General features: G+C 63.1%; 60 protein-coding genes and 6 pseudogenes (1 of these 66 only partly in view). 36 read left to right on the forward strand and 30 right to left on the reverse strand.

Annotation, left to right across the window (positions count from 1 at the left end; translation table 11 throughout):
- Positions 1-251: 251 nt before the first annotated feature.
- Positions 252-746: a GyrI-like domain-containing protein gene (locus CXY70_RS03445; protein WP_104190996.1), complete on the reverse strand. Its 495-nt coding sequence runs from the start codon at positions 744-746 to the stop codon at positions 252-254.
- A gap of 142 nt (positions 747-888) precedes the next feature.
- On the opposite strand from CXY70_RS03445, the pseudogene CXY70_RS18215 reads away from it, so the two are divergent.
- Positions 889-972 (forward strand): annotated as a pseudogene (locus CXY70_RS18215) (hypothetical protein); the annotation flags it as partial.
- Positions 973-1,133: 161 nt separating this feature from the next.
- Here CXY70_RS18215 and CXY70_RS17480 read toward each other — a convergent pair.
- The gene (locus CXY70_RS17480; RefSeq protein ID WP_146066042.1) at positions 1,134-1,352 is read right to left on the reverse strand and encodes a hypothetical protein; all 219 of its coding nucleotides are present in this window, start codon (positions 1,350-1,352) and stop codon (positions 1,134-1,136) included.
- A 376-nt stretch (positions 1,353-1,728) separates the two neighbouring features.
- Between CXY70_RS17480 and CXY70_RS03455 the strand changes: the two genes are divergently transcribed.
- On the forward strand, positions 1,729-2,166 hold the full coding sequence (locus CXY70_RS03455; protein ID WP_104190997.1) for a DUF1579 domain-containing protein: 438 nt from the start codon (positions 1,729-1,731) through the stop codon (positions 2,164-2,166).
- Positions 2,167-2,229: 63 nt separating this feature from the next.
- Here CXY70_RS03455 and CXY70_RS03460 read toward each other — a convergent pair whose 3' ends face one another.
- Positions 2,230-2,748 carry a GNAT family N-acetyltransferase gene (locus CXY70_RS03460; RefSeq protein WP_104190998.1) on the reverse strand — a complete coding sequence of 173 codons (519 nt, stop codon included), beginning with the start codon at positions 2,746-2,748 and terminating at the stop codon, positions 2,230-2,232.
- Between the two features lie 124 nt (positions 2,749-2,872).
- Between CXY70_RS03460 and CXY70_RS03465 the strand changes: the two genes are divergently transcribed.
- Positions 2,873-3,391, forward strand: coding sequence for an adenylyl-sulfate kinase (locus CXY70_RS03465; protein ID WP_199183364.1), 519 nt, complete (start codon positions 2,873-2,875; stop codon positions 3,389-3,391).
- Between the two features lie 364 nt (positions 3,392-3,755).
- Here the strand turns inward: CXY70_RS03465 and CXY70_RS03470 are convergent, their stop codons facing one another.
- Together CXY70_RS03470 and CXY70_RS03475 are read right to left on the reverse strand one after the other, a co-directional pair.
- On the reverse strand, positions 3,756-4,811 hold the full coding sequence (locus tag CXY70_RS03470) for a CU044_5270 family protein (RefSeq protein WP_104190999.1): 1,056 nt from the start codon (positions 4,809-4,811) through the stop codon (positions 3,756-3,758).
- Positions 4,812-4,836: 25 nt separating this feature from the next.
- Positions 4,837-5,433, reverse strand: a complete 597-nt coding sequence (locus tag CXY70_RS03475) for an RNA polymerase sigma factor (RefSeq protein ID WP_233205713.1) — start codon at positions 5,431-5,433, stop codon at positions 4,837-4,839.
- Between the two features lie 439 nt (positions 5,434-5,872).
- Here CXY70_RS03475 and CXY70_RS03480 point away from each other — a divergent pair, with 439 nt between their 5' ends.
- From CXY70_RS03480 to CXY70_RS03490, 3 genes are all read left to right on the forward strand, one after another.
- Entirely contained in the window at positions 5,873-6,514 is a 642-nt protein-coding gene (locus tag CXY70_RS03480; protein ID WP_104191000.1) for a hypothetical protein, read from the forward strand.
- Positions 6,511-7,173, forward strand: a complete 663-nt coding sequence (locus CXY70_RS03485) for an RNA polymerase sigma factor (RefSeq protein WP_104191001.1) — start codon at positions 6,511-6,513, stop codon at positions 7,171-7,173. The genes CXY70_RS03480 and CXY70_RS03485 overlap by 4 nt, the downstream gene beginning before the upstream one ends.
- Before the next feature lie 128 nt (positions 7,174-7,301).
- Positions 7,302-7,730 carry a GNAT family N-acetyltransferase gene (locus CXY70_RS03490; RefSeq protein WP_104191002.1) on the forward strand — a complete coding sequence of 143 codons (429 nt, stop codon included), beginning with the start codon at positions 7,302-7,304 and terminating at the stop codon, positions 7,728-7,730.
- A 413-nt stretch (positions 7,731-8,143) separates the two neighbouring features.
- On the opposite strand, the gene katG is transcribed toward CXY70_RS03490, so the two are convergent.
- Together katG and CXY70_RS03500 are read right to left on the reverse strand one after the other, a co-directional pair.
- Positions 8,144-10,456 (reverse strand): catalase/peroxidase HPI, encoded by a 2,313-nt coding sequence (katG, locus tag CXY70_RS03495; protein WP_104191003.1) that lies wholly within the window; start codon positions 10,454-10,456, stop codon positions 8,144-8,146.
- A 421-nt stretch (positions 10,457-10,877) separates the two neighbouring features.
- Positions 10,878-11,384 carry a GNAT family N-acetyltransferase gene (locus CXY70_RS03500; RefSeq protein ID WP_233205714.1) on the reverse strand — a complete coding sequence of 169 codons (507 nt, stop codon included), beginning with the start codon at positions 11,382-11,384 and terminating at the stop codon, positions 10,878-10,880.
- Between the two features lie 237 nt (positions 11,385-11,621).
- Here CXY70_RS03500 and CXY70_RS03505 point away from each other — a divergent pair, with 237 nt between their 5' ends.
- Positions 11,622-11,993, forward strand: coding sequence for a VOC family protein (locus tag CXY70_RS03505; RefSeq protein WP_104191005.1), 372 nt, complete (start codon positions 11,622-11,624; stop codon positions 11,991-11,993).
- 22 nt (positions 11,994-12,015) lie between these two features.
- Here CXY70_RS03505 and CXY70_RS17715 read toward each other — a convergent pair whose 3' ends face one another.
- Entirely contained in the window at positions 12,016-12,414 is a 399-nt protein-coding gene (locus tag CXY70_RS17715) for a hypothetical protein (protein ID WP_104191006.1), read from the reverse strand.
- A gap of 66 nt (positions 12,415-12,480) precedes the next feature.
- Positions 12,481-12,924, reverse strand: coding sequence for a rhodanese-like domain-containing protein (locus tag CXY70_RS03515; RefSeq protein WP_233205715.1), 444 nt, complete (start codon positions 12,922-12,924; stop codon positions 12,481-12,483).
- Between the two features lie 94 nt (positions 12,925-13,018).
- Between CXY70_RS03515 and CXY70_RS03520 the strand changes: the two genes are divergently transcribed.
- The 6 genes and pseudogenes from CXY70_RS03520 (at position 13,019) to CXY70_RS03545 (ending at position 16,211) form a co-directional block, all read left to right on the forward strand.
- Entirely contained in the window at positions 13,019-13,495 is a 477-nt protein-coding gene (locus CXY70_RS03520) for an Lrp/AsnC family transcriptional regulator (RefSeq protein ID WP_104129425.1), read from the forward strand.
- Between the two features lie 191 nt (positions 13,496-13,686).
- Positions 13,687-14,283, forward strand: a complete 597-nt coding sequence (locus CXY70_RS03525) for an RNA polymerase sigma factor (RefSeq protein WP_104191008.1) — start codon at positions 13,687-13,689, stop codon at positions 14,281-14,283.
- 2 nt (positions 14,284-14,285) lie between these two features.
- Positions 14,286-14,819: a hypothetical protein gene (locus CXY70_RS03530; RefSeq protein ID WP_104191009.1), complete on the forward strand. Its 534-nt coding sequence runs from the start codon at positions 14,286-14,288 to the stop codon at positions 14,817-14,819.
- A gap of 159 nt (positions 14,820-14,978) precedes the next feature.
- Entirely contained in the window at positions 14,979-15,164 is a 186-nt protein-coding gene (locus CXY70_RS03535) for a hypothetical protein (RefSeq protein WP_104191010.1), read from the forward strand.
- Positions 15,165-15,364: 200 nt separating this feature from the next.
- Positions 15,365-15,655, forward strand: a pseudogene (locus CXY70_RS18220) (IS3 family transposase); the annotation flags it as partial.
- A 121-nt stretch (positions 15,656-15,776) separates the two neighbouring features.
- Positions 15,777-16,211 carry a hypothetical protein gene (locus CXY70_RS03545; RefSeq protein WP_104191012.1) on the forward strand — a complete coding sequence of 145 codons (435 nt, stop codon included), beginning with the start codon at positions 15,777-15,779 and terminating at the stop codon, positions 16,209-16,211.
- Between the two features lie 617 nt (positions 16,212-16,828).
- Here the strand turns inward: CXY70_RS03545 and CXY70_RS03550 are convergent.
- From CXY70_RS03550 to CXY70_RS03565, 3 genes are all read right to left on the reverse strand, one after another.
- On the reverse strand, positions 16,829-17,119 hold the full coding sequence (locus CXY70_RS03550; protein WP_146066043.1) for a hypothetical protein: 291 nt from the start codon (positions 17,117-17,119) through the stop codon (positions 16,829-16,831).
- A gap of 1,087 nt (positions 17,120-18,206) precedes the next feature.
- Entirely contained in the window at positions 18,207-18,749 is a 543-nt protein-coding gene (locus CXY70_RS03560; RefSeq protein WP_104191015.1) for a hypothetical protein, read from the reverse strand.
- Between the two features lie 52 nt (positions 18,750-18,801).
- Entirely contained in the window at positions 18,802-19,014 is a 213-nt protein-coding gene (locus tag CXY70_RS03565; protein WP_104191016.1) for a hypothetical protein, read from the reverse strand.
- Positions 19,015-19,487: 473 nt separating this feature from the next.
- Here CXY70_RS03565 and CXY70_RS03570 point away from each other — a divergent pair, with 473 nt between their 5' ends.
- Complete coding sequence (locus CXY70_RS03570; protein WP_104191017.1) at positions 19,488-20,168, forward strand: hypothetical protein; 681 nt, start codon at positions 19,488-19,490, stop codon at positions 20,166-20,168.
- A gap of 64 nt (positions 20,169-20,232) precedes the next feature.
- Here the strand turns inward: CXY70_RS03570 and CXY70_RS03575 are convergent, their stop codons facing one another.
- The gene (locus CXY70_RS03575) at positions 20,233-21,102 is read right to left on the reverse strand and encodes a hypothetical protein (RefSeq protein ID WP_104191018.1); all 870 of its coding nucleotides are present in this window, start codon (positions 21,100-21,102) and stop codon (positions 20,233-20,235) included.
- A 229-nt stretch (positions 21,103-21,331) separates the two neighbouring features.
- Here CXY70_RS03575 and nadE point away from each other — a divergent pair, with 229 nt between their 5' ends.
- A complete protein-coding gene (gene nadE, locus CXY70_RS03580; protein WP_104191019.1) occupies positions 21,332-22,153 on the forward strand; it encodes an ammonia-dependent NAD(+) synthetase in 822 nt (273 codons plus the stop codon).
- Between the two features lie 80 nt (positions 22,154-22,233).
- Here nadE and CXY70_RS03585 read toward each other — a convergent pair whose 3' ends face one another.
- Entirely contained in the window at positions 22,234-22,992 is a 759-nt protein-coding gene (locus CXY70_RS03585; protein ID WP_104191020.1) for a hypothetical protein, read from the reverse strand.
- A 99-nt stretch (positions 22,993-23,091) separates the two neighbouring features.
- Positions 23,092-23,382 carry a hypothetical protein gene (locus CXY70_RS03590; protein ID WP_104191021.1) on the reverse strand — a complete coding sequence of 97 codons (291 nt, stop codon included), beginning with the start codon at positions 23,380-23,382 and terminating at the stop codon, positions 23,092-23,094.
- 153 nt (positions 23,383-23,535) lie between these two features.
- Here CXY70_RS03590 and msrA point away from each other — a divergent pair, with 153 nt between their 5' ends.
- The 5 genes from msrA to CXY70_RS03615 all read left to right on the forward strand — a co-directional run bounded on the left by msrA (position 23,536) and on the right by CXY70_RS03615 (position 27,569).
- On the forward strand, positions 23,536-24,060 hold the full coding sequence (msrA, locus tag CXY70_RS03595; protein WP_104191022.1) for a peptide-methionine (S)-S-oxide reductase MsrA: 525 nt from the start codon (positions 23,536-23,538) through the stop codon (positions 24,058-24,060).
- 208 nt (positions 24,061-24,268) lie between these two features.
- On the forward strand, positions 24,269-24,808 hold the full coding sequence (locus CXY70_RS03600) for a single-stranded DNA-binding protein (RefSeq protein ID WP_104191023.1): 540 nt from the start codon (positions 24,269-24,271) through the stop codon (positions 24,806-24,808).
- A gap of 64 nt (positions 24,809-24,872) precedes the next feature.
- Positions 24,873-25,388, forward strand: a complete 516-nt coding sequence (locus CXY70_RS03605) for a hypothetical protein (RefSeq protein ID WP_146066044.1) — start codon at positions 24,873-24,875, stop codon at positions 25,386-25,388.
- 8 nt (positions 25,389-25,396) lie between these two features.
- Positions 25,397-27,079, forward strand: a complete 1,683-nt coding sequence (gene ettA, locus CXY70_RS03610; protein WP_104191025.1) for an energy-dependent translational throttle protein EttA — start codon at positions 25,397-25,399, stop codon at positions 27,077-27,079.
- A gap of 19 nt (positions 27,080-27,098) precedes the next feature.
- Positions 27,099-27,569: a thioesterase family protein gene (locus CXY70_RS03615; RefSeq protein ID WP_104191026.1), complete on the forward strand. Its 471-nt coding sequence runs from the start codon at positions 27,099-27,101 to the stop codon at positions 27,567-27,569.
- A 21-nt stretch (positions 27,570-27,590) separates the two neighbouring features.
- On the opposite strand, the gene CXY70_RS03620 is transcribed toward CXY70_RS03615, so the two are convergent.
- Positions 27,591-28,064 (reverse strand): Rieske (2Fe-2S) protein, encoded by a 474-nt coding sequence (locus CXY70_RS03620; protein ID WP_104191027.1) that lies wholly within the window; start codon positions 28,062-28,064, stop codon positions 27,591-27,593.
- A 142-nt stretch (positions 28,065-28,206) separates the two neighbouring features.
- Here CXY70_RS03620 and CXY70_RS03625 point away from each other — a divergent pair, with 142 nt between their 5' ends.
- Together CXY70_RS03625 and CXY70_RS03630 are read left to right on the forward strand one after the other, a co-directional pair.
- The gene (locus tag CXY70_RS03625) at positions 28,207-28,716 is read left to right on the forward strand and encodes a sigma-70 family RNA polymerase sigma factor (RefSeq protein WP_104191028.1); all 510 of its coding nucleotides are present in this window, start codon (positions 28,207-28,209) and stop codon (positions 28,714-28,716) included.
- On the forward strand, positions 28,713-29,423 hold the full coding sequence (locus CXY70_RS03630; RefSeq protein WP_104191029.1) for a zf-HC2 domain-containing protein: 711 nt from the start codon (positions 28,713-28,715) through the stop codon (positions 29,421-29,423). The genes CXY70_RS03625 and CXY70_RS03630 overlap by 4 nt, the downstream gene beginning before the upstream one ends.
- A gap of 9 nt (positions 29,424-29,432) precedes the next feature.
- On the opposite strand, the gene CXY70_RS03635 is transcribed toward CXY70_RS03630, so the two are convergent.
- Complete coding sequence (locus tag CXY70_RS03635; protein WP_233205716.1) at positions 29,433-30,308, reverse strand: acyl-CoA thioesterase II; 876 nt, start codon at positions 30,306-30,308, stop codon at positions 29,433-29,435.
- Positions 30,309-30,376: 68 nt separating this feature from the next.
- Here CXY70_RS03635 and CXY70_RS03640 point away from each other — a divergent pair, with 68 nt between their 5' ends.
- Positions 30,377-31,054, forward strand: a complete 678-nt coding sequence (locus tag CXY70_RS03640) for a hypothetical protein (RefSeq protein ID WP_104191102.1) — start codon at positions 30,377-30,379, stop codon at positions 31,052-31,054.
- 4 nt (positions 31,055-31,058) lie between these two features.
- On the opposite strand, the gene CXY70_RS18225 is transcribed toward CXY70_RS03640, so the two are convergent.
- Positions 31,059-31,409 carry a helix-turn-helix domain-containing protein gene (locus CXY70_RS18225; protein WP_233205717.1) on the reverse strand — a complete coding sequence of 117 codons (351 nt, stop codon included), beginning with the start codon at positions 31,407-31,409 and terminating at the stop codon, positions 31,059-31,061.
- 14 nt (positions 31,410-31,423) lie between these two features.
- Between CXY70_RS18225 and CXY70_RS03650 the strand changes: the two are divergent.
- From CXY70_RS03650 to CXY70_RS03665, 4 genes and pseudogenes are all read left to right on the forward strand, one after another.
- Positions 31,424-32,331, forward strand: a pseudogene (locus tag CXY70_RS03650) (aldehyde dehydrogenase family protein); the annotation flags it as partial.
- Between the two features lie 25 nt (positions 32,332-32,356).
- Positions 32,357-33,718: an NAD(P)/FAD-dependent oxidoreductase gene (locus CXY70_RS03655; RefSeq protein WP_104191030.1), complete on the forward strand. Its 1,362-nt coding sequence runs from the start codon at positions 32,357-32,359 to the stop codon at positions 33,716-33,718.
- Between the two features lie 37 nt (positions 33,719-33,755).
- A pseudogene (locus CXY70_RS18605) lies at positions 33,756-34,802 on the forward strand (universal stress protein); the annotation flags it as partial.
- A 103-nt stretch (positions 34,803-34,905) separates the two neighbouring features.
- Positions 34,906-35,553 carry an FMN-dependent NADH-azoreductase gene (locus CXY70_RS03665; protein WP_104191032.1) on the forward strand — a complete coding sequence of 216 codons (648 nt, stop codon included), beginning with the start codon at positions 34,906-34,908 and terminating at the stop codon, positions 35,551-35,553.
- A 62-nt stretch (positions 35,554-35,615) separates the two neighbouring features.
- Here CXY70_RS03665 and CXY70_RS03670 read toward each other — a convergent pair whose 3' ends face one another.
- Positions 35,616-36,569, reverse strand: a complete 954-nt coding sequence (locus tag CXY70_RS03670; RefSeq protein ID WP_146066045.1) for a hypothetical protein — start codon at positions 36,567-36,569, stop codon at positions 35,616-35,618.
- Positions 36,570-36,921: 352 nt separating this feature from the next.
- On the opposite strand from CXY70_RS03670, the gene CXY70_RS03675 reads away from it, so the two are divergent.
- The 5 genes from CXY70_RS03675 to CXY70_RS17720 all read left to right on the forward strand — a co-directional run bounded on the left by CXY70_RS03675 (position 36,922) and on the right by CXY70_RS17720 (position 40,825).
- Entirely contained in the window at positions 36,922-37,917 is a 996-nt protein-coding gene (locus CXY70_RS03675; protein WP_104191034.1) for an NAD-dependent epimerase/dehydratase family protein, read from the forward strand.
- 151 nt (positions 37,918-38,068) lie between these two features.
- A complete protein-coding gene (locus tag CXY70_RS03680) occupies positions 38,069-38,467 on the forward strand; it encodes a PadR family transcriptional regulator (RefSeq protein ID WP_369851701.1) in 399 nt (132 codons plus the stop codon).
- A 194-nt stretch (positions 38,468-38,661) separates the two neighbouring features.
- Positions 38,662-39,039, forward strand: a complete 378-nt coding sequence (locus tag CXY70_RS03685; RefSeq protein WP_104191035.1) for a hypothetical protein — start codon at positions 38,662-38,664, stop codon at positions 39,037-39,039.
- Entirely contained in the window at positions 38,987-40,390 is a 1,404-nt protein-coding gene (locus CXY70_RS03690; RefSeq protein WP_104191036.1) for an ABC transporter permease, read from the forward strand. Before CXY70_RS03685 ends, CXY70_RS03690 begins: the two co-directional genes overlap by 53 nt.
- Positions 40,391-40,825 (forward strand): hypothetical protein, encoded by a 435-nt coding sequence (locus CXY70_RS17720; RefSeq protein WP_158250897.1) that lies wholly within the window; start codon positions 40,391-40,393, stop codon positions 40,823-40,825.
- 87 nt (positions 40,826-40,912) lie between these two features.
- On the opposite strand, the gene CXY70_RS03700 is transcribed toward CXY70_RS17720, so the two are convergent.
- The 4 genes and pseudogenes from CXY70_RS03700 to CXY70_RS03715 form a co-directional block, all read right to left on the reverse strand.
- Positions 40,913-41,590, reverse strand: coding sequence for a hypothetical protein (locus tag CXY70_RS03700; RefSeq protein ID WP_146066046.1), 678 nt, complete (start codon positions 41,588-41,590; stop codon positions 40,913-40,915).
- 169 nt (positions 41,591-41,759) lie between these two features.
- On the reverse strand, positions 41,760-42,230 hold the full coding sequence (locus CXY70_RS03705; protein ID WP_104191038.1) for an anthrone oxygenase family protein: 471 nt from the start codon (positions 42,228-42,230) through the stop codon (positions 41,760-41,762).
- 170 nt (positions 42,231-42,400) lie between these two features.
- Positions 42,401-43,444, reverse strand: coding sequence for an LLM class flavin-dependent oxidoreductase (locus CXY70_RS03710; RefSeq protein WP_104191039.1), 1,044 nt, complete (start codon positions 43,442-43,444; stop codon positions 42,401-42,403).
- Between the two features lie 121 nt (positions 43,445-43,565).
- Positions 43,566-44,357 (reverse strand): annotated as a pseudogene (locus CXY70_RS03715) (MFS transporter); the annotation flags it as partial.
- 28 nt (positions 44,358-44,385) lie between these two features.
- Here CXY70_RS03715 and CXY70_RS03720 point away from each other — a divergent pair.
- Positions 44,386-44,625, forward strand: a pseudogene (locus CXY70_RS03720) (TetR/AcrR family transcriptional regulator); the annotation flags it as partial.
- 345 nt (positions 44,626-44,970) lie between these two features.
- On the opposite strand, the gene CXY70_RS18240 reads toward CXY70_RS03720, so the two are convergent.
- On the reverse strand, positions 44,971-45,096 hold the full coding sequence (locus tag CXY70_RS18240) for a DUF664 domain-containing protein (protein WP_233205720.1): 126 nt from the start codon (positions 45,094-45,096) through the stop codon (positions 44,971-44,973).
- 123 nt (positions 45,097-45,219) lie between these two features.
- Here CXY70_RS18240 and CXY70_RS18245 point away from each other — a divergent pair, with 123 nt between their 5' ends.
- Together CXY70_RS18245 and CXY70_RS18610 are read left to right on the forward strand one after the other, a co-directional pair.
- Entirely contained in the window at positions 45,220-46,641 is a 1,422-nt protein-coding gene (locus CXY70_RS18245; RefSeq protein ID WP_158250898.1) for a DUF222 domain-containing protein, read from the forward strand.
- Positions 46,539-46,757: a hypothetical protein gene (locus CXY70_RS18610; RefSeq protein WP_369851704.1), complete on the forward strand. Its 219-nt coding sequence runs from the start codon at positions 46,539-46,541 to the stop codon at positions 46,755-46,757. The genes CXY70_RS18245 and CXY70_RS18610 overlap by 103 nt, the downstream gene beginning before the upstream one ends.
- A gap of 111 nt (positions 46,758-46,868) precedes the next feature.
- Here the strand turns inward: CXY70_RS18610 and CXY70_RS03745 are convergent, their stop codons facing one another.
- The 3 genes from CXY70_RS03745 to pepN form a co-directional block, all read right to left on the reverse strand.
- Positions 46,869-47,276, reverse strand: a complete 408-nt coding sequence (locus tag CXY70_RS03745; RefSeq protein WP_104191104.1) for a globin — start codon at positions 47,274-47,276, stop codon at positions 46,869-46,871.
- A gap of 89 nt (positions 47,277-47,365) precedes the next feature.
- Entirely contained in the window at positions 47,366-48,484 is a 1,119-nt protein-coding gene (locus CXY70_RS03750) for a mechanosensitive ion channel family protein (RefSeq protein ID WP_104191046.1), read from the reverse strand.
- A 220-nt stretch (positions 48,485-48,704) separates the two neighbouring features.
- Positions 48,705-51,251 carry an aminopeptidase N gene (pepN, locus tag CXY70_RS03755; RefSeq protein ID WP_104191047.1) on the reverse strand — a complete coding sequence of 849 codons (2,547 nt, stop codon included), beginning with the start codon at positions 51,249-51,251 and terminating at the stop codon, positions 48,705-48,707.
- Positions 51,252-51,370: 119 nt separating this feature from the next.
- Here pepN and CXY70_RS03760 point away from each other — a divergent pair, with 119 nt between their 5' ends.
- Complete coding sequence (locus CXY70_RS03760; RefSeq protein ID WP_104191048.1) at positions 51,371-52,381, forward strand: DUF2332 domain-containing protein; 1,011 nt, start codon at positions 51,371-51,373, stop codon at positions 52,379-52,381.
- A 1-nt stretch (position 52,382) separates the two neighbouring features.
- Here the strand turns inward: CXY70_RS03760 and CXY70_RS18465 are convergent, their stop codons facing one another.
- The 3 genes from CXY70_RS18465 to CXY70_RS03770 form a co-directional block, all read right to left on the reverse strand.
- Positions 52,383-52,505, reverse strand: coding sequence for a hypothetical protein (locus CXY70_RS18465; RefSeq protein WP_255412006.1), 123 nt, complete (start codon positions 52,503-52,505; stop codon positions 52,383-52,385).
- Positions 52,506-52,662: 157 nt separating this feature from the next.
- A complete protein-coding gene (locus CXY70_RS03765; RefSeq protein WP_104191049.1) occupies positions 52,663-52,941 on the reverse strand; it encodes a hypothetical protein in 279 nt (92 codons plus the stop codon).
- A gap of 353 nt (positions 52,942-53,294) precedes the next feature.
- Positions 53,295-54,792, reverse strand: partial view of an ATP-binding protein gene (locus tag CXY70_RS03770; RefSeq protein WP_104191050.1) — the 3' portion only. It continues 62 nt past the right edge of the window; 1,498 of the gene's 1,560 nt are visible here — the last part of the coding sequence; its start codon lies off the right edge, out of view; the stop codon is at positions 53,295-53,297.

Genomic DNA, 54,792 nt, shown 5'->3' on the forward strand with positions numbered 1-54,792 from the left:
GCGAGGTCGCACAAGCGGATCACAAAACGCGACCACTTAGCGCTAAACGTCACAAATACCGACGTCGACGATCACGGTCGTATCACAAGCCGCACGGTCGACGGGAGAAGTCTCGGGCGGACTACTTGAACTGCCGAGCTCGCTGATTTTGTACCACACGGGAGAGATAACTTGTCACCGATTCCCTGTCTCAACAAGTAGACGAGGCTGCCACATCCGGACGACTGCGACAGCTGTGCGGATCACTGGCACTATAAGGCGGTTCGGCCGGATATAGCCTGATTCTGTCGTGAAGGGGGAGGCCGTCGGATGAGAATGTCGACGTACAGTTCGTGCGGTTGTTGAACACCGTCGGACGTGTACCCGACATCGAGCTTGCGGTTCCCGAGAGTCAATCCCTGCTCTTCAGCCCAGTCATAAATGGTCTGGAAACCGCCTGCGATGGTTGCCACCGTACCGTCATGCCGGTGGTGGACGAATCTTCCACCGGGAAGGAGAGCCACAGCCATACCATCAGGCACTGGAATTTCGGCGGCGACAGCTACTGATCCAATAGTCTCGCGGTAACAGCCGTCGCCTAAATGGTTGCTGGCCTCGACGAAGACGCCTGTGCCTGAGTCGGGCAGCTCGTCTTGACGGGAAAACAGCTCGCGCCAGGCCGCAGGCATCTCGGAGCGCAGCTGGCCGAAGTAAGCGACAACTTCGATTCCGATGACGGCAGTCTCGCCAAGTTCAACAATCTCCATTGATGCCTCCTTGGCTTGGCCTCGAACGATTTACTCGTGTATCCAAAAATGATACGGCCTCGCCACTCTAGTCAGAGGGATTGTTCTGCCCGCAGTGCTCGGCCACGAGTGTGCTGGGATCGTCGAGGTTATCGGGGAGGGCGTGACGAGTGTCGAAGTGGGCGACCATGTGCTTCTTAGCTTTTCCAGTTGTGGGGTGTGTTCTTCCTGTGTCTCTGGGCATCCCTCGTACTGCATCCATCTCTACGACCTTAATTTCAGTGGTGCCCGTCCGGATGGTTCGACCGCGTTCACTGTTGACGATGGCACACCCGTCTCTTCGCATTTCTTTGGTCAGTCGTCGTTTGCTTCGGTCAGTAACGTCGCCGCGCGCAGCTGGGGGCGGTGTCACAGTAGCGCCGCGACCTTATGCGTGGTGGCTTGGCCGGTGTCCGGAAGGCGAGCATGCTCTGCGTTGAACTGGGGCAGTGATGCTCGGACACCGGAGACGCCGTTGTTGACGTACAGGTCGTGGCGCCGGACGCTAGCGGTGAGGATATCGATCCGGTGTCGGTCGGGGGAGCGCTGTCGTGTGGACGCGCGCGCGTAGCCGGTCAGTTTCGTCATTTCTGCTCCGGGGGTGTCTCATAACTAACGGTGAACACCACAGTTCAAGCATGTGGTTATGCGACGTGGTTATGAGAGTCGGCGAGTCGCCAGATTCCAGCGATTTTTGTCATTTTCCGTACTCGTCTGCACAGCTCGTCCAGACCAACGTCGACCGTCACTGTGTGCCCGCAAGGGGAAGGCGGATTCAACTGGTCGTCGCAACGATGGGCTTTTCTGGCTCCGACAATAGTCGTTGCATGGCTTGAGCGGGTGTGCTGCCATCGAAGGCTCAACGGGTACGCTGATGCCTGAACCGCCGACATCCGGTCGGGCGATCCATCACCGGCCACCTCAGATGATTGCCCGGTTTGGCTCCCGAACGTAGGGTTGAATCATGGCTGAGCATGAAGAGCTGGCAGTTTTTCTGGGTGACTGGCATGCCGAGGGCACCTCTTATGGTGGTGACGAGCAGTCGCTGGATAATCCGCACGCGGGAGCGAGTCCGTGGAACAGCATCCACTCCGCCCGGTGGCATTCGGGCAACTACTTCATCGTGCAAGATGAGCGCGCGAACGGTCCGTTCGACACACTTAGTCTGATGGGCTGGGACGCTGATGCCGGCCGCTATTTCGCCCGAACGGTCGAGAATCACGGCTTCGCACGCGATTACACTCTGACTGTCGACGGTCATACTTGGACACTGACGGGCGAGCACGAGCGAGCAACGTATCGATTTGGCGTAGACGGTCGCAGACAGGAGATCGCCTGGGAGTGGAAACCCGCTGACGTATGGCTACCGCTTTGCGACCGCACCGCTAATCGCATCAACTGATCGAGCACCAACGGCTTCCAACGGTGGGTAAGTCTGCCTAGCGCTGTGTCATACGGGAACCCTCTACGGTCGCTGGGATTCCCAGCGAGTTTCACCATCCTTCTTCGATGAGGTCGCGTGTAGGGCTTGATTTTGCGCTACCTTCATGGAGGCCTGATAATCGGGATGAATGTGCGCCGTGAGGCGGCGGACTCCGTGTGATCGCAACCAGGCGACCATCGCTTGGGCGGCCTCAGAAGCGATCCCTCGCCCTTGCCAGTTCGGCGAAGCTACCCATGCGATATCAGCGACAAGTCTCGACCCATCGTCTTCAACGGTTGCCTGCACGTACCCGACCGGTCCTCCTATGTCTTGCTCAATCACAACCCAGTTTAACCACCACTGCGAACCATCAACAGAGTGCCCAACGGCTTGCGCGGCAAAGCGTTTTTCCAACAGCTTCAGTGACGGTATTTCTCCACCGGTGTATTCATAGAGCGAAGGTTCGGCCAGAACCTCGATCATCGAAGCCGCGTGCCCCACCGACAGCGGTTCCAACAAGAGCCGCACAGTAATAATGGGTTCGATTGTGGGCCAGTCCATGCTTTGACAATGGCAGAGTCCTGAGATCTTCGTAAGCCGAACCTTGAACGAGACGATTGAGCGGTGAGTTGATCAACGCCTGCTGAGACCCACCGGAGAGCACGCTATGTGACAGTCTCGATAGATGATCGACACCGTATTCCTCAACGGAACGGTCGGCGCCGGCAAGTCGACTATCGCGGCCGCTCTCAGCGTCCTGATGACTGAGAGTGGGCGACACCATGCCGTAATTGACCTGGACCACATCAGACGCGCCTGGCCAGCGCCCGAGGGCGACAGATTCAATCACGAACTCGAACTGCTGAATTTGCGCGACTTGGTCGTCAATTATCGGAATGCTGGTATCGAGCACTTCATCCTCGCCGGTGTTGTCGAACAAGCCACCGAAGTGCCCCGGTACGAAGCCGCGTTGAAGAGTCGCGGCCTTCTCCTCTGCCGGTTGGATGCCGATGGTGCCACTCTGATCAGAAGACTCAGTTTGCGCCATGCTGACAACCCAACCGAGCTGGATTGGCACCTGCGGCGCGCGGACGAACTCGCAGCGATCCTCCAGAGGGCGGCAATTGATCACGTCGTCGTGGACGCTTCAGGAGACGCACCAATGGTGACGGCAAGAGAAGTGATGCAGAAGGCGGGTTGGTGAGGGCGCGTTCGGTCTGTTTCGAGTGGAACCTCAAGCGACACGGACTTGGGAGACTATGCCTACCCGGGTTCAACCGACGTGTCAAAGGGGAACCCTCTACGGGTATCCGGAGCCGTAGTGGAGATGTTCGGCGCCAAGCCACCGGATTGTGGACTACGCGTCCCGGTGGCCTGGCGAGGCAATCAAGTGATCGGGCTGACAAACGCAATGAGCCGGATGCGCTGTTCGGATATTCTCCAATGCGCACCCGGCTCAATACCTCACTTGCTAATAGGGATCTCGACCGGCGGCTCCAATGGCAACGGGACAGGTTGAGATAAAGTCCCGGCGCAATCGATGCGGCTGATGAGCGGCGGGTGCCCCATCACTTCTTGCCCCCTGGTGGGCAGTACATCTCACCTGTGCGCTCGCCAGGCACGCATCCCGCAAGATCGCTGGCTCCGTTCGGGGTTCCACCGGCAGGGGCCGCATCGACGATGGAAGTATGTACGCTCGACCAGCGCCACACGTCGCCTGCGGCAATGCTCGATTCCGGTATCGCGACCACGGCAACCTCACGTTCGCCGATCAGGCGTCCGGAAGTAGGGTCGATGATGATCTCTTGGCGGAGCCCATTTTCGCTTTCGACCCGTCCGATGGCGGTCCCTGTCTGGCCGTCGAGGGTGGCTTGATCATCGGTGATCGTCACGCCGGGAATCATCGCGGCGGCGCGGAGTAGAGCGGCGCGCAAGTCGGCGGGAGCCGTACCCTGTCGAAGGGTGTCGGCAATGACCACGAGTGCCTCGCCGTCTGGTGACGATCCAGCGCCGATGGTCGTGAGGTAGATGTGGTTCAAAAGCCGGTAAGGATCCCGGGGCATCGAGGCAAAGTCGCCCCACTGACTCTCTGCGGTGTTCCCATAGAAAGCGCCGAAGGGGGCCCGCAACAGCTCGGGGTCTCGGGCCTGCTCGCTGGAAGGGAAGGAGCGCTCGACCATGTCCTCACCGCCTGGGGAGAGAACGTCGATGACACTAATTGGATCCCGAACCCAAACCCAGTCATCGGCGCGATCCTCCGGCACATACAGCTCGCTCGACTCCTTGATCCGGAAAGCAATCACGGGACCGTTCTGCTCCTGCCCATCAGTGACATGCACTGTCTGGCTCGAAACATGAAGGTACTGTCCCGCAGCCAGTGGGACGTCATCGAAGGTGAATGCCGCGATAGCGGCGCGTTCGAGTATGGCAGCTGCGGCTGCATCGGCGCCCCCGCGCCAGCCACCGAACCCCAGCACGTTCGTGGCGACGAGGACCCCCACGATGGCGAACGCTCCGGCAGCACCGAGACCGGCGAGAGTGAAGCGACGACGGGCAGTAGTCACACGCTCCTTGGGTGCGACCTCGTTGATCTTGTTGAACAGTGCCGCCCGTCCACGGGTCACTGATTCGTCTGTTGGATTCCGGTCTTCACGCAGTCTCCGCAGCAACGTTATTTCGTCCATGCTCCACCTCCTGATCCGGGGTCGAGCCCCGGTGACTAGCCGCGCGCAGCGTGCGCCGTGCGCGGTTCAGACGTGAGCGGACGGTTCCGACCGGGATCCGCAGCGCCTGGGCAACACCCTCGTAGTCCAAGTCAGCCCAGGCGTACAGAAGTAGGGCATCACGATCACGCGTCGGCATCTTTCGCAATGCGGCCGCGATCGCCTTCACTGCAACTTCCGCGTCGATTCGCGACCCGATGGCCTCAATAGCATCATCAGGCACAGCCGCTGCGCCGTCGGCGACAAGACCCTGCCACGCCTTCGCCTCCACCCGGGAGTGCTTGCGCATTAACGTCGTCGCAATTCCGAACAGCCACGGCCGCGCATCTCCAATGGTGATGTCGAATGACTCCCGCCGTTCAAAGGCCACAAGGAACGTTTCCGACATGATGTCGTCGGCATAGCCATTGCCCACACGACCGGCGGCATAGCGGAACACAGCCCGCGCATACCGGTCGTACAGCTCGGCGAACGCCGCGGGTGTTGCCCCGGACCTTCTGATGATGTCGCTATCTTCGCTCACAAAAGGTATTGCTCATTTCCCTAACATTGGTTCACGCTAATTGTGTCGGCTTCAGAGAGACCTGGCATGCACTGAGCTACTCGTCCGAGCGACTTTCGAACGTGCACGGACCGCCAGAGGAGCACTTTCCCGGCAGCAACAGCATGACGGCACGCCTGACCTCTTTCACGTGAGGGTACATCCTCGGTCCGCACCAGACCCCACGCGGCCCGCCCGCAAGGGGAACCTGTTGCGGGACACGTTAGCGCGGAGTGGACGATGGAAGTTTGATGAACTCCTCGGACGTCGTTCTGGACGGTAACCTGGCGCGCAATCCTTCCGGCATGATCGAAGGACCAGGTGGCGGGCCCTGGGACGGGAAGAGTTTCTGAGGCTTGCGCAGACGTTGGGCGTCATTCCGGACATGTCTTTGATGTAACCAACTTTTGAGGAGAACATCATGGGCCCAACATCTGACGATCTGGACGGCTTGCTCGACCGATCCGCTCCGCGCACCACGGTGATGACCGACAGTGTCGCTGATGAGCTGACCCAGCTTCGGGTTGCAACCAGTGTCGAGACTGCGCGCGTGACCGCACGGCGGCCGTGGAGACGGCCGGTGTTCGCGGGGCTGGCGTCCGTACTGCTTCTGGGTGGCGCAGCAACGGCAACGGCCGCGGTGACCAACAGCTGGGTTCCCTGGGCACAAACCCCGGTCGCCTCGATGGCCTACACCCTGCCCAGCGGCGTGGAGTGCGAGGAGCGGATCGGGAACATCCGCGGGCAGGACCCCGCCGCCGTCGAGGCCGTCAAGAACTTCTACCGCACAACAGACATTGAATCCTTGCTGACCAAGGAGAAGATCGCGAGCACGATCGAGTGGATCCGACAGGACTCGAACATCGCCGTCAACGCCGACGGCTCGACCGAACCAGCCGGCTACGGAACCGTGCACTACAACGCGGATGAGGAGTACCAGCGGGCGGTGACGATGATTGTCACCGCTGCGGTCAGCGCCGAGCTCGCGAACCAGGGCATCGACGGCGCCGACAGCAACCTCAGCTCGGACGGGCAGTCCTTCTGCCCCGGAGCCAGCTGGTGAGGGCACGCAATAACAACTCCTCTGAGCGTCTCACTGAAGCACTGGCTGCTGCGTCGCCGGACCTGCTGCGCTACTTCCAACGTCGACTCCCGATCGACGATGCTGCCGACGGACTTGCGGAGCTGATGCTCGCGGCCTGGCGACGAGTCGACTCAACACCACCCGGTGCCGAGCAGTGCCGAATGTGGTTGTTCGGAATCGCCCGCCATGTCGTGACGAACGCCGCACGGAGTGAACGACGACGGTGGACCCTCACCGAACGATTCCGGGAGGTCCTCCGAACCTCCCCCACCGAAGGGCGACCCGCGGACGACGGGGCCGACGTGCGAGATGCGATCGGCCGACTGACTCCGGCGCAGGCCGAACTCGTCCGCCTCATCCACTGGGACGGATTCGCCATCACCGAAGCTGCCCAGATCCTGAGCATCAGCCCATCAACCGCCCGAACCCGCTACCAACGAGCCCGAGCCGATCTGAAGACCGCGCTGAGCGACTTGACACCAGAGGTCACGGGCCACCTACCCATGACTGTCGTGGGAACATCGGCGGGCGACCCCAGCTGTACAACAGCGCCATCGATTCCACACAGGACAATCCGTCCAGCGGATGTCATCCTGCCGCCATCGCAACGGATCGACATCTCGGCCTACCCCGTCTAAATGTCGACCCCTCGAGGAAACTTCTGCGGGACGCTTTCAGCGCGCTCGCTCTAATCGCGATTGATTTGTCGGTGGATCCAGAGTGACAGGACTCGGCACGGTCTGTGTCAACACGATTAGATGGCTTGATGAATGCAAATTATCGGTTCTCATCCGACACTGCCGAGATCGACCGTGTCCAGGTGCACCGCTGGATCAGCGAGCAGTCCTACTGGGCACCCGAGCGATCACGCTCACGGCAAGACGCAGCGATTGACGGATCACGCAACTACGGCATCTACGACAGCGTGTCCAACAGACAGGTCGCCTACGCGCGCGTCATCACCGACGGCGTCACGTTTGCCTGGCTCTGCGATGTCTTCGTCGACCCCACAGTGCGAGGCCACGGAATTGGCAAAGCCCTCATCGCGGGCATTCTCGAGGAATGCGATCCCTTGGGACTGAGGCGCATCGCCCTCTCAACCAACGATGCACACGGCCTGTATTCCAATCTCGGGTTCTCCACTTTGATCGCCCCGGAGACGTGGATGGAGCGCATCGTCAACCCCGGCGTTTAGCCGAGACACGACTATCGGCTGGTCCCGTAGCGGGAACCTCTACCGGTCACGCGCATGCCTCAGCGGGACATGACCCCGGAAAGCCCAGGCCTTACGAGCCGCCACAGAGAACATCAGCGGCACCCTCTCGCGACCCGAGGCCAAAGCGAATCCGGCCGGCGTCTCTACGAGTGGGGGCAACGGCTTCCAGGGCATAGCGGCCCGTCCACCCTCGCAGGCCGTCGAGGTGCGCGTGTGGTCGATCATGTGCTGCCCGCGGAGGTTCCTTGGCCGTCCCCCGCCTGATCAATCCGTGCAACGTTCGGCTCGCGGCTTCAAGCGACGTTCGGTCAAGGCCTCGACGGCTTGGAGGCTGAGCGCGTGACCGCGCCGTGCCTCCACGCCGTCAGCTCGCCGGGACGCGACCTCCGAGGTCAGGCGGCCATCGCCCCGTAACGCTTGTGGCCCTTGATGTCGTAGCGGTCGAGCATCATGACCTTCGACCAGACGCGGATGAATTCGCGGACGAACCGCTCTTGCCCGTCGCTGCCCGCGTAGGCGTCGGCGATCGACCGCAGTTGCGCGTTCGAGCCGAATACCAGGTCATTCCGGGAGGCCCTCCAGCGAGCCTCGCCGGTCGCCTGAACCCGACCAGTGAAGGTCATCGCGGTCTCGTCGTCCTTCGTCCAGATGAGGTCGGTGTCGGTCAGATTCACGAGGAAGTCGGTCGTCAGGGCTCCGACGTGATCCGTGAGCACACCCACGTCGGACTCGTCCCAGTTGGTGCCGAGCACGCGGAGCCCGGCGTGCAGGACGGTCCACTCCGGTGCGGTGAGAGTGAACAGGTTCGCCTTGTCGAGGAATGCCGCCTCGGGCGCGACGCCCGGAGCAAACTCTTCGAAGCGCTCGGACACGAAGTTGCGGAACCCGTCCGCAATGGGTCGCAGCCACTCGAACATCTCGATGTCGGTCAACTCCTGCGTCGTGTCGACACGGCCTGGCGTAAACGGCACGCTGGCGTCAGATCCTGCCGCCCGTGCCGCCTGCTCCACGGCGGCGCTGCCGGCGAGGACGATGAGGTCGGCGAGAGACACCTTCCGTCCGCCCGACGTCGCCGTGAAAGCCGCCTGCACGTTCCGCAGCGCGTCGATGACTGGGACGGTGCGTCGGTTGACCGCCCAGTCTTTCTGCGGCGACAAGGCCAGGCGGGCACCGTTCGCCCCTCCGCGCTTGTCGCTGTCGCGGTAGGTCGAGGCGGCGGAGAACGCCGTGTAGACGAGGTCGGACACGGACAGCCCGGTCGCCAGGACGGCTTCCTTGAGCGCTGCCACGTCGGCCTCGTCGAGTGAGGATCCTGCTGCGTCCGGGAGCGGGTCCTGCCAGAGCAGGTCGTCGGCGATGGTGACCTCCGGGCCAAGGTACCGGTGCTTCGGCCCCATGTCGCGGTGCGTGAGCTTGTACCAGGCCTTCGAGAACGCGAGGGTGAACAGATCGAAGTCGGCTAGGAAACGCTCGCATATGGCCCGATACTCCGGGTCGACCTTGAGTGCGATGTCCGAGGTCATCATCATGAGAGGGTTCATCTGACCGGGTACGTGGGCGTCCGGAGTCTTCGGCGCCTCCGAGTCAGTCGGTGTCCACTGCAGCGCGCCGGCCGGGCTTTTCGTCTGCTCATAGTCGTACGCGAACAGGTTCTCGAGGTAGGTGTTGTCCCACTGTGTCGGGTTCGGAGACCAGCTGCCCTCGATGCCGTTGGTCGAAGTATGCTCGGCACTGCCGGTACCCACCGGGTTGTGCCAACCGAGCCCCATCGACTCGATCGGGGCTTTCTCGGGTGATGGTCCGATGTCGGATGCGGGTACCTGGCCGTGGCTCTTACCGAACGCGTGGCCACCGGCGATCAATGCCACCGTTTCCTCGTCGTTCATCGCCATCCGTGTGAACGTGATGCGAATGTCGCGTGCTGAGCCCAGCGGGTCGCCGTTCGAATAGGGCCCCTCAGGGTTGACGTAGATGAGCGCCTGGTGCGACGCGGCCAGGGGGCTCTGCAAGTCGTAGCCCGCGTCGCCGTTCTGACCATGCCAGCGTTCGTCGCGGCTCACCATCTCGTCAGGGCTCGCGACCGCGTGCGGGTTCCAGACCTCCGGGCCCCACCAGGTGCCGTCGTCCGGTTCCCACGCATCGAGTCGTCCACCACCGAAGCCGTACGTCGGCAGGCCCATCAACTCGAGGGAGCAGTTGCCGGTCAAGACCATCAGGTCGGCCCACGACAGAGCGTTGCCGTACTGGTGCTTGATCGGCTGTAGGAGTCGTCGTGATTTGTCGGTGTTGCCGTTGTCCCACCAGCTTCCGATTGGTGCGAACCGCTGCATCGCGGTGCCCGCTCCGCCACGGCCGTCGGCAATGCGGTACGTGCCGGCGGCATGCCACGCCATTCGGATCATCTGTGGACCGTAGTTGCCGTAGTCCGCCGGCCACCAGTCGACCGATGTGGTGAGCAGTCGCTTGATGTCCGACTTGAGCGTCGTGAAGTCGATCGTTGCGAAGGCCGCCGCGTAGTCGAAGTCCGCGCCGAGCGGGTCGGCGTCTACGCCGTTCCGGTGGAGAAGCTCAACCCGGAGACGCTGCGGGTACCAACTGTCCAGGGTCGGCGACTGACCGAAGGTGCCACCGAGGTGGTCGCCACCTGCTGGCAGCGCACCGCTCATATGGAAACTGCATGTGTTGGTCTGGTCGTCAGTACCCATTGATGCTCCCTGTGTGCTTTAGCTGGATGAGAAACGGTGTCGTCGGGGTCACAATTTAACGATTAGCCGCCGCATCGCAGCGGCGTCAATTTGTGGTGCAGCGATGCTTCGACGCTGCTGTGAGGCGGTGCGTCGCGGGCTGCCGACGTGACGGGAAGCCCGATAGAGAGAGCGTATTCCCGCAAGGTGCGCGTGGCCTGCCAAGAAAGTGACTGACTTCTAGACGGCGGTGGTGCGGTGGCCGAGCGCACGACGGCCAAACCAAATAAAGCCTTGCGCCGATTGCTGCGGTGCGGGCGGTGCGAAGCCCGGTGAAACGACGCCGGAGGATGGGGGCTGTCGAGAGCTTGATTTCCGCGAATCGTGTTCCGCTCGCGGTGACCTGGGAGCACCCCCGCCAGAGGCTCCTAGTGGGGAACGGTTATCGGGGCAGCTCATCAGTCAGGTCGAAGTTCATTTGAATACGCCGGCCGTACCCAAGTCCTCGCTGTTGCTCTGCCGCTGACAGATCACGAAGAAAATCAGAATCGGGATCACGCTCGATGAAACCACAGCTCAAGTGGAAGGGCGCATTCCATGGAACGTCCGTGAACGTTCGCAAGGTAACCCGTTTGCATCCGCGCAGTCGTGATTCGCTCTTGACTGCCTCGACGAGCGCGCGCCCATGCCCGCGGTGTGCCGCCGACGGCATGACCGACAGCTGCTCGAGATGACTGCTGCCAGGGACTTCGAGGACATGGGCAAACCCGATCGGGTCCGATCCCGGATTTTCGCTGGCTACGAGGATGAAGCCACTCTGCAGTGAGGGCGTCGTATAGGAAGGAGCAGGCCGCCAGTCGACTATCGAGAACACGGTCGCGAACAGCGCATCTGCTTCATTCTCGATTGCTTCAAGAAACTCCAGGTCGTCGGCCGTCGCCTGTCGCACAAAAGTCCTCCACATGACTCAGAATGTAGCTTGACGAAGGGTGCCGTAAGCCGGACCTCCAGCGCGACAGGTCTGCGGCCAATCCACCCACCGGCGTTGCGCGAAGACGCTATGTCACTTGGGAACCTTTAGCGGGACGCGGAGGCGTCCGGATAGGGGATCCTTCTACTGCACAGATACACGAACACGACTAGCGATGCCTGACGTCGTTGGTCCCGGCTCGGTAGTGTGATCGCTATGTCAAGTGGAATCCGTTACAGCTCGACGACGTTGGCTTGCCCCGATCCAGCGGCCTTAGCTGCGTTCTACGCAGACCTCACAGATGGAGAGGTAACTTTCGTCCACGAGGAGGAGTGGGCAACGATGCGCAGTGTGGGAGCTCGGCTGGAGTTCATGGGAGTGAGTGACTACCGGGCGCCACGCTGGCCCGAGGACCCATCGCTCGTCCATATCGACTTCTTTGTAGACGATCTCGAAGAGGCAGGGGCGCGGGCTGTGCGCTCCGGAGCCCGCCGTTTTGACCACCAGCCGAATGCCGCCCATTGTCTCGTTTTCGCAGATCCCGCTGGCCACCCATTCTGCCTCTCACTGATCGACGAAGTCGGCTGATTCGCCCGGGCAGCAGGGCAGCTCACACCACGACTCGAAAACTGACTGGCACCGTCCCAATAGCCGAACCCCCCACGGGACCTGCTACGTCACGGTGATTGATTCGCTGGTTGTCGTCAGTCGCGGTGAAGCCATGAGCTGCTGCTTCACCTTTGATCACGGCCATGGAGAGTTTGCCGAGCCCGTGCCCACGCGCATGGTCTCGTATGAACAGGCAATCCATGTTCAGAAACTCGCTTGCCTGCCAGGTCGAGAGCTCCGCGGTGACGGTCGAATACCCCACGAGACCTCCGGCGTGCGAGGCGCCAACGAAGCGTCGCAGACGTGATGGCGGGGTGCCAAAGAGGAGGGGCGCAAGTCGAATTGCGAGGTCGGAGGGAAGCGACCCTCCGTTTTCGTATGCTGCGTGTTCGTAGATCATCGGCACGATTTCGTCCAGATCCTCCGGCTCTGCGGGACGATGTCAGACGAATGGCGCTGCGGGGTTTTAGCACTCACAGCTGATCTCGTTCAGCGGTGCCGTAAGGGCGTCTCTCGCCCGAACTATCGGACCGTGATCGTTTTCGGCGGGGTATCCCTCTCGTGCCCAGTACTCGTATCCGCCGATCATCTCTTTGACTTGGTAGCCGAGGGTGGCGAAGGCGAGAGTTGCCCGGGTCGAGCCGTTACATCCGGGGCCCCAGCAATACACAACGACCGGGGTGCTGATGGGGATGCTGGCTAACGCTTGGGTGGCGATGCTGCCAGTGGGTATGTGGAGCGCACCAGTGATGCGGCCTTGCCGCCAGCTTGCATCCCCACGGGAATCGATCAGCACGAACGAGGTTCCGTTGACGAAATCAGCATGCACATCGGAGGGGTCGGTTTCGAAGGAGAGTTTGCCGGCGAAGTGAACGATGGCCGGGTCCATCAAAACGGGAGTTGTTGTCATGAAAGATGAAGATACGGGGAAATAACCACTATCTAAAGAGATCAATCACGGCATTGTGGCCTCGCATCGGTAATTGTGCAGGCAGTATTGCCAGATGACCGCAATATCTTCTTTCGGGCTCGACAAGGTCGATACCGATATCCTTTCCGCTCTCCAGGCGGACGGACGACAGACCATCGCCCAGCTCAGCCGTGTTCTCAACATGTCCAACAGTGCGGTTGCCGAGCGGGTGAGACGCTTGGAAGAAAGCGGCGTGATCAGCGGCTACAGCGCCGTGGTGGATGCGTCCAGGCTCGGGTTTACGATCATGGCCTACCTTCGTTTGCGCTACCCGAGCAGCATCTACGAACCGCTCCACACCTTGCTGGCCGAAATCCCAGAGGTCATCGAGGCCCATCATGTGACCGGCGAGGACTGTTTCATCATGAAGGTTGTCGCCACATCCATGCAGCACCTCGAACAAGTCAGCGGCCGCATCGGAACCCTCGGCAGCGTGACCACCAGCGTGGTCTACTCCAGCCCCCTACAACCGCGACCGCTGCTGCCACCTACGAGCAAACCGACCAAGTAAGGGAAGGAGCCGCCCGCAAGACGGACGGCGACCGGGACACGCGAACAGTCGATCCGCAAGGGGAACCCCTATTGGGACGCTTTGACTTGGTTTCTCGCGAGTGCCGCGTGGAGTGCTTTCTTTCCGCGACGACGTTTGACATTCGTGTCAGAGAAAGGGAACTCGGATGAGCCGAGTGGACAATATTAGGTGTGGACCATTCGGAGGACGTGAGCGAGGGCGCACTGTGGTTGCGCGCGGTCGCCGACGATCCTGAAGCGTTCGGGCGAGTCTTTGAACTTCACGCGGATCGCGTCTTCGGCCACAGCCTTCGACTGACAGGGTCGCGCGCCGACGCCGATGATGTGACCGCCATTGCCTTTCTCACAGCCTGGAAGCGCCGCCGGTCCGTTCGCGTAGTGGACGCATCGATCATCGGTTGGCTCCTCGTAACGGCCACCCACACGGCCCGCAATCTGGCCCGTTCCCGGCGGCGCCAACACCTGGTTCTTGCCAGACTCCCTGCACCTCGAGACGCCGACGATTTCGCGGAAGCTACCGGCCAACGTCTCGACGCTCAATCGCCCCGAACTGGCGTCCGGAAGGCATTCTCCCGGTTGAGTCCACGGGACCAGGACGTCCTAGCCTTGTGCGTCCTTGAGGACATGTCGATGGCCCAGGCTGCGTTGGCCTTGGGAATCCCGGTCGGCACGGTGAAATCCCGACTCGCCCGAGCCAAAGGCCGACTTGCCCTCGGGGTTAGCGGTGCAGCACCGACTCCGCGCGTGCAGCCAGAAGGGACTGCCTGATCATGAACGACGACAACTTGTTCCCGGAACGCAAAACCCAAATGAGGAACTTCCTTGTCGCTGAAGCGCAAGGTTCGCTTCCTCAGGAGAAGCATCCCGTGACTCGAAGAGGGCGCGCAATCCGCTGGACTGCGCTGATCCTCCTGATCGCGGCCGTCGGAACAGGCGGAACGGCGACGGCACTGAACTACGGGACCCTGTTCTACACGCCCTCGGCCACTCCTGGCGGAAAGGCCACACTCGGGCCGGTTCCGGATTGGCCTGTCAACGCAAACGGTCAAACGTTCGGTGTCCAAGGAAGCAGCGCGATCGCCCCCGACCTCATCCTCGTCCAAACCCTCGATATGCAGTCGGGCTACGTGTATTCCAAAGACCTTGAAGCCGCTGAAGGCTCGAACCTGAAGTCACCCGAGGAAGCGATCGAGTGGACGAATGCGCATGAAGGAACCTACGTCGACATTTTGGCCTACGCATCGGACGGCACCACAGTGATTGGCGTATTCCGGATCGGATCCGGCAGACCCTTCACCCCCTAACCGCAAGGGGAACCCCTTGCGGGACGACGTGGGTCAAGCCGGTCCGAGGACAGATGTTGAGCCAAAGCCGTGGGTCCAGCAGTCGCGTTCGACTAGGCAGCAGCCGCATAAAATGCGGTGAGAGGCCGATTCCCTGGCCACCCGATCCAGGAGACTATTATGCGAGAAACGCTAGTATTTCAGGGCATCCTGACACTCATTGGGATTGCGTTTGTGGTCGCTGGGATTGGCTATTTGTCGACGAGCACGCCACTGGGAATTTTCGGCACTGTCGGTGGACTGCTCATAATCGCCGGAGCGGTCAAAATAGCCGTGCGCAACAAGCGAGCGCAAGAACGACGGTAATTCGAACTCCCAAAGGCTGGCAGCGAAGACCACGGTGACCAAGAGTGCGCCCGTATGCGGAACGTCCTACGGAATCGCGTGCTAGATGCCCCCTCGGGTGGATTTGTTGGGGTCGCGGGGCACAATTCCTGTCGCGGTCCAGAAGCTGTCCCGCAGCCGCTGCGCCGCACGGTAGACACGGAAATTGCCGACGCGGTCAGGACCGCGGCAGCGTTTTCACGTCGACCGAGTTCCGGGAGCTGGTGACCAGCCTCTGGTTACGCTCCTCGATGGGCCGCCCGGCGTGTTGGCACAACAGTTTGGCCGAAAGCTTTTCTCGATGCTCAAGAACGAACGCGTTTACCGCACCGCATACGCGACGAAATCGCAAGCCCGCAGCGATGTCATCCGGTATGTAGAAGGCTTCCACAACAGCCGACGCCAGCACTCCGCGCCGGGTTTCCGCCGACTTTAGTGACGTCCACTATGGTTATCAACAGCCAACATTGGCAACGCAGAAGAATCCACTAATTCCGCTGTCCGAAATGCCCGCAGCAACTCACGCGGGTAGACAAGGGGGACCGTCGCCGTGCCGACGTCTTCGGGTGGCCGTATCAGTAACGGATGGGTGTGATGAGCAACGAACTTGGTAAACTCGTAGACCGAGGAGATATCGACGGCGCCCTCCTTGCAGCGAGAGGGCTAACCCCTGAAAGAGTCCGGGAACTCCTCTTCAGCGGCGACGGTTTCATGACGAATTCAGCACCCTACGGAGAATTCATCTCTCGCTGGTACACCTCACTGACGAGCGCGTACTTACGTGCTGAAGCCGCTGACTGGTTCGCCCAGGCGTACCTCACGGAAATCGCCGACGTTCCGGGCGCTGAGCAGACGGGTGCTGCGATGTCCACCGAGTCTAAGAAGGGCGTCATAAGGTATTTGGCGGAATCTATCGGCGGAAGGGACGTCGAAGACTGGGCTACGAGCCCGGAACGTACTATCACTCAGCAGCAACTGGGCGGCTGGAAGGCAGTAGTCCAGCAACTTCGGGAGATAACGCTTCCCTAAGGTGTTCGTCCCGTGGCCCCCGGGTACTGAGGGCTCAACGCTGCCTGGCCTTCCCAGCTGCACGACCTGACCCTGCCACCGCATCGTCTCGCAAGCCGGAGGCCGGATGCTTCACCAATGCCCTGGCCAGTACAACTAGGCTGCCGCCCGACTCCTGCCGCCGGCTATCCGAATCAAGTCCGGCGCTCGGCCCCTTCGGCTTACGGTCGGGAAGCGCAGCTGGTTGTGCACCGAACATCCGGGGGGATGACTCGCAGAATTCCGACTGAAACAAGCACGTCCACGCTCGCTCACCTCGATCAAACTGACAGACGCCCCATTTGCGGCGGGGCTACTGCCCAGTGAAGGTCTGGGACGGGATACCAACCCTGTACTCCACCCCGCGGCGCGAAACGCTCAGCTACGTCAGCATCGTCTTCTAACTCGCCGCGACGACTCTCCTGTGGAATGCGTCCGCTTTCTGGCCCTGGAGCATCCTCACCGCGGGCTGCCTCGTCGCCCTCACCATTGCTGGCGCCCAGCTCTCCAAACGCGACACCCGCGCCAAGGCCCGGCCATAACCCGCAAAAAACCCCACCGAGCAGCACCACGGACCAGAACACGCGTCCGTGGAACTGTTACGCCGCCTCACCCAGGTACTGCCACCGGTTCTCCGGGTTGAGCAACCCCGCACCCACCAGCTCGAGCGCGGAACGATGATCAGCAAGGTGGGTGCTGGCTCGCGGATACCGCGGCCAGACCCGCTCACCCGGCGTGCTCGCCTCAAATAACGGACGGCTCGACACATGCGGGCGCCGCGGCCGAGACCCGGGCGCGGACATCATCGTGGTCAGTTCCGCTTGCCACCACGCCCACACCTCCCGCTCGATCCGATACCGCTCCGCCCTGGCCAGCAGTGTTCCAAGCACGTTGATCTGCAGGGCCGCCTGGTTCCGGAGATCCCGCTTCGACCTCGCCCAACCATTCCGGTGCACAACCAGGAGCTTGTGACGGCGGAGACGGCTCAGGATCGTGGCGGCGTGCCGGGCGGTGACACCCAGGAGGCGAGCGGCGGTGTCAATGGTGAGGGACGGGTGCTGGCGCAGGAGGGCGTAGAGCTTGCCGGCGAGGTGTCCGAGGCCGCGGCGGGTGAAGAGGTCGTGGCGTTGGTCGGTGAGTTGTTCCTCGAGCAGGGCGATGAGATGGGTACGGGTAGAACAGAGCTCAGCTGCAGAACATCCCAGCGACAGGGCATTAGCGTCAACCCCCCGCCGCCTGGGTCGGATACACGCCCAGCGACACCAGGTTCGTGGTGCCGTTGGACATGCTCAGCTCCATCCAGGGATAGTGCACTTCTGGGGTGATACCCATTCGGACGGCGGCGCCGTCCCCGGGCGCGCTTCGCATCCATCGCCTTGGGGCTCCGCCCGCGGAGCTTGCCGGTGCGCGGCGGTATCGGATCGTATGGTTCTGATACCACTGATTCAATCTCGAGAAACGAATCGGTGCCCCACTAATTGGTAGCCAAGCGATCCGGGCTCCGACATGTCCCACGCGGCTTCCTGAAGTAACACAGAGAAGAGCGAGAAGGCTCTCCTTCGAAGAGAACCCGGACTAGGGTCGTCAGCCGCCGATTCAAGTAGCACTTCGTAGTACGACTGAAACTCGCGCTGAGTGATCAGAACATTCGCAGCAGGGCCGGGTTCTGCTGCCTCCACCATGACAGTCTCTGCAGCCCGGTCAGTGCTGAGGATGGGCGGGTCGAACCCCTCGAGATACGCGAAGAGTTCGTCGAGTAAGGCCGATGCTTCGTCGACTCGCTTAGACATAGTCCTCCACCTTAGGTGCGGCTGATGTAGGAAGTCACGATCACCCAATCGCTCGTTCGCACAGACACACGATTCTGGTAGGTCTTTTGCAGGGCGCCGTTGTTCCAGATCTGAATGGGGGCCGTGTAGAGATAGGTGTTGTTGGAGGATTGCTTGGTTGCGCTCGACGGGGATCCGAGGGTCTGCCCTACGCACCATTTTGCGAAGGTGTCCCAGCTCTTTCCAGAGGGAGCACTAATCTTGCCGTAGCCAGCTTTGTGCCCGGTGGTGATGTGTCGCCAGCCCCACGATGAATTACCACATCGAAGCTCTGCGATTCCTCTCGGAGCTCCTCCTTTGCAGTCCGTTTGAAAGCCTGCAAACTCCGGTTAGCATCGTGGCCGCTGCATCCGGGAGCCTCAAATTTCGGACGGACCATGCTGGCCCGCTGAACGGCAAATCCACCCCGCTTTCCGAATCCAGCAGACACCACGTCACCAGACACCACGTCACCAGACACCGCGTCGACGCCTGCTTCTTCAAAGATCTCGATGTATTCATCCAGCGTGGCTACTGGCTCCAAGTCGGAAGAGAAGACCTCATCACCCACGACGTAAACGGTCCCTACAAGCTCTTCTGCTATCTCTGCGTATTCAAGCGGCGCTGTATCTTCGTACGGTCCAGGACCCTCCTCCGCAAACGCCGGAGCATCGCCGGCCAAGACGAGGACCAAAGCAGCGGTTACCGCCATTCCGAATCTGGGCGCGCGCCGATCAATTGCAGTTTTCACATTTCCCCCGTGTTTATGCGGTTTCGACGAGGTCATCGACGAAAGCCGAGACCAGCGCCGCCGAGTTGTTCGAGCCGGCACTGGTGGCGAGCAGGTAGAGCGTGCCGTTGCGGTCGCCACCCTCCCTAAGCTCGGCGCAGGTGTCGACGTCGTTTTCGGATACGCCAAGGACGTCCGAGTGGGAGTGGTGATGTCCGCATCGCCCAAGGCAGGCGAAGCGCACCACATCAGGTGTGCGGCCCGAGACCAGGAGTTCGGCTCGCGCTCGGTATGGTGTGTCGAATGGGTGAGTTTGGGGCCGAACAGAGGCACTTGATGCGCGCACGTTTATTCAACGTTTATTGCGTCGAGACCAGCCGAGATGGGCCGAGGTAATGCGATAGTATTGGCACGGATATTGTGGGGAACGCCTGATCAGATCGAGATCAGACGAGATCAGTCTAGGTTTCGCAATGAGGGTCGCTCAGCCAAGACTGGGTCCGCTGCAATCCGATTGTCGGAGGTTCGATTCTTGCCGGGGGCACCAGAGACGAAATCCTCTCAGACGCTGTCCGGCGCCCTCAAAAACATCCTCGAGCTCTTTTCCGCTCGATCAAGCCGGCGGACTGCACCCTGTCAGTTATGAAGGAGCGCTGCGTCAATTTCACTTTGCTCGAGGCCACCTGGGACATGGGGCCGTGGGACAGACAGGAAGATCTAATGGATTTCAAACAGAAAATCGGCGCCACCGCTATCGGTGCCTGCGCGGTACTCGCTATCGCAGCGTTCGCCCTGTGGCCACGTGGGGAGGCCGAGGGAGTCGCCAAGGAACTGGCGAAATCCTCCGCGACAGCGACTAGTGCAGCCAACACTGCAGACGCTGCTGCGACCAGCGATGGTGAAACTGTTGCGTCAACCGAGTCGACACCGATGTCTGGCGGCGAAAGCGCGGGCGAAAGCGCAGGCGAAACCGACGAAAATTCTGTTGATTCCATCTACACCGGACCGACCGGGGATATGAGAGCGCATTACACGGCTGCAGGGGCTGCTGTGCTCGCCTACACGACCGTCACCCCTGACGAGACCGTTGAAGCGCGATCCGCCCGACTTGCACAGCACTTCGCACCGGGTTCCGAGCTCTTGACCAATGAGCCAGATCTCGTCAACCCGCGCGGCTTCAACAATATGACAACGACGATTGTCACCCGTGGGATTCCCATGGCCGGATTTGACTCCGAGGCCGGCGGTGTCTACACGATAAAGGTGCTGCTTGACTACACGGCAACCTATGTGCAATCCGGTCGGCCTATGGAGGTCCTGGCGACTGGTGTGTGGTTCGTGACGATGAGCACAACATTCGATGGCCTGGTGCTCAGCATTGAAGAGCCAGACGGCCGTTAGCACCTGTTTCGCTGCATGTTCGTGAGCAAACGCGTGACAATCGGGTCCGAACGAACGCTCCGGCCTACTCGACGATGCCGAGGCCCTGGTCCGTATACAGCTGGAACACCGAACTCGAGCCGATGATCTGCTCGTTGCTTTCCAGACCGAAACCCAGAAGGGTCTTCCCGGTCATGATGAGTGACGAGTTATCCGCTTCATCGAAGAGTTCCGGATTGGAAGCCCGCAGAGCATCCTCGATCTGGTTCGCGTCGGCCGCGAGCACCAGCGCGACGATCTGGGCATCCGTCGCAACAAACGTGCTCGTTGTGCTGAAGCTGAACACCAGGTTCGGCTCGCCTCCGTCGGGCTCTTCGCCGTGGACGCGATCAAGTCGCACGACTGCGCTCGACGCGCGTGCGCCTCCGTCGCGGGCCAGTGGCGACGGCAGAATGTCGGTGACGATGATGCCAGAGGTTTCCGACATGCCTAATGTGGCGGCATCTTTGTCGATCGCCTTCTGGTAAACCGGTTGCCACTTCGTGCTCATGTAGTCGGAATTCGCCGCAAACCACTCGGCCGGGGCAATGCTGTAGTTGTCCAGCCGGCTGCTGTCCAATACCTCTTCGGTGAGAATGCGCAGGGCAACCGGCAGGGCCTCCGCGGCGTCGTTCTCGGTGAACCCGAATTCGTTCAAAGTCTCGACATCAGTCTTGGCGGAATCGTAGATGGCCGCCTCGGACTCGGGGCCGATAGTCGTGTGGCAATACGTGCCGAACTCGTCGGTCACGTCCTGAAGGCCGACCACGTCGCCGTAGTCCACGGCGAACTCGGAACTGCACCCTGTCGGTGCGACCGTCGGTGCGGCGGTCCGCTCAGCAGTCGCGGCATCCGCTTCGTCGTTCGTGACCGCGGAGGCGCACCCGCCGAGTCCGCCCAGTAGAACAACGGCCACACCTATAGCCAAGGCAGAACGGCTGATGCCGCGAACCGTCCTGTTTGTCAATCGTGCTGTCAGCGAGCGCGCACGCGCGCTGTCCCAATTGTTGACAATCATTGTCATGTCCCCCCGAGCGGCGTTTGTCTTACCGTACGGCAAATCTTCACGACTTTTCGCCGGCACCTTGTGAGATGATTTCGCAGGAAGCGCGGCGCGGATTTTCGAGGATTGCTACATTCAACGTATGCGAGAACTTCAGGCGCGGATCATCGCGGAACTTAACGTCTCACCCACTATCGACCCGTCCGCCGAAGTGCGCCGCCGGGTGAAATTCCTAAAGGAGTATCTGAAGCGCACCGGAGCCCAGGGCTTCGTGCTCGGCATCAGCGGCGGCCAGGACTCCACCCTCGCCGGCCGCCTCTGCGCCCTGGCGGTAGGCGAACTGACCGAGGAAGGGCATCCGGCCACCTTCGTGGCCGTGCGCCTGCCGTACGCGGTGCAGCGCGACGAAGCGGATGCTCAACTCGCCCTGGAATTTATCCGTGCACAATCGCAGGCCACCTTCAACATCGAACCCGCTGTCGACGGGTTCGAGAGCGAGTTTTTAGCGAGCCTCGACGTGGCTATGACGGACTTCACCAAGGGGAACGTCAAGGCGCGCTCACGCATGATCGCCCAGTATGCGGTAGCCGGCCAGCTCGGTCTGCTCGTGGTCGGCACCGACCATGCCGCCGAGGCCGTGACCGGATTCTTCACCAAGTACGGCGACGGCGGCACCGACGTTCTGCCCTTGACCGGGCTGACCAAGCGCCAGGGCCGCGCCCTGCTGTTGGAACTGGGAGCTCCCGAACAGCTCTATTTGAAGGAACCCACCGCCGACCTGCTCGACCACACTCCTGGCCAAACCGATGAGGCTAACCTCGGTCTGCAGTACGAGCACATCGACGACTTCCTCGAGGGCCAGTCGGTCGAAGACGAAGTGGCCGAGGCCATCGAAACGCGCTATCTCAACACCGAGCACAAGCGGCGCGTACCTGCGTCACTGTTCGACACGTGGTGGCACTGATTCCCGACGCGGTAAACACAGCATGAGCCGGTCAGCGCTGAGAAAGCGCCGACCAACTCTCCGATTGTCGGAGAGAGCGACTACAGGGTCGGGGCCGCCGACGAACGCGTGAGCGGGTCGGTGCCGCGCACCTCGAGCTTATTCACGTCATCCAAAAGGCGCTGGGTCTCGGTCGAAGCATCCGAAGCCGTCGACGCAGATGCGGCAGTGCGGTTGACGACCGCCGGCGTGAGCGGCGCGGCCCGCGCCGGAGAGAGGGCCGAATCGGTTGCGTTGTACTGGTCGTGATGTTGCTGGGCCACCCACGCTTCCTGCTCCGCGAGCAGGCTTTTTTCGGTGGAGGAGTTCTGGGACTTCCATCGGTCAAGATCGCCCTGAAAAATCTTGCGTGCGCGGGCGGGCTTGTTCTGCCACTCGACCAGTCGGTCACGAAACTCCACCAGTGCCGGTTCCAGCTGGTACCCGAACGTAGCGGAGGTGCGCTTGAGTTCGTACAGTTCGTGCGCCGCCCACGTCGCGGCGATTCCCGATCCGCGAATCGGAAGCAGCCGCACCTGAATATCGGCTTGGCCGACCGCCCGATCGCTCATGACCTGTCCCTGCGGGGTGAGGGAATTCCACACGGATGCCTCGGTGGCGGCATCGACGAGGGTCGCGATAGCGGCCACTTTGATCTCGCGATCGCGCTGGGCAATGAGCCGTTTGATGGCCCCGTGCGAGATCAACGCGGCCAGCAAGCTGGCAATGACGATCGCGCCGATGAACACGACCGCGGTGAAAATCATCGGTCGAGTGCTGACGTCGGTAAACCAGGTTACGAAGTTATTCCACCATTCCATGTGCAGGATTTTATCCGTGCTGAACCCGGTTCTTTGGGATCAGACGCGGCGTGCCCTCAGTCAAGTGCGCTACCGCCCAGTGCACTTGCCGGTGCGGCACTAGCGAAAGCAGTCCACCGCATCGGCGACCCGACAGAACTCGCCGAGGTCTCGGGTGCGGGTCGCGAAGACGATTCGCCGGGCGCTGTATCGGTCGCCGTCGACGCCGACGTGGTGTTCGATATACCCGATGACAGCGCCAGCTGGGTCCACGATACGCCACAGCCCTTCGCGCACGAGGATGAAGCTGCGGCCACGCACCACGGGAAAGGACGGTGTGGGACGTGCCAGTTCGGGGCGTGCTGTGCTGGGCATTGCTGCGCGAAGAATCGGTGCGATGAGAGTGGTCATTCGTGCTCCTCCATAAAAGTTCAGCAGTATCCGCGCCGGCCCCGGTCTCTTTTTTAGATTAGGGGTGACCACCGACATCCGCTTTGGGCGAACAGAGGGCGTGAGCGCCACGTCGACCGGAGGCTGCAGCGAGCGAGGAGTTAGACTTGTCAGGTGCAAACTTTTGTGATCGCAGGTGGATGTTTTTGGTGTCTCGATGCTGTGTATCGGGTCTTACGCGGAGTGAGCGAAGTCGTGTCGGGGTACACCGGCGGTACGACCGCCAACCCGAGCTACGAAGCGGTCTGCACCGGTCATACCGGTCACGCCGAAGCTGTCGCGGTGACTTTCGATCCCGATGTCATTCCAGCCAGCGTGATTCTCGACGTATTTTTCACCCTGCACGACCCCACCCAGCTCAATCGGCAGGGTAACGATGTGGGTACCCAGTACCGGTCGGCAATGTTCTACACCGACGATGCGCAGAAGCAGCTGTTCGAGACGGCCCGCGAGCGGGCAAGTGAATGGTGGGGCGCCGGCATCACGACCATGATCGAGCAGCTCGGCGACTACCACGAGGCCGAGGACTACCACCAGGACTTCTTCAACAAGAATCCCGGTCAGGGTTATTGCATGGCGGTTGCCGTGCCCAAGGTCAACAAGATTCGCAAGTCGTACTCGCAGTACCTGGTCGGTTAGCTCCTCCTCCACAGCCATTCGGCTGCGTCATTCTCCCCTGATCGCCAACGGCTTGCGCCACGGCGTCGTTCCGGGCAGCACACTCGCAGTGTGCGACCCGGGAACGACAAAGAATGGCACGAGTTGCCGTTCCCGGGTCGCGTGCGCCGGGTGTTCGCTCGGCGGCTGACGCGTGCGTGTTCACGCGAAGACCGTGCCGGGAGAAACTATGAGCGACCACATCACCGTATCCGGAATCATCGGCACCGTCCCGCGCCGCAGTGTGGCCAAGAACGGCGCCCCCATCACGTCCTTTCGACTGGCCTCCCGCCAGAGTCATCGTGACCGCACGAATGATGAGTGGGTTGAGGACGAGAGCAGCTGGTACTCCGTCTCGACGTTCCGCCAGCTAGCCACAAACGCGGCGTCGTCGCTCGCAAAAGGCCAACACGTCATCGTGAGTGGCCGGTTGGTCATTCGCAGGTGGACCAACGCCGAACGATCCGGAATTGCCGTTGAAATCCTTGCCGACGCTCTCGGCCACGACCTCACCTGGTACACCACGATGCCGGTGCGCAGCGGTGCTTCCTCCCGCACCCCTGCCGATCAGGCCGGGCCAGAACCGGCAGAGTCTGCAGAGTCTGCAGAGTCCGCCGAATCGGCCATCGCGTATGAAGCGGAAAGCGGGCATGTCGACCGTTCCGAAGACGGCTTTGTTCCGACCGACACCGACGCTGATCGAGATGCATATGCCCGTTTAGACTCGTAGCATCGTATACATGGGTGGACGGGGGAGGCAGTTCGTGAGCATGGCGAAACCAGCATGGCAGAGTGTGAGCGCGAGAACAGCGCAACGGCGTGCACGCCGGCCCCAGTTCGTGATGGGTATGGTGAGCGCTGGGCTGCTCCTCGGGCTCGGCCTGACTTCGTGCAGCGGTGTCCCAACAGAATCCCCAGCTAACGATTCGGTGCCGTCCGACTCCGCCGCGACTGAGCCCTCGGTCACGCCGGCGTCTGATCCAACGCTCTTGCCCGACGGAGCCGCTGCCGAGAATCTGGTGTACTTCAACTTTCTCGCTGCCGCTGTCACCAAGGCCAATCCCGCAGCCGACGGACGCGCCTACATCGACGCGCTCGTGGCCGGCGGGTTTGACCGAGCCGCAATGGAGGTGACTTTTGATCGTACCCAGGCGGATCTAGCCGCCGACTCCATCCAGTTCTCGGTAAGCATCGCCGATGAGTGCCTGATCGGGCAGATCGGACCGGCCAGCGACGGCTTCCACAGCGTAGTTGCGCCCATTTTGTCGACCGGTTTGTGTCTTGTTGGGTCCACCCGGCAAATAGACTGATAAGCACTATGGCCGAATTTATTTACTCAATGGTCCGCGCTCGCAAGGCGATCGGCGAAAAGCTGATTCTTGACGACGTCACCATGTCCTTTTTTCCCGGCGCCAAGATTGGTGTGGTCGGCCCGAACGGTGCCGGAAAGTCCACCATTTTGAAGATCATGGCGGGCCTGGACACCCCCAGCAATGGCGAGGCGAGACTCTCCCCGGGCTACACCGTCGGCATCCTCATGCAGGAGCCGCAGCTCGACGAGAGCAAGACCGTACTGGAGAACGTGCAGGAGGGCGTCGGGCCGATCAAGGCCAAGGTCGACCGCTTCAACGAGATCAGCCTCGCCCTTGGCGAGCCCGACGCAGATTTTGACACGCTTCTCGCCGAAATGGGCGTGCTGCAGGAAGCCATCGATGCAGCGGATGCCTGGGACCTTGATTCCCAGCTCGAGCAAGCCATGGACGCCCTCCGCACCCCGCCGGGTGACTCCGAGGTGGCCAACCTGTCCGGTGGTGAGAAACGCCGCGTGGCGCTGACCAAACTGCTGCTGCAGAAGCCTGACCTGCTGCTTCTCGACGAGCCCACCAACCACCTGGACGCTGAGAGCGTGCTCTGGCTCGAACAACATCTGGCCAAGTACCCGGGCGCTGTACTCGCCGTCACTCACGACCGGTACTTCCTCGACCACGTGGCCGAGTGGATCGCCGAGATCGACCGCGGACACCTGTATCCGTATGAGGGCAACTACTCCACCTACCTCGAGAAGAAGCAGGAACGTCTGCTCGTGCAGGGCAAGAAGGATGCGAAGCTGTCGCGCCGTCTCGCCGACGAACTTGAGTGGGTGCGCTCCAACGCCAAGGGCCGCCAGGTGAAGTCCAAGGCGCGGCTGGCTCGCTACGAAGAGATGGTCACCGCCGCCGAAAGCACGCGGAAACTCGATTTTGAGGAGATCGTAATTCCGGTCGGCCCGCGCCTCGGTGCCCAGGTTATCGACGCAACTAAGCTGGAGAAGGGGTTCGATGGGCGCGTACTCATCGACAACCTCAGTTTCACCCTGCCGCGTAACGGCATCGTGGGAATCATCGGCCCGAACGGTGTGGGAAAGACCACGCTGTTCAAGACCATTGTCGGCCAGGAGCCCCTCGACGGCGGCGATCTGAAGATTGGCGAAACGGTCGACATTTCCTATGTCGACCAGGACCGCGGAGGCATCGACCCGAACAAGACGCTGTGGGAAGTTGTCTCCGATGGGCAGGACTATATCCAGGTCGGCAAGACCGAGATTCCGTCGCGTGCTTACGTGTCGACCTTCGGCTTCAAGGGTCCAGACCAGCAGAAGAAAGCCGGTGTGCTCTCCGGTGGTGAGCGCAACCGGCTGAACCTGGCCCTCACCCTGAAGCAGGGCGGCAACCTCCTGCTGCTCGACGAGCCCACTAACGACCTGGACGTTGAAACTCTCGGTTCGCTCGAGAATGCGCTGCTCGAATTTCCCGGTTGCGCCGTGGTGATTACTCACGACCGGTGGTTCCTCGACCGAGTGGCCACGCACATCCTCTCCTATGAGGGAACCGACGACAATCCGGCCAACTGGTATTGGTTCGAGGGCAACTTCGAGTCGTACGAGCAGAACAAGATCGAGCGTCTCGGACCCGACGCGGCCAAGCCGCACCGCTCGGCCTACCGCAAGCTCACCCGGGACTGAGACGAACCACGGAGAACTTGTGAAGCTGCACGTACCGATTCGCCTGCGCTGGTCCGACCTCGACGCCTACGGTCACGTCAACAATGCCGAGATGCTGCGCCTGCTCGAAGAGGCGCGCATCCTGGCATTCTGGGTGACCGAAGACGACGGGGCGATCGGCGCGAGCACGGCCGTGCTCGACGGTCGCCCGGGAGCGGCGACCCTGACGCTTATCGCGCGGCAGGAAATTGAATATCTCGCGCCGGTACCCTATTTGCGCCAGCCGCTTGACGTGCGACTATGGCTCGGCAAACTCGGCGGGGCCAGCCTGGACGTCTGCTACGAGGTCTACAGCCCGGACGGTGTCTCGCCCGAGTTGTTGTACGCCCGGGCGAACACGACCATCGTGCTCGTCGACGCGGCAAGCGAGCGGCCGCGCCGCATCAACGACACTGAACGTGCGGCATGGTCGCCATACCTCGACGCACCGATCGAGTTTGCCCGGCGCTGAGCCGAACCGGATGGCTGGTCGCTAACCAGCCATGACCGTGTCGCCGTCGACCGTGACAGTCACCTTGTCGAGTGCCCGCGCGGCCGGGCCGCCCAATACTTCCCCGGTGGCGAGGTCAAACCGCGATTGGTGACACGGGCAGTCGAATTCGGTTTCCGCCGGCTCCACCTTGCATCCTCTGTGAGTGCAAATAGCACTGAAACCGACGACCACACCGGCCGTGGGCTGGGCCAGCAGAATGGGTTGACCATCCAGTGTGGCCGCGATGCCGCCCCCGATCGGAATATCAGCGAGTTTTGCGACCTCGATTGCCGCTTGGCCGGTATCAGTGGCCGAGCCACTCGGATCCGTCGTAGCTGGGCTGGCGGGCTTTGTGGTGGTGTCAGGGGTGCTGGTGGCCGGGGTGCTGCTGCAGGCGGCCAGAGTCACCGCCGCCGCAGCGCTCCCTCCGGCCAGGATCATGTTGCGACGGGACAGGTCGAGTTCCGGTGTCATGACTCTCCTTGAAGGACGTGTTCGCGGGTAGGTTTGCGTTGTTGTAATTATCAACGAAGCGGTATCCGATTCGGTGCACTGATTCACGGCTGCAATTGAACCACGTTCTCCGAATATTCGTGTTAAGCAGGGGAGGTAGGTCATGGCCGATGAGCGCGCCGAACTCTTGCGGGCCCTCCACGACGAACATGGGCCTCTACTGTGGCGCTACGTCGTGCGGCTGACCCACGAGACAGCCCTCGCCGACGACGTCGTGCAGGAGACGCTGCTGCGCGCTTGGTGTCGCCCGCGGCTGCTGGACCAGACCGAGGTCTCGGCTAGGGCCTGGCTGTTCACCGTGGCCCGCAACCTCGTGATCGACGACCGACGCTCGGCCAGAGCACGGCACGAGGTGCCGACCGATCAGCTGCCCGAAGTGCCAACCGACGACCAGACTGACGCCCTGCTGGACGCCTGGCTGGTTGCCGATGCCTTGAACGACCTGTCACCGGATCACCGCGCCGTCATCGTCTGCGCCTACTACCGGGGACAGTCGGTGGCGGAAACCGCGCGGGAACTGGTCGTGCCGGAAGGAACAGTGAAATCCAGGCTGCACTACGGCCTGCGAGCACTGCGACTGGCACTGCAAGAACGAGGTGTGACGGAGCGATGACCACTCCAGCAGATCTATACAGCGACTGGGACGGTGCTTATGTGCTGGGCTCCCTATCGCCGGGCGACCGCCGGGACTTCGAACGGCATCTCAATGACTGTGCCGCCTGCAGCCAGGCTGTCGCTCACCTTGCCGGGTTGCCGGGGCTGCTCGCTCTGGTTCCGCTGGACCAGGCCCTGCACCTTGGCCCGGCGACGCAGGCGGCAACGGATGCCGGCGCGTCACCTTCCGCCGAACTGTTACCGCGGCTGTTGCAGGCTGCCAGGGCGCGCTCCCGGCGCACCCGCCGGGTCGGTGTGGGAGCCGCGATGGCGGCCGCCGCGATTGCAGCATCCGCTGCCCTGGTCGTGCCTGGCTGGCTGGACCAACGAGTCATCAGTGCCAGGCAACCGGCCGTAGCCATGACCGCGGTGGTTCCAAGCCCGCTCACCGCGACGTTTCGCCTGACCGGTGGAGACTGGGGGACCCGCATCGACGCGAGCTGCAGCTATGCAAAGAGCGGAAACGACTTCGGACCGCAGCCCTATGCCCTGTTCGTGACCGACACCGCCGGCGACGAAAGCCTGGTGGCGAGTTGGATTGCCGGTCCGGGCACCACGGTTGCCGCTGCCGCAACGACGAGCGTCGCTGAGAATGACATCGCGAGCGTTGACATCCGATGGATGCCCGACGAGCGGGTGCTCCTGGAATCCAAACCGACCTGGTAGGTGTTCGACTTACTCGAGAACGATGGGTACGCGCAGCATGCCCTCCTGCGCCACGGTGGCCAGCAGCACGCCGTCGCGGCTGAAGATGCTGCCTGTGGCGAGGCCGCGACCGCCCTGGGCGCTCGGTGAATCCTGCACGTAGAGCAGCCATTCGTCGACCCGACCGAAACGGTGCCACCACATGGCATGGTCGAGGCTCGCGACCTTGAGGCCGGGGGAAGACCAGGCGATGCCGTGCCGACGCAGGATCGGCTCCATGATTGAGTAATCGCTGGCGTAGGCCAGGGCGGCGCGGTGCAGATCGGGGTCGTCGGGCAAAGGCGAAAAAGTTTTCATCCATACGGCTTGCCGGGAGGTGTGCTCTCCGTTCACCTTGAGGTAGATCGGTGAAGGAACGTGCCGCATATCGAAAGGGCGCTCGCTCGCCCAGTAACGGGCCACCGAATGATCGATGTGTGCAAGCGAATCGGATGCCGTTGGCAGGCTCTCCGGATCGGGGATATCCTTCGGCATCTCGATGTGGTGTTCCAGACCCTCATCGGCGTCTTGGAACGAGGCGATCATTGACAGGATCGGCACGCCGTCCTGGTAGCACTGGGTGCGGCGGGTGGAGAACGAGCGGCCGTCGTGAATGCGTTCGACCGAAAAGGTGATTGGTTGGTTCACATCGCCGGGACGCAGAAAATATCCGTGCATGGAATGCACGTGGCGTTCGTCGGGTACGGTGCGCATCGCGGCGACGAGGGATTGGGCCAGCACTTGCCCACCGAACACGCGGCCCAGCGGCATCCACTGGGACGGACCGGTAAAGATGTCTTCATTGGTGCGGGCACCGGTGTCGGTGAGATCGAGGACGGCCAGAAGGCCTTCCATCGGCTTGTGCATGCTGTCTCCTCGGGCAAGTTCGCGACCGCGGCACGCGGATGTTTCGTATCTTGGTAGTTTAGGAGATGATGAGCCAGTCATTCACTCTTACCGATTCCCAGTCCCTCAGCGATTTGATCGTGTTTCTTTCACGCTCCGGCCGCGTCCTCGATGGTTCCGTGCGCCTCATGGCGTCCGAGGGCGTTCTCGCCGTGTACACCGCCATTTTCTATCCTCGCGGTCTGCTCGACGCGAGCCCGACCGTGCTGGGGCTGCGCACCTTCGCCCTGACGGAGCCGGTCGACCTCGACACGGTTGTACCGGTGCGGTCCCTGCTGGAACGCCTCAAACGCCTCGAATCCACCGCGCAAGACCTCACCGTGCCGGTCATCGTGACCGTTCCGCTGGAGGTGAATACCGTGACCTGGACCGGCATCTCCCCGCCGAAAGGCGGCTGGGAACCACACGGCCAGACGCCGGCATCGCACCTCGAAGCGGCTGCCCGCGAGGGCATCGACGAGGTTGCCGCCGCCGTGCCGGAGGGCACCGGAGAGTTGATCGTCGAACGCGTGCGCTCCGAGGTCTGGGGCCGTCAGGTCGAGGGGCTCGAATTCGTACCGACCGGGGCCGGTTTCGCAGCCTTCAGCCTCGGCTTTCTCACCGACGACGAACCGGTGCACCTGTTCGAGTCGGGACTGTGGACCCGCCTCAGCACGAGTCGCGGCCACGTTCTCGTGCGACGCAAGCCGTGGACCCTCAAGGGCTGAATCGCTACACGGTAGCGCTGTCGGTTGCGAGTAGGGCCGCCCAGACGTCGGCGCGCGCCGGGAAGGAGCCCAAGTCGCGGGCGAGCAGCCGCTCCGCCTGCTGAATGCGCGTGCGCACCGTGTGCCGGTGCACGCCGTGTAGGGCGGCGGCCTCGCTCAAGTGCCCGTTGCAGATCAGCCAGATGCGAAGGGCACCCAGTAACTCGGTGGAGTGCGCCCGATCGTGCGCCATCACGGGTGCGAGGGTGGCCAGGCCAACCTCATGGGCATCCGTTCTGGCCAGCAGCGCCAGCACACCCTGCCGGGCGACGAGACAGAACTCGGTCAGGCCCGGGGCGGGGGCAGGGCACCCCACATCTGTCGGGAGATCTGGTCGACCAGAGTGTAATCGCGGTGCTCAAGAAGATTCAGAACGCATCCGGTGCCGATGGCGAGCGTGCGCTCGAGGCTGCCGTGGCGGCAGCAGAGTCGTGGGCGGCCACACCCGCCCGGGCGCGCGCCGAGATTCTGCGCCGGGCCTTCGACCTGCTGCAGGAGCGTCGCGACGACTTCGCCACGCTCATGACGCTTGAGATGGGCAAGCCGATCGCCGAAGCTAACCGCCCCCTTCGTCGTGTTCGCCGACGCTGATCTCGAGCAGGCCGTCACCGGAGCCATGCTGGCGCGAGTTTCGCAATACCGGCCAGGCCCGTACGGCGGCCAATCGGTTCATCGTGCACCTGTCGGTCGCCGAAGAATTCGGCCGGCGGCTCACCGAGCGGGTGAACGCTCTCGTGGTCGGCCCCGGCATCGACCCAACGGTGAACTTCGGTCCACTCGTGAGTGATGCCGCCGTCGATAGCGTCGATGCCTTCGTGCAGGATGCCCTCGCGCACGGTGCGACGTTGCTCACCGGTGGCACTCGGCCTGACCGCCCCGGCTCGTTCTACGCGCCCACGGTGCTAACCGGTGTGAGCGCCGACAGTCGCCTCGTGCGGGAAGAGATCTTTGGTCCGGTCGTCGGCACTAGAACCTTCGAAACAGACGAAGAGGCTATCAAATTAGCAAATAACACCGAATATGGTCTGACGGGATATGTTTTCACCACCGATATCGCACGTGCGCACCGTATGATCGACAGGATCGACACCGGAAAGATGGGGCTGAATACCGGCCTTGTTTCCAACGCAGCAGCGCCTTTCGGCGGTGTCAAACAGTCCGGCCTCGGTCGGGAGGGTGGCCCCGAAGGCATCCACGAATACCTCTCGACCAAATACACCCTCATTCCCTCGTCGTAGTCCGACCAGCAATACAGGAGCAACCATGACCACGATTGATCGTGACGTCGTTATCATCGGTGCCGGGGCATCCGGTCTCACCGCGGCCACCGCATTGCACAAAGCCGGCCTCACTGTGGCCGTACTTGAAGCGCGCGACCGCGTCGGCGGGCGCCTGTGGACCGACGAGATCGAGGGCGCCATGCTCGAGATCGGCGGCCAGTGGGTCTCGCCCGACCAGCACGCCCTCAAGGACACGCTGGCCGAGCTGGGCCTTGCCACCTACCCGCGCTACCGTTCCGGCCAAAACGTCTACATCAGCGGTGCCGGCGTGGTCAGTCGGTTTGACGGCGAGATCTTTCCGGTTCCGGAAGGTACCGAGGCGCAAATCGTGGGTCTGATCGAGAAACTCGACGCCCTTGTGGCCGAGATCGACCCGGACAGGCCGTGGGAGCATCCGCTCGCCAAGGAACTCGACGAGGTGTCGTTCAGCCACTGGCTGGAGACGCAGACCGACGACCAGGAAGCCCGCGACAACATCGGTATGTTCATCGCCGGGGCGATGCTCACCAAGCCGGCGCACGCGTTCTCCGCGCTGCAGGCCTTGCTCATGGCAGCGAGCGCCGGGTCGTTCAGCAACCTCGTCGACTCCGATTTCATTCTCGACGAGCGCGTCATTGGCGGGCTGCAGCAGGTGCCGCTGCTTTTGGCCGAGAAGCTCGGCGGCGACGTCTACCTCGGGCAGCCGGTGCGCAGCGTGACCTGGAACGATGCGGGTGTCACCATCGTCGCCGACGGTATGACGGTGACTGCCCGGCACGCCATCGTGGCGGTTCCGCCGCCCCTGATCAGCCGGATCAGCTTCGTGCCGCCCCTGCCGCGTCGCCAGCAGCAACTGCACCAGCACCTCTCCATGGGCTTTGTGATCAAGGTGCATGCGGTCTACGAGACGCCGTTCTGGCGCGCCGACGACCTCTCCGGCACGGCATTCAGCCCGTACGAGCTTGTGCACGAGGCGTACGACAACACCAACTTTGCGGACCCACGCGGCACCCTCGTCGGGTTCGTCTCCGATGAAGAAGCGGATGCCGTCTTCGCGCTGAGCGCCGACGAGCGCAAGGCCCGCATCCTCGAGTCGCTCTCGCACTACTACGGCGAGCAAGCGCTGCACCCGGTCGTCTACTACGAAAGCGACTGGGGCTCCGAAGAGTGGACCCGCGGCGCCTACGCGGCGAGCTTCGACATGGGTGGGCTCGCCAGGTACGGTTCCGAACTCCGCAGCCCCGTCGGCCCGATCTCCTTCTCGTGCAGCGACATGGCCGGAAAGGGCTACCAGCACGTGGACGGCGCCATCCGGGTCGGGCAAGACACTGCAGCGGCGATCATCGCTCTCAGGGTGAGAGCGTGAGGTTTTTGGTCGGCTAACCCCCACCCCGGCGGGAGCGGATGCCCTCGCCCTCGGTGTGCGCCTCGCCCGCGCGCCGGGCGCCGAGCTCGACGTCGTGCTCGTGCTCAACGCGGGGGACCGGGCCACACTCACCCCCGCCGATCCCGGCTACGACCGGCTGTTGCTGGAGACGGCCGAGGCCTGGCTGGCCGAAGCGCTCACCCTTGTGCCCGCCGGCATCTCGGTGCACACCCACCTCGAACACGCCGATTCCCTCACCCAAGGGCTGCCCGCCGCTGCCGCCCGACTGCAGGCGAACCTGATCGTGGTGGGCGCGGCCACTCACGGACTGCTCGGGCGCTTCGCGATCGGCAGTGTCGCCAACGGGCTCCTGCATTCTGCGCACGTGCCAGTGGCGCTCGCTCCGGAAGGGTCCAGGGTCATGGGTACCGACGAACCGATCGGCCGGGTGACTTGCGCGGTCGGCACCAAACCGGGCGCCGACGGACTACTGGCGGCCGGCATCCGCTTGGCGCGCACAGTGGATGCCCCCCTTCGGCTGGTCTCCCTCGTCGCGATCGACCGCCCCGGCGCCGACGCGCAGACCATTCAGCTGGCCACCGACCACGCCAAGGTGAGCCCGCGATTCTTCAACCCCGGGTATGCCACCATCGCCTCCGCTGTCGTGGCCGCCGGTTTCTACACGATCATGCGTTTCGTCAGCGAAGACGTGCTCTGGGACACCATCACTACGCTCGGCATGATGATCTGCTTCTACTACAGCCTCACCGCGTTCGCCTGCGTCTGGTACTTTCGCCGGCAGTGGTTTGTCACTGTGAGGAATGCCTTCTTCACCTTCGTGTTTCCGCTGATCGGCGGCATTATTCTGGCGGTGCTGCTCTGCACGACCCTGGTCGACAGCATGGACCTGAATTACGGCAGCGGCTCCGAGATCTTCGGACTCGGCTTGGTCTTCGTGCTCGGCATGGCCATTCTCCTGATCGGCGTCGTCATCATGATCGTGCAGGCCTGGGTGCGCCCCGCATTTTTCCGCGGCGAGACGCTCAGCCTGGCCGCGCCGCGCTGCGGCGAGCACGAGGAGTAGCCGAGCTGCGGCATCCGCTTGCTGAGAGCGGATGCCGCAGCCTCCGTGTGCGCTCCGCCCATGGTTTGGCGCCGATGGGATCGTTGCCTCTAGGCTTTGGGCCATGCCCACACTTTTGCATCTCGACTCGTCCGCAGATCTCAGCACATCACGTTCGCGCGCGATTACCGCGACCTTCGCTGATACCTGGCGTGGTCTCGGCGCCGATCACATCGTCGTTTACCGTGACCTGCACCGTGAGCCGCTACCCCACCTGACGGATGCCGCGCTGCATTTTCCGCCCCGGCTGCGCCCGAACGCTGCAAGCCCGAGCGCGGAGCAGGAGGCGTTGCAACTACAACTCATCGCGGAACTGGTCGCGGCGGACGTGCTATTGATCGGCGTTCCGCTGTACAACTACTCGATGCCGTCGACCCTGAAGGCGTGGATCGATTACATCCATCTCCCGGCGGTGACGGCTTCGTTCGACGACCGCACAAGCCAGCAGCCGCTGGCCGGGCGCCCGGTCGTGCTCGTGTCGACCCGCGGCGGGGTTTATGACACGGGAACTTCCACCGAGTTTGACGACCACGCGCTTCCCGCTCTCAGTCTCATTCTGGGCAATGCCCTCGGAATGATGCTCGAGACAATCGTGGCCACCCGCACGCTCAGCGAACGGTTCGGCGCGCCCGCCGACGAGATCGCCAAGCAACACCACGAGCTGGCGGCCGCCCACGAGTCCGCTGCCGAGGCCGCTCGCCGATTAGGCTGACCGGCGCTACCTCGAGTGCATGGCCCTGAGGGGTGTTCCGCTGGCAGTCCTCGACCGCGACTTCACTCCAGAGCGGATGCGACGTGACCGGCCAGCTCCAGTACCTGGCCGCGATCGGCGTCGGAAACCGGCCGTTGGCCGTTGATGAACGTGCCCAGTCGCACCCAGTCGTCGCCGACGATGAAGTCGACCGCGCAGGCCGAGACCGTGCCAATCGGGCACAGAAGGTAGGCCGGTTCGGTGACTCCCGCGACGCTCACGGCCTCATGGTTCTTCCATACGGCGCTCTGCACCTGGGCGGGATCGAAGGCCCACGCACCGTGCGGCAGCAACTCCAGGTTAGCGAGGGACGCGTCCGAACCGGCCGGCCCCACGATGCAGCGCGTCACGCCAGCGAGTGTTGCCGCTCCGGTCATGACGCCCCAACCACCGCTGTGATAGGTGGAGTGCACGGGCAGCTCGGCCGTTTGGAAGACGGACTGCACGGTCGCAGCGGGCAAGATTGTTTGGCAGTCGGTGCGCGCAGCGACGGGGGCAACGGCTGGCGCGGTGTTCGAGGCCGCGGCGGCGGAGATCCGTACGGCAACCGCGCTTAATAGCGGCGAAGTGAGCGCCAGAACGTCGGCGTCGGATGCTGGATCGGCAACGTTCACCCCCTGCAGAAACACGTCGATCCAAGCGTCGCCGACGACGATGTTCGACGTGCACAGGCGGGCGTTCGCGAAACAGGTCGTGCCGGACGAGTCTCCGAACGGCTGGGCGTCATCGAGCGGATGATCGCCGACATGCAATTCGATCTGCGCGGCCGTGGCATCGGGCAGTACCTGTACGGTCAATTCGTCATATGCCGGATTGGGAATGCCAGCCACGGGCGCGTCGTCATTGCCCCAGGTACAACTTAATCCGCCGGTGTTTTGCACGGCATACGTGACCGGGGACACGGATGGCGCCCAGTTCGATCGCGGCTCGTAGCCGTTCGCACCGAACAGAGCGTCGAGTTCGGCGTTCAACACCAAGTCGGCGCAGGTTACATCGAACCGCGAAGCCGGCGCTGATGACAACTCGGCTGTTGGTGATGTCGACGGCCCGGACGAAGCTGGCGCAGCCGGGCTCGAACACCCCGTTTGCACCAGAATTATGGCAAGACCCGAGACGATAATTGGAACGACGCTTATTTTCCCCATGCTGGCAACGTACCAACACGTGTGGACGTGCCGCCAATCAGCGGCCAGCAGCCCCAACTCGGTTTCGGCCGCATCAAGGGGTCTGCGGCTCGGGAACAGCGTGACGGCATACTCTTGGTGAAGGTCACTGCGCCTAGGGCGAAACCAGCGCTAGTTCAGCGGCTGGTGCGATTGACTGGGTGCTATGACGCGCACACTCATTCTTGGCGGGACGGGCTGGCTCGGTCGCGAGATAGCTGAGCAGTTGGTTTCTCTTGGCCAGGACGTAACGTGCCTTGCTCGAGGTGAGTCTGGATCGGCCCCCGGCGGTGTGACGTTTATTAGATCTGACCGGCAAACACCGGGAGCCTACGATCTGGTCGCAGGCGTCGCCTGGGATGAAATCATCGAGCTCGCCTACGAGCCCGACCTGGTCACGGGGGCACTCGTTGCTCTGGCCGGCTGCGCGCAGCACTGGACCCTGGTCTCCTCCGTCTCCGTGTATGCCAGTAACGCTGATCCAGGAGCCGAAGAAGACGCCTCCCTCGTCGAGACATTCGACCTTGAAGACTACGCACAGGCTAAAGTCGCCGCTGAGCGAGTCACAGCCGAGGCGGTTGGCGACCGCCTGCTCATCGCGAGACCGGGTCTTATTGCCGGGCCAGGTGATCCGAGCGACCGATTTGGTTATTGGGTCGCGCGGCTAGCCCTGGCTGCGCACGAATCCGTTCTCCTGCCGAACGTTCGTGATCGTTTCATACAGTACATCGATGTTCGGGACCTGGCCGCGTGGATAATCAGTGCCGGGCATCGACGCCTCACCGGCACGTACAACGCCGTCGGAAGTGAACACAATCTCTCCACGGTTGTGCTGGCCGCAGCACAGGTGGCCAGTCATACTGGCAACCTCATCTCGGTTGACGATGACTGGCTGATCGAACACAACGTCAGCTATTGGGCCGGACCCCGCTCGCTGCCCTTATGGCTTCCCCGTAGTGACTACGCGTTTGCGAGGCGTAGCCGCAGCCGATTCGTCGCCGCTGGCGGAACCGAGCGAAACCTGAAGGAAGTCCTCGAGGACGTTCTTGCTGACGAACGAAAACGCGGACTCGACCGGGAGCGCCGATCAGGCCTCACTCGCGAAGAAGAGATCCATCTTTTAAATGAAATCACTCACGAGGTAGCGAGCGTCTGCTGGTGATCGGATGGTCCGCCAGCGATAGACAGTTGATTGAAGACCAGCTCCTAAAGGATCAAGAATGCATGTCGAGTGTGTATGTACTCGGCATGTAAGCATCGTGCAGTGAAATCGTTGGGGAGTCGTCGTGTCGGTACGTTAAAGCATTCTTGCCATTCTCGATCAGGGGTCCAGTTACGGGTATCGGCTGCGCGCTGAGTTTGAGCGACGCACCGGCTCGACCTGGCCAATCAACGTCGGTCAGATCTACAACACGCTGGAGCGGTTAGAACGCGACGGTTTGATAGTGAAGGGTGACACCGACACCGACGGCCACGTGTTCTACTCGATCACCGCTGCGGGTCACGTCGAGGTGACCACATGGTTGCGTTCCCCGGTGCAGTGCCCGGAGACGACGCGAGACGAACTGGCCATCAAGCTGGCTGTTGCTGTGACGCTGCCCGGTGTTGATATTGCTGAAATCGTGCGGGTGCAGCGGATGTCGACCATGACGACGTTGCAGCAGCTCACCCGCGCAAAGAACAGCGGGGATGACCCCGAATCCACCGATTAGCTCGCCTGGCTGCTCGTGATCGACTCGTTGATCTTTCAAGCTGAGGCCGAAATTCGCTGGCTGGATCATTCCAGCTCTCGGCTGGCTCGAGCGAAAGCCCGGGGATTGGCCGCGAGCGAACCGCTGGCCGAGCCGCGCCGACGCGGTCGACCAGCGCGAACCGACACGCCTGCGACTGATGGGACGGTTGTTCGATGAGCACCGAGTTGCTGCGTCTCGACGGTGTCTCGCGTCAGTACGGACACGGCGAAACTGCCCGTACTGCCCTGGCCGGAATCGATTTGACGATCATGGCGGGCGAGATGGTCGCGGTGATGGGCGCCCTCATCATCGCCATGGTCGCCATCCCGGTGGCCGGGCTCAGTGGCGTTGCCCTGGTCGGGCTGAGCATGGTGCCCACCGTTGACGAGACGATCGCCGTCGAACTGGGCCAGGCCGACGCCCGCATCAACATGATCAGCAGCCCCGATCCGTCGATGATTCAGAGCCCCCGCTCGGCCCGGGTGGCATCAGGTCGAGATGGATTCCGCTGGTGTTCCTGTCAACACCCAGGCGGATGCCCAGCTGGTTGATCCGGCCACCCTCGTTCCGGCTGATTCGACTCTCATCGCCCTGCGTTCGGCGGACGTGACCATTGAAACCGCCACCGGCATTGCCGGGATATCCGCGGTCGAGGGCGAGACCTGGAACGCCGAGTTCGAGCCCAAATACGTGCTTGTAGATGGGAGCGCTCCCCAGGCCAACGATGAAATCCTGGTCACCGCAGCCGCACTTGACCGGCTGGGCGTGGGGCTCGGTGACGGGGCAACTCTGCTTGAACCTCAGCGTTCGGTCACCGTGGTCGGCGTGCTGGATGTCGCGGAATATCCCGACTCCAAGATCGCCGTGTTCGGGCGCCTCGGTGCGTTCACCGGCGACAGCCAGCCCAGCGCCGGTCAGGACGACTTCTACCTGTTCGACCACGCCCTCAACTGGCCGGCCGTGCAGCAGCTGAACGAGTCAGGGGCCGTCGTACTTTCGAAGTCGGTGCTGCTGAATCCTCCGCCCGCTGGCAGCTACCAGCTGCAGGCATCCGCTGAGTTGCAGGGCGCGGCGACGACGGTCGTGACGCTGACAGCAGTGGGCGTTGCCTTCGCCATTCTGGAGGTCGCCCTTCTGGCCGGCGCAGCGTTCACCGTCGGTGCCCGGCAACAGCAGCGCACTCTGGCGACCGTCGCGAGCGTCGGCGGGCACCGGCGCACCCTGTTCCAGATCGTGACCGCGAGCGGTCTGGTGCTGGGACTTGCCGGCGGCATTGTCGGTGTCGCGATCGGCGTCCTCTCTGGCTCGCTATTCATGGCGGTCACGGGTGACGGCAGCGCCGTGCAGTACTGGGGCTACCACCTGTCGATACCCATTCTCATTGGTATCGCCCTGTTCGCCATGCTCATCGGCTGGATCGCCGCCCTCCTCCCGCCGTGGATGGCGTCTCGCCTGGACGTACTGGCTGCCCTGCGCGGTGCACGGAGCCCCCAGGTCGTGCACCGCACCGGCCGCCGCTGGATTGGAGTGTCGATCATCGTGGCCGGGGTCGCCATGACGGCCGGCGGCGCGCTTGCGGGGACCGCGAGCTTCTCCGCGCCCGGCGTCATCGAGAACAGCTCGCTCTACCAGCTGTCCATCATGCTCGTGCTCGTCGGACCGGTGCTGGCGCAGTTCGGAGCTTTGCTCGTTGCACCGGTCATCCTTTCTGCTCTGGCACTCGGGTTGGCGACGACCAGAACCAGAAGGTGGCGCCCCTATCGACCACGACGATCGATGCTGTGGTGCAACAGCCGGCGCATCCGATTCATTTCGGTGTCTTCATGCTGGAATCGACCGCCAGATCGCACGGCCTGGAGCCAGTCACCTTTCGAGTGCTCGCCTCCCCGGCTGGACCGTTAGATGACGCCGATTACGACCAGCTGTGGGGATCCCTCCGCTCTCTCACGGGTGGCACAGACCTCGTGGCCCGCTACGAGGCGGGGCCGGGCAGCACTCGTCGCCTTTGGCGCGGCTGCGGTCGCGTTGGGGCTCGCCAGGGCTGATGGGCGCCGCGACGACGTGACGCTGAGCGCGATTGGCGCGCATTCAGGGCTGCGCCGCACCGTCGCCTTCTGGCAGGCCGTGCTGCTGGCCGGCACCGGCGCGGTGCTGGGCGGAATCCTCGGCCTGCTGGGGCCCACCATGCTCGGGCTGGTCGGCCGGCTGCCCTTTGCGCAGCCGTGGCCCCAGGTTGCGCTGCTCGTTCTTGGGCTACCCGTGATCATCGCAGTCGGCAGCTGGCTCCTCACGCGCCCGGCCGAATTCGACGAGCGTCTGCAGCGCACGCTCTCTTAGTGGGAGATATTGCTACACAGGTGGACGATGCCGCAGCAGCGGGACTGCGGTGGAACACACATCCGTTTCCTGATGTGTGTGAAGGACCTAGGCGAGCGAGAAGAGATAACTCGGCGCGACGATTCGGGTGATGTCAATGGACCCTTGATCGGATTGGGCAATGACGCCGTAGGGCAATTCCAGCCCGGCATCGGCGATGATGCCCGGGAATGACGTTGGCAGGTCGAGCGCTACCGAGCGCACGCCGAACGCATCGTCGAAGTGCACGCGTTTCGTGTCCGGGCCTTCAGCGGCAACGTCAAATGCGTCTCCAACGCGGATTTCGTCCACCGAAGCGATGGCGATACCGCCGTTTGTGCTTGCCGCCGTGGCCTGGACACTAAATGCCGGCTTGTACCAGCGTGCTTCCCCGGTCGGCATTGCCTCGCTCGAATAGCGGTTCACGACGATGTCGAAACCGCCCCACGACGTCCCATCCATCTCCGGGTAGTGATTCGAGCCGTCCTGATGATGCGTTCCCTGAGGCTCACCGAGAATATTGACGGCGGCAGCGACAGCTTCGTCGCCGTCCTCGGAATAACGGAGCGAGAGCAGTACGTTCCCGTTCTCATCAACGACATCGGTCGACTCGGCGCCAATGAGGATGCGGTCGGGCTCTGCTGCCGTCGCCGTTTCGGACGGGACCGGGTCGATGTTCGGGGGAGTGGGCGGCGGTGCGGCCGTGCAGGCCGACAAAGCGCCGGCCAAAACGATCAGAGCGATCACAGCGAATGTTTTACGGATACGAGCCCCCAGAACGGTCGAGGTGAACAAAACCGCTTCACCTAACTCCACGCTATCGTGCCGACCCCCTGCGCACCGATGACCGCAGGTACGCCACGGCACCCGGGCAGTCGGTCCTGGTAGATGGGCCGTTCGCAATCTGAACGGCCGGTCAGGTGAGCGAGAAGATCAGAGCGATCACGCCTGCGACGGACACGGTCGCACGTGCATAGTTGGCCCGAGACCAGCTCCGGTCGAAGGACTGCCACGCAGCAATCAGGCCGGGTACATTGGCGTCGATACGCACGAGGGCGTTGTTCAACGGAACGTTACGCACGACGGTGATCACGACGGCGGCCAGCGCGAGAACCGCTCCAAGAATGCGCGTGGGTCCGGCAGGCGCGTCTGACGTGAGTTGCAGCACGATCACAGCGACGGATGCTGCGGCGCCGCCAAAAAAGACCGTCATGAACGGTGCCCGAACCGCGCTCACATTGAGGCGTTGCATGGCGGACACTGCGGCCGCAGCGGGAAGCATGCGGAAGGCGGGCAGGACCAAAAAGGAGAAAGCGAGGTAGACGCCTGCGGCCAGGCCGGCTCCGAGCGCTGCCGCGATCGTCAGGGCGACTTCGACCGCGCTCATTGGACCTGGCTTTCGAGGCTTGGTCGTGGCGGGCGCTGCGCGCCGGTGTCTCTGGCTCGCGCTGCGGCATCCGTTGTGGTCATCACCCCAGTAAATCGCACGCCGTCCCGTTACGAATGTTTTACGACACGAAATGGGGCGTGAAATCCGCCCTGCAGGGCGTCGCGCGATTATTTGGCGGCGAGCAGGCGCGCAACACGAGGCTTGACCTCGGTGGCGAGCAGGCCGATGGACTCGAGCAGGTGTTCCTGGGGGAGCCCGCCGTGGTCGCCCTGTAGAAAATGCCGCATGTGACCGAGGTGGCGGTGTAGATCGACAATGCGCTCGGCGACGTCGTCCGGGTCGCCGACGAAATAGGCGTTCGGGGCGTCGACCTGGGCCAGAAAGTCGCGACGCTGCGGCGCCGGCCAGCCGCGCAGCTTGCCCATCTCGAGGTTGAGGTTGACCCACCCGGGGTAAAGCCGGTCGATCGCTTCCTGCTTGGTGGGCGCCACCAGGCCAAAGGTCGCAACCGAAACCTTGATGTTGTTGTCGGTGTGGCCGGCCTGCTGAGCTGACTGCCGGTACAGGTTGGCTAGCGGCGCGAAACGGTGTGGCTGGCCGCCGATAATTCCGTAGGAAATGGGGAGGCCGAGGCGTCCGGCGCGGACCGATGACGGCGCACTGCCGCCGGTGGCAATCCAGATGGGTAGTGAACCGCTGACAGGCCGCGGAACCACGGCCAGGTTCGGGATCGGCGGCCGCACGGTGCCAGACCAAGTCACGTTTTCGGTCCGGCTGTTGTTGAGCGTCAGCAGCAGGTCAAGCTTCTGGGCGTACAGCTCGTCGTAGTCGTTCAGATCAAATCCGAACAGTGGAAACGTCTCGACCGACGAGCCCCGACCGGCTGTGATCTCGATACGACCGCCGCCAGAGATCGCGTCGGCGGTGGCGAACTGCTGGAAGACCCGCACCGGGTCATCCGTTCCAATGATGCTGGCCGCGCTCCCGAGCGTGATCTGAGTCGTGGCGGCCGCGGCGGCGGCGATCAGGGCACCGGGCGAGGACGCCGGCATCGACGCGGTGTGGTGTTCACCCACGCCGAAATAGTCGAGACCCACTTGGTCGGCGAGCACGATGGCATCAAACAGGTTCTTGACCGCCTCCGCGGTCGAGCGCGAGCTACCGTCGGGGCCCCGCTGGGTGTCGCCGAAGCTATAAGCGCCGATTTCCATGGTGTTCTCCATTGTGTACGGGATATTTGGGCGGCGTCCGGGAGCGGGCGCGTCTTCTGGTGCGGAAATACTCCGACGACCCCACTCGTCGTGCGCGGGTCGCCGTAGTCGTTTGGAGCCTTTATCGTCCAACCGGGAATGCGGAACGACGCGAGGTGAGCACAACGACCAAGGCTGCAAGCGCGGGGGCAATCATGACGCCGGGCAAGACTAAACCATCGTGGCTGTCGATCAATACGGCACCGATCGCGCCTCCCGCAAAAATGGCGAGATTGAACGACACGGTCAGTAGGGCGTTCGCGACGTCGCCATTCGCCCCGCTCGCCTCACGCATGGCTGTTTGGAGTTGCGTCGCCGCGCCTCCGAAGGCGATGCCCCAGAGCGAGAGCGCGATGAGTACCGCAACGAGCGACCGATGACCGAGAAGGAAGATTCCTCCGACCGCGCAGAACAGAACAATACTGGTCAACACCAGACCCCGAAGCGCACGGTCGACCACCGCTCCGGTGACCCAGATGCCGATCAGTGCGGCGACGCCGAATACTACGAGTGCAAGGTCGATCGGCAGATCCACGCCGGCGGCCCGCAGATACGAAGAGAGATAGGTGTAGAGGATGTTGTGGGCGAGCATCCACGCAAATACGACCAGCAGGATGACACTGACACCGGCGATGCCGACGACAGCCCTGAGCGGCATGCGGCTTGCCGCCCGCTGACCAGCCGCATCGGGTACGAGCAAAACCGCCAGCACGATGGTGATGACCGACAGTAACGACATGGCGCCAAAAGACCAACGCCAGTCAAATGTGGTTCCGAGCCAGGAACCGAGCGGAGTGCCCACGGCGAGGGCGATCGGCGTGCCGGTCATGGCGATTGCAAGGGCGCGTCCGGCGTGCTCGGGCGGCACGATTCGTTGAGCGTATCCGGCGCAGGGCTATGAGGGCACGTCCCTGGCCCAACTGCGCTCGGCCATGAAGATCTCGTCAGCGAGCGTCTACGCCGCCTTCGGATCCAAGGAGTCACTGTTCGAACGGGTGTTGGCGCGCTACGCCTCCGGGCCGGGAAGAGTCACCGACGTCGTCGGTGACGTGGACCTGCGCGGCAGTGAAGCCGTTGAGCTGCTCTTGCATGGCTCGATCGCGATGCAGCTAACCCCGCTCATCCGCGAGGGTGCCTCGTAGCATTGGCGGCGACCATCGGTGGTAACGGTCTCCCGGTGCGGGCGCACCAAATTGTCAGTGCCCGCCGCGGTCAGGATCGACAGCGCATACGCTGCTGTGTCGAGCGCGCCATAGAACGCGGCGAGCTCGACTCTGGTACCGACTCATCCGCGTTATCGGCGATGCTCTACGGATTTCTTATCGGTATTTCCGCGCAACTTCGAGACGGGGTATCGGCGAAGGAACTAAACGCTGCGGCTGACGCTTTACTGATGACCTGGGACGCCTTCGCCCCTACCGACAGGGCATTCCCGTAGCGCCAGGAGGGCTTCGACCGTGTCGTGTTGATGGTTTTATGGTCTAGGGTTACCCGCCGACCGTATCGTCGATGGCCTCTCGGAGCAGGTCGGCATGGCCGTTGTGACTGGTCGTCTCCTCGATGAGAGGGAGAAAGATCCAGCGCACGTTCCAGCTCTGCCCGTCGCGGTTCACACCTCGTTTGCCGATTCTCTTGGATCGCAGACAGTTCCTATAGAATCTCGGTCTACTTATGAGTTTCTCTCGCTTCTGGGGACGATTCTGGGTATAATTGTGGGTGAAGGAGGCACCGCCGCCATGACCCTCACCGCCCCGCCCGCCGCATCCGGTTCTGTGCCGGAGCCATCGTTTTCCCGGGTCGATGTCATTGTTCAGGCCGGTGCGTTGTTGGCCTCGGTTGTGGACGGGGTACGGTTTGGTCAGCTTGACGACACCGAAGCCGTCGCGGTGCTGGCGGCCCTTGAGGGTCTCGGTCGCAAGGTTGATGGTGCAAGACTACGAGCCACCACCGACATCGGTGCCCGCGCCGAAACCGACCTCGGCAGTGGGTCGCTGGCTTACAAGAACGGATGCCGCAACCGCGTCGATTTCATCACCCAACTCGCTGGCATTTCCGCCCGCGAAGCGAAACGCCGGCTGAAGCTTGGCGAGACCGCGGTGGAACGCACCCCGCTTGGCCTGCCGGTGCCGGCCCGGTATCCGGTTATTGCCGTCGGCCTGGAGAGTGGCGACCTCGGGGTGGAGTCGGCGGAGATCATCGCCACCACGCTTACCGCGCTGCACGGCAAAGTCCTGCAGGACGACCTCGACCACGTGGAACGCGCGCTGGTGGCGTCGGCGACTGGCGCGATCACAGCGGAGACGGCCGGGCTTCCCGGGGCGGGGATTCGCTTCGCGCCCGATCTGCTGCGGGCGCAGGCGATGGAGTGGCAGGGTCGGCTCGACCCCGACGGCACCGCCCCCAACGACGATGTTATTGAAGGCAAAAGCACCCTCACGTTCGGGCTGCTCCGCAACGGGCTCTACCCGCTACGCGCCGACGTCACACCTGAGCTCCGCGGCATCATGGACACTCTCTTCGACACGTACTTGTCGGCCCGGTCGACGACGCCCAGGTTCGTGCCGACCGAACTGCTGGACGGCAGGGCCGGCACTGGCACCGACATCGAGTCGTTCAGTGACGACCCATTCAGCGGCGACACCCGCTTCGACGGCGACCGCCGCACCGGCGGGGAGAAACGCGCCGACATCCTCCGCTCCATCTTTGAATCCGCCGCCCGCGCCCCACAGACACCGAGTTTGGGCGGAGCCGCCCCCACTGTGATGGTGCACATCAATGCGGTCGACCTCGAACAGGGCCGTGGCGTGGGTTGGATCGACGGCGTCGAAGCCCCCATCAGCTTCCGCCGAGTGAGCGAACTCATCTGCGCCGGCGGGTACCAACAGGTGCTANCTACCAACAGGTGCTACTCGGCGAGAACGGTGACGTGCTCTACCTCGGCAACACACTTCGCTGCTTCAGCACGAAGCAACGCGCCGCGATCGCCGCCCGCGACGAGGGCTGCATCATTCCCGGCTGCACCATCCCCGCCCGCTGGTGCGAAGTGCACCACGTCATCCCGTGGCAACAGAACGGGCCCACCAACATCGACAACGGAACCCTTCTCTGCTGGTACCACCACCACACCATCGACACCGCCGGATGGAAAATCCGCATGAGCAACGGCCGACCCCAGGTACGAGGACCACTACTCTGGGACCCATCCCAAACCTGGCGGCCCGCCCACACCCACCGCGCCAATACCCCCAGCACTGATCCACCCTGGTGCCCCTAGCAGGCCTGGGCCCCAATGTGCTCAGCAGCTCGGAGGTCGTCAGAACCGCGGGTCGAAAAGCGCGCCGGAATCTTCGGCTCGGAAATGCTGCCAGGTGCGAGTCCGGAACGCCTACTCCTCGAAGCTGTTCACCATCGCGAAGGCGGCGCGTTCCATATAGTCCCAGAGGATTCCCCGCTGCAACGGCGGCAGATTGGCCGCGTCCACGGCGACTTTCATGTGGCCCAGCCACCGGTCGCGGGCATCCGGGTTGACCTTGAAGGGAATGTGCCGCTGTCGCAGACGGGGGTGACCGCGCTGCTCGCTGTAGGTACCGGGACCGCCCCAGAACTGCTCAAGGAACATGACCAGGCGGTGTTCGGCCGGACCGAGATCTTCTTCGGGATACATCGGCTTCAGCACCGGATCGGTGGCTACTCCCACGTAGAAGTCGTGTACGAGTTTTTCGAAGAACGGGGTTCCGCCGACCTCCTCGAAGAATGTGGGCCCTGCGGCGGGACCGTTCTCACCCTCGCGCAGGTACACGGCGGCGAGCGCTGCAGGCTGATCGGTGGGGTGTCGTTCAGTGGTCACGTGGGGCGGCTTTCTTTTGTTGGGTTAGTTCGCTGTCAGTCAATGCCGTCCCCACGAACTTCGGGGTCGGGTGTGTGCAAGGGGGCCGGGACGCTCTTGGCCTTACGCGGCCCGCGGGGCTTTCGCACCGGGACCGGGCCGGTGCGCACGCCGTCGACGACGTCGGGCACGGCGGCGGCGGCGTCTTCGGCCGCGTCGCCCTCGGCCGGTTCAAGGGCTGAGCCGTCAATGGTGCCATCGCCCGTAGTCATGACCACGCTGTTGAGCGGCGTCAGCGGCACTCCCATGCCGTCGAGGGCCTTCTTCATATGCAGGCGCAGGTCGCGGGCAAAGTCCCACTTGGCCGAGACCCGGGTCTTGACCACGAGACGGGTGACGAGGGCCTCGGCACTGATCGACTCAAGGCCCCAGATCTCCGGCTTTTCGAGGATGAACGCGCGCCACTTGCGGCTTGAGGCCAGGGCGCTAGCCACGCGCAGCAACTCGTCTTGCACAGCCTCAACGTCGGAACTGTAGGGAATGGCAAGGTCGATGATGACGCGTGCCCAGCCCTGCGACATGTTGCCGACCCGCAGAATCTCACCATTGCGCACGAACCAGAGGGTGCCGTCGATATCGCGCACCTGCGTGATACGAATTCCGACCGTTTCAACGACACCGGATGCGAATCCCACGTCGACGATGTCGCCAACACCGATCTGGTCTTCCACGACCATGAACAGTCCGTTGAGAATGTCCTTGACGATGTTCTGTGCGCCGAAACCGAGGCCGGCACCGAGCGCGGCGGTGAGTAGCGCGAATGAGCCGAGAATGTCCTTGTTCAGGGTCGTGACGATGAGCAGCAGTGCGGTAATCAGGATGAACACGTTTACGACGTTCGCCAGCACCGCGCCGAGGGTGCGCGAGCGCTGAACGACCCGCACCGCGGCGAGCGGTGACACATTCAGCGCCTGGGTGTCATCGACCTTCTGATTCTTCTTGACTCCGGAGACGATCTGCTGCACCACGCGCCGAATGACGAATTGCAGCACCCAGCGTAGGGCGAAAGCGACCACGATGATCATTGCGACGGCGAAGGTATTCTCCAGGTAGACGGTCCACGTAATTTTCTCGAAGTAGGTACCGAGGTCGGCCCAAAAAATTTCCCAGTTCATATCCAAGCCAGTCTACCGAGGGCCCGTCCGCGGAACCCGGGAAGAGACCACGGTCGCTGTATTGGCGCCAGCAACACGCAGCCGAAGCCGGCCGGTCTCTGCAGCGCAGGCAGCGGCATCCTCTCGGTAATCGTGGAGTTTGCTGTGAACCTGACGGTACGCGAGAAGCCCGCGACCTGCCGTCGGCTGGCCGCGGGCTCGCGGTGCTGTCTATCGCTGGCTACTCGGCGTCGCGCGCCTGTACCCTGAGCGACCGTTCGACTCCGGCCAGGTTCTCGACCACGAGGCGACGCAGCGCGGCCGGCTCCGGGTTCGCGTCGAGCCAGGCCTGCGTCGCGTCGGCGAGGGCCCGGTTGTTCAGCGGCGCCGGGTAGAGACCGATCACGAGCTTCTCGCCGATCGAGAAGCTGCGCGACTCCCACACGGACTGCAGCATGTCGAAGTAGGTTGCGACGAACGGTTCGAGGAGCGCCTCGTCGTTCACTCGCAGGAACCCGGCGGCCGTCGTGCGCACGATGGTTGTCGCGGCCGTGTCGACGTCGATGAGCGACGACCAGGCAGCGAGCTTGCCCTCGGCCGTGGGGAGCGCGGCCCGGGCCAAAGCCGCGGACTGGGCTCCAGTGGCCGTATTGTCGCGCGCGAGTGCCGCGTCGATCTCGGTGGCGTCTGCGCGGCCCCCGGCGACGAGAGCGGTGACCAGCTCCCAGGCCAAGTCGGTGTCGACGGTGAGACCGTCCAGCACGGTGTTGCCCGAACGAAGGGCGGCCACGTTCTCGAGTTGGGCGGGGGTGGCCGCAACAGCGGCGAAGAACTTCACGAACTGGAACTGGGCATCGCTGCCGGCCGCAGCGCCCTGGGCGAGGCTCCACAGTGCGTCGGCGACCTCGGTGGTGACAATGGTGCGGTGCGGCTCGGCCACGTAGTAGTTCGCGGTGAGTACGACCTGTCCGAGCACCGTGCGCAGCGTCGTCGACTCGGTTTCGGTGGCCACGTTGTTCAGCACCAGTCGCACGAAGTCGCGCGCCGTGGTTTCGGCATCGCGGGTGGCGTCCCAGATCGAGCCCCAGACCAGGGCGCGGGCGAGCGGGCTCTCGATAGCGGCGAGGTGCTCGAGGGCACAGACCTCAGAGGCCGGGTCGAGGCGCACCTTGGCATACGTGAGGTCGTCGTCGTTGAGCAGGATCAGGTCGGGACGTTTCTGGCCGACGAGAGCAGGGACGTCCGTTGTGGAACCGTCGACATCAAGCTCGACCCGGTGCGTGCGCACGAGCTTGTGGGCATCGCTGAAGGTGTAGAAGCCGATCGCGAGGCGGTGCGGTCGAATGGTGGGGTAGTCTGCTGCGGCGCTCTGCAGCACGGTGAAACCGGTAATGACGCCCGTTTCGTCTGTGGCGATCTCGGGACGCAAGGTGTTGACGCCCGCGGTCTCGAGCCACAGGGCGGCCCACTGGCTGAGGTCGCGCCCACTGGCGGCCTCGAGCTCGACGAGTAGGTCGGAAAGCTCGGTGTTGCCCCACTGGTGTTTTTGAAAGTAGGAGCCGACGCCGGTGAAGAACGCGTCGATTCCCACCCAGGCGGCGAGCTGCTTGAGCACGGAGCCGCCTTTGGCGTAGGTGATGCCGTCGAAGTTGACGAGCACATCGTCAAGGTCGCGGATGGTGGCGACGACCGGGTGGGTCGACGGCAGTTGATCTTGCTTGTACGCCCAGCTCTTCTCCATCACGGCGAAGGTGGTCCAGGCTTCGTGCCACTCGGTCGCTTCGGCGGTGGCGATGGTCGATGCCCACTCGGCGAAGCTCTCGTTAAGCCAGAGGTCATTCCACCAGGTCATCGTGACGAGGTCGCCGAACCACATGTGGGCGAGTTCATGCAAAATGGTGACGACGCGGCGTTCCTTGACGGCGTCGGTCACCTTGGAGCGAAAAATGTATGTCTCGGTGAAGGTGACCGCGCCGGCGTTCTCCATGGCACCGGCGTTGAACTCCGGTACGAACAGCTGGTCGTACTTGTCGAAGGGGTAGGCGTAGCCGAACTTCTCCTCGTAGTAAGCGAAGCCCTGGCGGGTCTTCTCGAGGATATAATCGGCGTCGAGGTACTCGCTGAGGCTCTTGCGGCTGAACACACCGAGCGGGATGGTGCGCCCGTCACTCGACGTGAGCTCGCTGCGCACGACGGCGTAGGGTCCAGCGATGAGCGCGGTGATGTAGCTCGAGATGGTGTGGGTGGGCGCAAATGCCCACGTGCTGTTGCCGTTGCCGGCATCGGTCGGTTCGGGCGTGGTGGAGTTGGAGACGACCTGCCACTGGCTCGGTGCGCTGACGGTGAAAGAGAATTTAGCCTTCAGGTTGGGCTGCTCGAACACCGCGAAGACACGGCGGGAGTCGGGGACCTCGAACTGACTGTACAGGTACACCTCGTTGTCGACCGGGTCGACGAAGCGATGCAGGCCCTCACCGGTGTTGGTATAGACCGCGTCAGCGATGACGACGAGCTCGTTCTCGGCCTGCAGGCCGTCAAGCTGAATTCGGATGCCGTCACTGACGACGGCGGGGTCGAGCGCGACGCCGTTGAGGGTCACCGCATGCACCTGCGCCGTGATGGCGTCGATGAATGTCGCGGCGCCGGGGGTGGCGGCAAAGCGCACCGTAGTGGTGCTGCCGAACGTGGTGGGGCCGGTGGTGAGGTCGAGCACAACGTTGTAGCTCGCTACCGTGACGAGCGCAGCGCGCTCCGTCGCTTCAATGCGGGTGAGATTTTCTCCGGGCAACTTAGTTCTCCAATTCGATTCACGATTCGATTCGCGACGGATTCCAATCGGGACGGTGAAGCTATGGCACTCGTGGCGCCATCGCACCCCGCAAGCCTAACCATGATTACGATGTGGGCATGAGAGCAAGCACCGATCCGAGCGTCCCGACCGCTGAACGCTACCGGGCCTTCGCCCGGGTCGAAGCCCGCGGAATGAGCGCCTCTTACGAACGCTGGGCCGCTGGGGTTGCGGCCGATCCCGCTACCGTTGCCTTGATCGACCAGTTGCCCGCGGTCAAACGCCAACCGAACCTGGTGTTCAGCGCGGCCCGGCTGAACGGGGCAGCGGTAAGGGAGTACCCGGAGTTCGCGGCCTGGCTGCGCGAGCACTGGTCGCTCGTGGTCGCGACCTGCCTGACCCACGCCACCCAGACGAACGAGCCCGGTCGGTGCGCCGTGTTGTTGCCGGTCCTGGCGGCGCTCGCCGGGCCGCTCGCGATCATCGAGGTGGGGGCATCCGCCGGTCTCTGCCTGCACCCCGACCGGTACAGCTACCGGTATCGGTTAGCGGGCGATTCAGAGAGCGCCGGTGACGAGCGGATGGTGCACCCGGCAGACGGTCCGAGCCCGGTCGTTCTGGACTGCGCCGTCACCGGCCCGGTGCCGCTGCCGGAGCGGATGCCTGACATAGTCTGGCGCGCCGGCATCGACCTCCACCCTCTCGACGTGCACAGCGACGCGGATGTGGCCTGGCTCGACGCGCTGATCTGGCCGGAACATGACGACCGTCGATCCCGGCTGCGCGCCGCGGTAGCCGTAGCCCGCCAGGAGCCGGTCGAGATCGTGTCGGGTGACCTGGTCGACCAGATCGAGGCGCTCGTGTCGCGGGCTCCGGCCGGGGCCACCGTTGTCGTGTTCCACACCGCCGTGCTCGCTTACCTGAGCGAGCAGGACCGCAATCGGTTCGCTGAGCAGATGATCCGGTTGCCGGTGCGCTGGCTGTCGAACGAGGGGCAGAGCGTGGTACCCGGGGTACTGGAGCGACTTGCGGAGGCGCCGGCGGAGGCATCCGCTTTTATTCTGGCACTCGACGGCGACCCGATCGCCCTGACCCAGCCGCACGGTCGCTCGGTGCACTGGCTCGGGTGACTCAAGCGGACGCGTTGAGGCGGTAGTCGAGAACGGCCTGGTTCGCGGCGACACGCGCAGCCTCAGCCACCGCAGCAACGCGCGCAGCCTCTGCCTCGGCGGCCACACGTGCAGCTTCAATCACTGATGGCTGCCGTGATCCGCGTCCACGTCTCACTCGCCAGGATGGAGACGACCGCGCAGGCGACCACCTGTTCGAGGTAAGGCCGCCGTGCGACGCTGTGAGGGTGGGCGGCTCTTGTGGGGAGGCGCCCGCCCCACCTATTACCGGTACTTAAAGGTCAGTAGCCGACAGTGCCCACGGTAGCAACTGCTCCAACAACCATCGCAATGATCGCAATGATGACCAAGACGAGCAGTACAGCTATGGACCCGAGGACGATTCCGGTAATCGCGAACCCGCGCGGGGTCTCGCCTTTCTTGAGGGAGATCGCTCCGAACACCAGCGCGCAGACAAGCAGAATGAACGCAAAGATTGCAGTCCATGAGAAAATCACCGCGCTGATCCCGAGGATCATGGACGTGACGCCGAAACCCTTCTTCGAGGGAGCCGGCTTCACGATAAGGCATTCTGAGCTGGGGGTATGAATACCGGAATCTGCTGCACGGGCACATACTGCTGCTGCGGTATCTGCTGCTCTGCGAAAAGCGGAGCAGGGACGGACTGAGGCACGGGTGTCTGCTCCGGAGCAACGCTTTCGCCAGCCAGAGAAGGGGTCGTGGAATCGGTCATTGGGTCTGCTCTCGAATAGTATTCTGGGGCGAAGCTCAGAACCATCTCAGTAGTTCCATTCGAAACCGTATCGCAAACTGACGACATGCCATGCCACTACGTCCTAGAACAGGTGACTACCTCAGGCCGTCGGCAGGGGGTTGGGAGCCGTGGATTCACGGTTGAATGCGAAAGATGACCTCACTGGGGCTCGTCGGTGTGCTCGGCTTCGGCCTGCTCGTCGTCCGCTGGTGCAACACGCCCTGTCGGCCCGCTCCAGCCGAAGGAGGCAACTCGCGTCATCACGGCCGCCGCATCATGCATCGAAACGTAGCCGCCGGCGTGCGACCCATCGCTTGGCTCCTCCTCGGGCTGCCAACGTTCGGTGTCGCCAGTGCGGGTGCCCAGGAGCCGTCGGGTGAGGGATTCGCCCGCCGACAACAGATCGTCGACGGCGATCTGCAGGTCGTTGTCGTCGACGGTGTCGGCGCGGAGGGCAGCGCGAAGCACCGCCCGACGAATCAGTTCCTTTGCGAAGGATCCCGTCACGCCCTCTGCACGGCGGGCAGCGGCGTCGAGGGCTGCCGGGCTGAACGGCAGCCCTCCCGCGTAGCGCCGGAACAGCCGCTCGCGTTCGGCAAGGGCGGGTAATGGCACTTCGACGGCGAGGTCGACCCGACCTGGCCGTTCGGCAAGGGCGCGCTCAAGCACCTCGACCCGATTGGTGGTCATGACGAAGGCCACATCGGCATCGCCGTCGAGTCCGTCAAGGGCGTCGAGCACCTCGAACAGCAGAGGTTGCGGAGTGGCGTTGCGCTGCATCGCGACCAGGTCGATGTCTTCCAGCACAACGATCGACGGCGCAAAGGTGCGCGCGATCTCGGCAGCCGCGGCAATGTGCACGATGCTGGTACCGGTGAGCAGCACGGCGGTGATGCCCGGTGTTTCGCTGAGCAGGTGACGCACCGTGAGGGTTTTGCCGGTTCCGGGAGGGCCGTAGAGCAGCACGCCGCGCTTCAAATGTTGCCCGGCGGCGAGCAAGACCTGGCGCTGCTCGCCGATTCCGATGACGTGGTCGGTAATCGTGCCGAGGATGCCCTCCGGTAGCACGATGGCGGACGTCGGTACCACGGGCCGTTCCAGAAAGGTGATTCCAGCTCCGGATCCGTATTCGGTGTGCACGAACGACAGCACCTGTCCGCGCAGCACGCTGTGCTCGATCATGAGTGCGCGCAGGTGCTCGAGAAAACCGGTGACCGTATGCGGCGACTCGGCCATGATTTCGAGTTCGGCCGTGTTGCGCCCGAATTGCGGGTTCGCTGCGCGTTGCAGCACGGCGATCGGGTGCCCGTCAAAGCGGATGAGCCGGAGGCCGAACGAGACGACCTGGCGGGTCGACGTCGGTCCGGTCGCCCGGGCCGAATAGTCGAGCGGTCCGGAGCCGAAGCCCTGGAACGGGCTGGCCACGAGCTCGGACAGCGTCGAGTGAAACCGCTGCTGCCCACCCGAAACGCCGAGAAGCGCGGCCGGATCCGAGCCGGTCAACGTGCTGAGGGCGATGTCCGCGTCGACGAGGCGATGATCGGCTAGGGTCTCCGACACGACCGGCAACCTTGACGCGTTGGCGCCGAGGAAGGCGCTGATGCGGTCGCCGAGTGGTGTCAGGCCCGAACCGGCCCGGTCATCCGCCGCAGATACG

This window comes from Cryobacterium sp. Y82 (assembly GCF_002929495.1).
Classification (GTDB): domain Bacteria; phylum Actinomycetota; class Actinomycetes; order Actinomycetales; family Microbacteriaceae; genus Cryobacterium; species Cryobacterium serini.

Coding starts and splice junctions, on each gene's coding strand:
- CXY70_RS03445 (WP_104190996.1), bottom strand. CDS start 746: ATGGAGATTGTTGAACTTGGCGAGACTGCCGTCATCGGAATCGAAGTT.
- CXY70_RS17480 (WP_146066042.1), bottom strand. CDS start 1,352: ATGACGAAACTGACCGGCTACGCGCGCGCGTCCACACGACAGCGCTCC.
- CXY70_RS03455 (WP_104190997.1), top strand. CDS start 1,729: ATGGCTGAGCATGAAGAGCTGGCAGTTTTTCTGGGTGACTGGCATGCC.
- CXY70_RS03460 (WP_104190998.1), bottom strand. CDS start 2,748: ATGGACTGGCCCACAATCGAACCCATTATTACTGTGCGGCTCTTGTTG.
- CXY70_RS03465 (WP_199183364.1), top strand. CDS start 2,873: ATGATCGACACCGTATTCCTCAACGGAACGGTCGGCGCCGGCAAGTCG.
- CXY70_RS03480 (WP_104191000.1), top strand. CDS start 5,873: ATGGGCCCAACATCTGACGATCTGGACGGCTTGCTCGACCGATCCGCT.
- CXY70_RS03490 (WP_104191002.1), top strand. CDS start 7,302: ATGAATGCAAATTATCGGTTCTCATCCGACACTGCCGAGATCGACCGT.
- katG (WP_104191003.1), bottom strand. CDS start 10,456: ATGGGTACTGACGACCAGACCAACACATGCAGTTTCCATATGAGCGGT.
- CXY70_RS03505 (WP_104191005.1), top strand. CDS start 11,622: ATGTCAAGTGGAATCCGTTACAGCTCGACGACGTTGGCTTGCCCCGAT.
- CXY70_RS17715 (WP_104191006.1), bottom strand. CDS start 12,414: ATGATCTACGAACACGCAGCATACGAAAACGGAGGGTCGCTTCCCTCC.
- CXY70_RS03515 (WP_233205715.1), bottom strand. CDS start 12,924: ATGACAACAACTCCCGTTTTGATGGACCCGGCCATCGTTCACTTCGCC.
- CXY70_RS03520 (WP_104129425.1), top strand. CDS start 13,019: ATGACCGCAATATCTTCTTTCGGGCTCGACAAGGTCGATACCGATATC.
- CXY70_RS03530 (WP_104191009.1), top strand. CDS start 14,286: ATGAACGACGACAACTTGTTCCCGGAACGCAAAACCCAAATGAGGAAC.
- CXY70_RS03535 (WP_104191010.1), top strand. CDS start 14,979: ATGCGAGAAACGCTAGTATTTCAGGGCATCCTGACACTCATTGGGATT.
- CXY70_RS03545 (WP_104191012.1), top strand. CDS start 15,777: ATGAGCAACGAACTTGGTAAACTCGTAGACCGAGGAGATATCGACGGC.
- CXY70_RS03560 (WP_104191015.1), bottom strand. CDS start 18,749: ATGGCGGTAACCGCTGCTTTGGTCCTCGTCTTGGCCGGCGATGCTCCG.
- CXY70_RS03570 (WP_104191017.1), top strand. CDS start 19,488: ATGGATTTCAAACAGAAAATCGGCGCCACCGCTATCGGTGCCTGCGCG.
- nadE (WP_104191019.1), top strand. CDS start 21,332: ATGCGAGAACTTCAGGCGCGGATCATCGCGGAACTTAACGTCTCACCC.
- CXY70_RS03585 (WP_104191020.1), bottom strand. CDS start 22,992: ATGGAATGGTGGAATAACTTCGTAACCTGGTTTACCGACGTCAGCACT.
- CXY70_RS03590 (WP_104191021.1), bottom strand. CDS start 23,382: ATGACCACTCTCATCGCACCGATTCTTCGCGCAGCAATGCCCAGCACA.
- CXY70_RS03600 (WP_104191023.1), top strand. CDS start 24,269: ATGAGCGACCACATCACCGTATCCGGAATCATCGGCACCGTCCCGCGC.
- ettA (WP_104191025.1), top strand. CDS start 25,397: ATGGCCGAATTTATTTACTCAATGGTCCGCGCTCGCAAGGCGATCGGC.
- CXY70_RS03620 (WP_104191027.1), bottom strand. CDS start 28,064: ATGACACCGGAACTCGACCTGTCCCGTCGCAACATGATCCTGGCCGGA.
- CXY70_RS03625 (WP_104191028.1), top strand. CDS start 28,207: ATGGCCGATGAGCGCGCCGAACTCTTGCGGGCCCTCCACGACGAACAT.
- CXY70_RS03630 (WP_104191029.1), top strand. CDS start 28,713: ATGACCACTCCAGCAGATCTATACAGCGACTGGGACGGTGCTTATGTG.
- CXY70_RS03635 (WP_233205716.1), bottom strand. CDS start 30,308: ATGCACAAGCCGATGGAAGGCCTTCTGGCCGTCCTCGATCTCACCGAC.
- CXY70_RS03640 (WP_104191102.1), top strand. CDS start 30,377: ATGAGCCAGTCATTCACTCTTACCGATTCCCAGTCCCTCAGCGATTTG.
- CXY70_RS03655 (WP_104191030.1), top strand. CDS start 32,357: ATGACCACGATTGATCGTGACGTCGTTATCATCGGTGCCGGGGCATCC.
- CXY70_RS03665 (WP_104191032.1), top strand. CDS start 34,906: ATGCCCACACTTTTGCATCTCGACTCGTCCGCAGATCTCAGCACATCA.
- CXY70_RS03675 (WP_104191034.1), top strand. CDS start 36,922: ATGACGCGCACACTCATTCTTGGCGGGACGGGCTGGCTCGGTCGCGAG.
- CXY70_RS03685 (WP_104191035.1), top strand. CDS start 38,662: ATGAGCACCGAGTTGCTGCGTCTCGACGGTGTCTCGCGTCAGTACGGA.
- CXY70_RS03690 (WP_104191036.1), top strand. CDS start 38,987: ATGGATTCCGCTGGTGTTCCTGTCAACACCCAGGCGGATGCCCAGCTG.
- CXY70_RS17720 (WP_158250897.1), top strand. CDS start 40,391: ATGACGCCGATTACGACCAGCTGTGGGGATCCCTCCGCTCTCTCACGG.
- CXY70_RS03705 (WP_104191038.1), bottom strand. CDS start 42,230: ATGAGCGCGGTCGAAGTCGCCCTGACGATCGCGGCAGCGCTCGGAGCC.
- CXY70_RS03710 (WP_104191039.1), bottom strand. CDS start 43,444: ATGGAAATCGGCGCTTATAGCTTCGGCGACACCCAGCGGGGCCCCGAC.
- CXY70_RS03750 (WP_104191046.1), bottom strand. CDS start 48,484: ATGAACTGGGAAATTTTTTGGGCCGACCTCGGTACCTACTTCGAGAAA.
- CXY70_RS03760 (WP_104191048.1), top strand. CDS start 51,371: ATGAGAGCAAGCACCGATCCGAGCGTCCCGACCGCTGAACGCTACCGG.